General features: G+C 75.4%; 33 protein-coding genes and 37 pseudogenes (1 of these 70 running past the window's edge). 42 read left to right on the forward strand and 28 right to left on the reverse strand.

Annotated features, from left to right (window positions below; all coding sequences use genetic code 11):
• Window positions 1-207: 207 nt before the first annotated feature.
• The 7 genes and pseudogenes from UK94_RS68145 to UK94_RS68160 form a co-directional block, all read right to left on the reverse strand.
• Window positions 208-448 (reverse strand): annotated as a pseudogene (locus UK94_RS68145) (VWA domain-containing protein); the annotation flags it as partial.
• A 1-nt stretch (window position 449) separates the two neighbouring features.
• A pseudogene (locus UK94_RS68150) lies at window positions 450-1,167 on the reverse strand (VWA domain-containing protein); the annotation flags it as partial.
• Window positions 1,164-1,372 (reverse strand): annotated as a pseudogene (locus UK94_RS68155) (DUF58 domain-containing protein); the annotation flags it as partial. The pseudogenes UK94_RS68155 and UK94_RS68150, both read right to left, overlap by 4 nt.
• A 1-nt stretch (window position 1,373) precedes the next feature.
• Window positions 1,374-2,174, reverse strand: a pseudogene (locus tag UK94_RS28080) (DUF58 domain-containing protein); the annotation flags it as partial.
• Window positions 2,171-3,283, reverse strand: a complete 1,113-nt coding sequence (locus UK94_RS28085) for a MoxR family ATPase (RefSeq protein ID WP_011603324.1) — start codon at window positions 3,281-3,283, stop codon at window positions 2,171-2,173. The gene UK94_RS28085 and the pseudogene UK94_RS28080, both read right to left, overlap by 4 nt.
• Window positions 3,284-3,367: 84 nt before the next feature.
• Window positions 3,368-4,401, reverse strand: a 1,034-nt coding sequence (gene crtI / locus UK94_RS28090) for a phytoene desaturase family protein (RefSeq protein WP_235490319.1), incomplete at its 5' end; no start/stop codon positions are given.
• 1 nt (window position 4,402) lies between these two features.
• Window positions 4,403-4,921: pseudogene (locus UK94_RS68160) on the reverse strand (FAD-dependent oxidoreductase); the annotation flags it as partial.
• Between the two features lie 1,121 nt (window positions 4,922-6,042).
• Between UK94_RS68160 and UK94_RS28100 the strand changes: the two are divergent.
• The 5 genes and pseudogenes from UK94_RS28100 to UK94_RS68185 all read left to right on the forward strand — a co-directional run.
• Window positions 6,043-6,756: a hypothetical protein gene (locus tag UK94_RS28100; RefSeq protein ID WP_011603327.1), complete on the forward strand. Its 714-nt coding sequence runs from the start codon at window positions 6,043-6,045 to the stop codon at window positions 6,754-6,756.
• An 88-nt stretch (window positions 6,757-6,844) separates the two neighbouring features.
• Window positions 6,845-7,132 (forward strand): methylenetetrahydrofolate reductase (locus UK94_RS68170; protein WP_235490320.1); only part of this gene is annotated, 288 nt, incomplete at its 3' end.
• 1 nt (window position 7,133) lies between these two features.
• Window positions 7,134-7,391, forward strand: a pseudogene (locus tag UK94_RS68175) (methylenetetrahydrofolate reductase); the annotation flags it as partial.
• 1 nt (window position 7,392) lies between these two features.
• Window positions 7,393-7,443, forward strand: a pseudogene (locus UK94_RS68180) (hypothetical protein); the annotation flags it as partial.
• A 1-nt stretch (window position 7,444) separates the two neighbouring features.
• Window positions 7,445-7,741: pseudogene (locus UK94_RS68185) on the forward strand (methylenetetrahydrofolate reductase); the annotation flags it as partial.
• Window positions 7,742-7,780: 39 nt separating this feature from the next.
• Here the strand turns inward: UK94_RS68185 and UK94_RS28110 are convergent.
• Window positions 7,781-7,998, reverse strand: a pseudogene (locus tag UK94_RS28110) (hypothetical protein); the annotation flags it as partial.
• A gap of 160 nt (window positions 7,999-8,158) precedes the next feature.
• Here UK94_RS28110 and UK94_RS28115 point away from each other — a divergent pair.
• Together UK94_RS28115 and UK94_RS28120 are read left to right on the forward strand one after the other, a co-directional pair.
• Window positions 8,159-8,857 carry a CDP-alcohol phosphatidyltransferase family protein gene (locus tag UK94_RS28115; protein ID WP_055752205.1) on the forward strand — a complete coding sequence of 233 codons (699 nt, stop codon included), beginning with the start codon at window positions 8,159-8,161 and terminating at the stop codon, window positions 8,855-8,857.
• 434 nt (window positions 8,858-9,291) lie between these two features.
• Window positions 9,292-9,915: a hypothetical protein gene (locus UK94_RS28120; RefSeq protein WP_157734475.1), complete on the forward strand. Its 624-nt coding sequence runs from the start codon at window positions 9,292-9,294 to the stop codon at window positions 9,913-9,915.
• A gap of 28 nt (window positions 9,916-9,943) precedes the next feature.
• Here the strand turns inward: UK94_RS28120 and crtI (UK94_RS28125) are convergent, their stop codons facing one another.
• The 11 genes and pseudogenes from crtI (UK94_RS28125) to UK94_RS68230 form a co-directional block, all read right to left on the reverse strand.
• Window positions 9,944-11,473 carry a phytoene desaturase family protein gene (crtI, locus tag UK94_RS28125; protein ID WP_055752206.1) on the reverse strand — a complete coding sequence of 510 codons (1,530 nt, stop codon included), beginning with the start codon at window positions 11,471-11,473 and terminating at the stop codon, window positions 9,944-9,946.
• Between the two features lie 10 nt (window positions 11,474-11,483).
• The gene (locus UK94_RS28130) at window positions 11,484-12,692 is read right to left on the reverse strand and encodes a glycosyltransferase family 2 protein (protein ID WP_235490322.1); all 1,209 of its coding nucleotides are present in this window, start codon (window positions 12,690-12,692) and stop codon (window positions 11,484-11,486) included.
• Window positions 12,689-13,220, reverse strand: a 532-nt coding sequence (locus UK94_RS28135) for a carotenoid biosynthesis protein (RefSeq protein WP_235490324.1), incomplete at its 5' end; no start/stop codon positions are given. The genes UK94_RS28135 and UK94_RS28130, both read right to left, overlap by 4 nt.
• A gap of 1 nt (window position 13,221) precedes the next feature.
• Window positions 13,222-13,567 (reverse strand): annotated as a pseudogene (locus UK94_RS76595) (carotenoid biosynthesis protein); the annotation flags it as partial.
• A complete protein-coding gene (locus UK94_RS28140) occupies window positions 13,564-14,196 on the reverse strand; it encodes a GNAT family N-acetyltransferase (protein WP_231861591.1) in 633 nt (210 codons plus the stop codon). The pseudogene UK94_RS76595 and the gene UK94_RS28140, both read right to left, overlap by 4 nt.
• 172 nt (window positions 14,197-14,368) lie before the next feature.
• Window positions 14,369-17,039: pseudogene (locus UK94_RS76600) on the reverse strand (FAD-dependent oxidoreductase); the annotation flags it as partial.
• 1,823 nt (window positions 17,040-18,862) lie between these two features.
• Window positions 18,863-19,249: pseudogene (locus UK94_RS68210) on the reverse strand (tetratricopeptide repeat protein); the annotation flags it as partial.
• A 915-nt stretch (window positions 19,250-20,164) separates the two neighbouring features.
• Window positions 20,165-20,612 (reverse strand): annotated as a pseudogene (locus tag UK94_RS68215) (SARP family transcriptional regulator); the annotation flags it as partial.
• Window position 20,613: 1 nt separating this feature from the next.
• Window positions 20,614-20,915: pseudogene (locus tag UK94_RS68220) on the reverse strand (tetratricopeptide repeat protein); the annotation flags it as partial.
• A gap of 1 nt (window position 20,916) precedes the next feature.
• Window positions 20,917-20,998: pseudogene (locus tag UK94_RS68225) on the reverse strand (hypothetical protein); the annotation flags it as partial.
• A gap of 1 nt (window position 20,999) precedes the next feature.
• Window positions 21,000-21,850 (reverse strand): annotated as a pseudogene (locus UK94_RS68230) (AfsR/SARP family transcriptional regulator); the annotation flags it as partial.
• Window positions 21,851-22,366: 516 nt separating this feature from the next.
• Here UK94_RS68230 and UK94_RS75270 point away from each other — a divergent pair.
• From UK94_RS75270 to UK94_RS28195, 13 genes and pseudogenes are all read left to right on the forward strand, one after another.
• Window positions 22,367-23,023, forward strand: coding sequence for a hypothetical protein (locus UK94_RS75270; protein WP_268761690.1), 657 nt, complete (start codon window positions 22,367-22,369; stop codon window positions 23,021-23,023).
• A gap of 65 nt (window positions 23,024-23,088) precedes the next feature.
• The gene (locus UK94_RS28165; RefSeq protein WP_200912927.1) at window positions 23,089-23,661 is read left to right on the forward strand and encodes an SAV_6107 family HEPN domain-containing protein; all 573 of its coding nucleotides are present in this window, start codon (window positions 23,089-23,091) and stop codon (window positions 23,659-23,661) included.
• Window positions 23,662-23,667: 6 nt separating this feature from the next.
• Window positions 23,668-23,976 (forward strand): annotated as a pseudogene (locus tag UK94_RS68240) (hypothetical protein); the annotation flags it as partial.
• Between the two features lie 391 nt (window positions 23,977-24,367).
• Window positions 24,368-25,978, forward strand: a complete 1,611-nt coding sequence (locus tag UK94_RS28175; RefSeq protein WP_011603344.1) for a DNA polymerase Y family protein — start codon at window positions 24,368-24,370, stop codon at window positions 25,976-25,978.
• Window positions 25,971-27,058, forward strand: a 1,088-nt coding sequence (locus tag UK94_RS68245; RefSeq protein WP_235490325.1) for a PHP domain-containing protein, incomplete at its 3' end; no start/stop codon positions are given. The genes UK94_RS28175 and UK94_RS68245, both read left to right, overlap by 8 nt.
• A gap of 1 nt (window position 27,059) precedes the next feature.
• A pseudogene (locus UK94_RS68250) lies at window positions 27,060-28,106 on the forward strand (error-prone DNA polymerase); the annotation flags it as partial.
• A 14-nt stretch (window positions 28,107-28,120) separates the two neighbouring features.
• Window positions 28,121-29,291: pseudogene (locus UK94_RS68260) on the forward strand (error-prone DNA polymerase); the annotation flags it as partial.
• Between the two features lie 305 nt (window positions 29,292-29,596).
• Window positions 29,597-30,451 (forward strand): methyltransferase domain-containing protein (locus UK94_RS28185; RefSeq protein ID WP_235490327.1); only part of this gene is annotated, 855 nt, incomplete at its 3' end.
• A gap of 67 nt (window positions 30,452-30,518) precedes the next feature.
• The coding region (locus UK94_RS68265; protein WP_268761691.1) for a hypothetical protein at window positions 30,519-30,628 on the forward strand (110 nt) is incomplete at its 3' end.
• A 12-nt stretch (window positions 30,629-30,640) separates the two neighbouring features.
• A pseudogene (dinB, locus tag UK94_RS28190) lies at window positions 30,641-31,457 on the forward strand (DNA polymerase IV); the annotation flags it as partial.
• A 1-nt stretch (window position 31,458) separates the two neighbouring features.
• Window positions 31,459-31,515 (forward strand): annotated as a pseudogene (locus tag UK94_RS68270) (hypothetical protein); the annotation flags it as partial.
• A 1-nt stretch (window position 31,516) separates the two neighbouring features.
• Window positions 31,517-31,751 (forward strand): annotated as a pseudogene (locus UK94_RS68275) (DNA polymerase IV); the annotation flags it as partial.
• A gap of 168 nt (window positions 31,752-31,919) precedes the next feature.
• Window positions 31,920-32,327, forward strand: a complete 408-nt coding sequence (locus tag UK94_RS28195) for a DUF3040 domain-containing protein (protein WP_041939071.1) — start codon at window positions 31,920-31,922, stop codon at window positions 32,325-32,327.
• Window positions 32,328-32,415: 88 nt separating this feature from the next.
• Here the strand turns inward: UK94_RS28195 and UK94_RS68280 are convergent.
• The 7 genes and pseudogenes from UK94_RS68280 to UK94_RS68310 all read right to left on the reverse strand — a co-directional run.
• Window positions 32,416-33,712: transglutaminase domain-containing protein (locus UK94_RS68280; RefSeq protein WP_313949609.1), on the reverse strand; the 1,297-nt coding region annotated here is incomplete at its 5' end.
• 1 nt (window position 33,713) lies between these two features.
• Window positions 33,714-34,792, reverse strand: a pseudogene (locus UK94_RS68285) (transglutaminaseTgpA domain-containing protein); the annotation flags it as partial.
• 1 nt (window position 34,793) lies between these two features.
• Window positions 34,794-35,079: pseudogene (locus UK94_RS68290) on the reverse strand (transglutaminase domain-containing protein); the annotation flags it as partial.
• Window positions 35,076-36,167: DUF58 domain-containing protein (locus UK94_RS28205; RefSeq protein WP_235490329.1), on the reverse strand; the 1,092-nt coding region annotated here is incomplete at its 5' end. The gene UK94_RS28205 and the pseudogene UK94_RS68290, both read right to left, overlap by 4 nt.
• 275 nt (window positions 36,168-36,442) lie before the next feature.
• Window positions 36,443-36,759 (reverse strand): annotated as a pseudogene (locus tag UK94_RS68300) (ATPase); the annotation flags it as partial.
• A 1-nt stretch (window position 36,760) separates the two neighbouring features.
• Window positions 36,761-37,078, reverse strand: a pseudogene (locus UK94_RS68305) (AAA family ATPase); the annotation flags it as partial.
• Between the two features lies 1 nt (window position 37,079).
• Window positions 37,080-37,359, reverse strand: a pseudogene (locus tag UK94_RS68310) (AAA family ATPase); the annotation flags it as partial.
• 558 nt (window positions 37,360-37,917) lie between these two features.
• Here UK94_RS68310 and mraZ point away from each other — a divergent pair.
• The 16 genes and pseudogenes from mraZ to UK94_RS28260 form a co-directional block, all read left to right on the forward strand.
• Entirely contained in the window at window positions 37,918-38,349 is a 432-nt protein-coding gene (gene mraZ / locus UK94_RS28215) for a division/cell wall cluster transcriptional repressor MraZ (RefSeq protein ID WP_055752231.1), read from the forward strand.
• Window positions 38,350-38,612: 263 nt separating this feature from the next.
• Window positions 38,613-39,479: 16S rRNA (cytosine(1402)-N(4))-methyltransferase RsmH (gene rsmH, locus UK94_RS28220; RefSeq protein ID WP_235490331.1), on the forward strand; the 867-nt coding region annotated here is incomplete at its 3' end.
• Window position 39,480: 1 nt separating this feature from the next.
• Window positions 39,481-39,590 (forward strand): annotated as a pseudogene (locus UK94_RS68315) (16S rRNA (cytosine(1402)-N(4))-methyltransferase); the annotation flags it as partial.
• Complete coding sequence (locus UK94_RS34160; RefSeq protein ID WP_011603354.1) at window positions 39,587-40,546, forward strand: hypothetical protein; 960 nt, start codon at window positions 39,587-39,589, stop codon at window positions 40,544-40,546. The pseudogene UK94_RS68315 and the gene UK94_RS34160, both read left to right, overlap by 4 nt.
• Window positions 40,543-42,918 (forward strand): penicillin-binding protein 2, encoded by a 2,376-nt coding sequence (locus tag UK94_RS28230; RefSeq protein WP_011603355.1) that lies wholly within the window; start codon window positions 40,543-40,545, stop codon window positions 42,916-42,918. Before UK94_RS34160 ends, UK94_RS28230 begins: the two co-directional genes overlap by 4 nt.
• A 104-nt stretch (window positions 42,919-43,022) precedes the next feature.
• Window positions 43,023-43,611: Mur ligase domain-containing protein (locus UK94_RS68320; protein ID WP_235490333.1), on the forward strand; the 589-nt coding region annotated here is incomplete at its 3' end.
• Between the two features lies 1 nt (window position 43,612).
• A pseudogene (locus UK94_RS68325) lies at window positions 43,613-44,100 on the forward strand (Mur ligase family protein); the annotation flags it as partial.
• Window position 44,101: 1 nt separating this feature from the next.
• Window positions 44,102-44,663, forward strand: a pseudogene (locus UK94_RS68330) (cyanophycin synthetase); the annotation flags it as partial.
• Window positions 44,660-46,063 carry a UDP-N-acetylmuramoyl-tripeptide--D-alanyl-D-alanine ligase gene (gene murF / locus UK94_RS28240; RefSeq protein ID WP_011603357.1) on the forward strand — a complete coding sequence of 468 codons (1,404 nt, stop codon included), beginning with the start codon at window positions 44,660-44,662 and terminating at the stop codon, window positions 46,061-46,063. The pseudogene UK94_RS68330 and the gene murF, both read left to right, overlap by 4 nt.
• A gap of 49 nt (window positions 46,064-46,112) precedes the next feature.
• Window positions 46,113-47,180, forward strand: coding sequence for a phospho-N-acetylmuramoyl-pentapeptide-transferase (mraY, locus tag UK94_RS28245; RefSeq protein ID WP_011603358.1), 1,068 nt, complete (start codon window positions 46,113-46,115; stop codon window positions 47,178-47,180).
• On the forward strand, window positions 47,173-48,228 hold a 1,056-nt coding region (murD, locus tag UK94_RS28250), incomplete at its 3' end, for a UDP-N-acetylmuramoyl-L-alanine--D-glutamate ligase (protein WP_235490337.1). The genes mraY and murD, both read left to right, overlap by 8 nt.
• A 1-nt stretch (window position 48,229) precedes the next feature.
• A pseudogene (locus UK94_RS68335) lies at window positions 48,230-48,594 on the forward strand (UDP-N-acetylmuramoyl-L-alanine--D-glutamate ligase); the annotation flags it as partial.
• 219 nt (window positions 48,595-48,813) lie between these two features.
• Window positions 48,814-49,247, forward strand: a pseudogene (locus tag UK94_RS68340) (FtsW/RodA/SpoVE family cell cycle protein); the annotation flags it as partial.
• Between the two features lies 1 nt (window position 49,248).
• Window positions 49,249-50,093, forward strand: a pseudogene (locus UK94_RS68345) (FtsW/RodA/SpoVE family cell cycle protein); the annotation flags it as partial.
• Window positions 50,094-50,096: 3 nt separating this feature from the next.
• A partial coding sequence (locus UK94_RS68350) for a glycosyltransferase (RefSeq protein ID WP_235490339.1) occupies window positions 50,097-50,321 on the forward strand: 225 nt, incomplete at its 3' end.
• A 1-nt stretch (window position 50,322) separates the two neighbouring features.
• A pseudogene (locus UK94_RS28260) lies at window positions 50,323-51,227 on the forward strand (UDP-N-acetylglucosamine--N-acetylmuramyl-(pentapeptide) pyrophosphoryl-undecaprenol N-acetylglucosamine transferase); the annotation flags it as partial.
• A gap of 202 nt (window positions 51,228-51,429) precedes the next feature.
• Here UK94_RS28260 and UK94_RS28265 read toward each other — a convergent pair.
• Entirely contained in the window at window positions 51,430-51,978 is a 549-nt protein-coding gene (locus UK94_RS28265) for a nitroreductase/quinone reductase family protein (protein WP_055752220.1), read from the reverse strand.
• A gap of 116 nt (window positions 51,979-52,094) precedes the next feature.
• Complete coding sequence (gene murC, locus UK94_RS68355; RefSeq protein WP_011603363.1) at window positions 52,095-53,861, reverse strand: UDP-N-acetylmuramate--L-alanine ligase; 1,767 nt, start codon at window positions 53,859-53,861, stop codon at window positions 52,095-52,097.
• Window positions 53,862-54,308: 447 nt separating this feature from the next.
• On the opposite strand from murC, the pseudogene UK94_RS68360 reads away from it, so the two are divergent.
• From UK94_RS68360 to sepF, 6 genes and pseudogenes are all read left to right on the forward strand, one after another.
• Window positions 54,309-54,686, forward strand: a pseudogene (locus tag UK94_RS68360) (cell division protein FtsZ); the annotation flags it as partial.
• A 1-nt stretch (window position 54,687) separates the two neighbouring features.
• A pseudogene (locus UK94_RS28275) lies at window positions 54,688-55,823 on the forward strand (cell division protein FtsZ); the annotation flags it as partial.
• 24 nt (window positions 55,824-55,847) lie between these two features.
• Window positions 55,848-55,987, forward strand: a 140-nt coding sequence (locus UK94_RS68365) for a laccase domain-containing protein (RefSeq protein ID WP_235490353.1), incomplete at its 3' end; no start/stop codon positions are given.
• Between the two features lies 1 nt (window position 55,988).
• Window positions 55,989-56,531, forward strand: a pseudogene (gene pgeF / locus UK94_RS28280) (peptidoglycan editing factor PgeF); the annotation flags it as partial.
• On the forward strand, window positions 56,528-57,421 hold the full coding sequence (locus UK94_RS28285) for an alanine racemase (protein ID WP_055752233.1): 894 nt from the start codon (window positions 56,528-56,530) through the stop codon (window positions 57,419-57,421). The pseudogene pgeF and the gene UK94_RS28285, both read left to right, overlap by 4 nt.
• Window positions 57,422-57,431: 10 nt before the next feature.
• A protein-coding gene (gene sepF, locus UK94_RS28290) for a cell division protein SepF (RefSeq protein WP_041939075.1) crosses the window boundary here: on the forward strand, window positions 57,432-57,671 show its start. 306 nt of this gene lie beyond the right edge of the window; the window shows 240 of its 546 coding nt (coding positions 1-240); its start codon is at window positions 57,432-57,434; its stop codon lies beyond the right edge, outside the window.

Consider the following 57,671-nt stretch of genomic DNA (forward strand, 5'->3'; position numbering starts at 1 on the left):
TCTGTTCGACCCATCACCGGGCGGTGCACGACGACGACATCAGCCTCGGCCGCGACGCGGACGGGACCGTCACCGCGCGGACCGTCGACGGCCGCGTCCTCGTCGCAGCACCACCGGTCCTGCCCGGGCCCGACCCGGCAGGAACCCTCGCCCGCGCAACCCGCCACATCGACCCCACCACGATCCACACCCGCGACGGAGGACGCCTTATGGCAGGCGGGAGGCGAAGGCGAGCGAGCTCGCCGCGGCAAGGAAGCCCAGCGCGAGGGACAGGCCCAGGAACCAGGTGGTGATCTCCCGGTACTCGGTCCGGTAGCCGATGGAGCTGCCCAGGCCCTTGTAGACCGAGCGCAGCTCGTCGCCGGTGGCGGCCCGGTGGTAGGAGCCCTCGGTCTGGTCGGCGATCTCGTTGAGGGCCTGCTCGTTGACTGGGACGGGCACCTCCTGGNCGCCGACGTCGAGCGTGCCGTCGCTGGTGCCGTAGGCGATGGTGTCGACGGGGACGTGCGCCTGCCGGGCGGCGTCGGTGGCCTGCGTGTTCGGCCGGCCGCGGGTGGTCTCGCCATCGGAGAGCAGGACGATGGCCGCGGGTGGCGGGCTCTGCCCGGCGTCGGAGAACCGCTTGCCGGCGGTGTTGATGGCCTGCAGCGAGGCGAAGATCCCCTCACCGATGGCCGTCGCCGGGCCGAGTTGCAGGCCGCGGATGCCGGCGCGGACCGACTCGCGGTCGGTGGAGGCGGGCACGAGCACCGTCGCGCTGCCGGCGAAGGAGACCAGGCCCAGGTTGATGCGCGGCGGGAGCTGGTCGACGAACGCCTCGGCGCCCTGCTTGGCCGCCTCCAACCGGTTCGGGGCGATGTCGGTGGCGGCCATCGAGTTCGACACGTCGATGGCCAGGATGATCGTCGCGCGTTCCCGTGGCACCCGCTCGGCGCGGGCCGGCCGGGCCAGCGAGAACACCAGGCCGGCGAGGGTGAGCAGCAGCAGCGCGGCCGGGACGTGGCGGCGCCACCACTGCGGGCGCCGCGGCAGCACCGAGGCCAGCACCGAGGTGGACGACAGGCGGGCCGCGTAGACCCGCCGCCGCGCGGAGACGACGATGTAGGCGACGAGCAGCGCGGCGACGAGCAGGTACAGCCACAGCCAGTGGCCGGCGAGGAAGCTCACCGGGTACCCGCCTGGGCGGGTCGGACCGCCGGGCCGCCGCGACCGACCGGCGCGCGCCGCCCGGCACCGCGGCCGCGCCGGTTCGCGGAGGCGAAGCGGACGATGTCGACGAGCCAGTCCGAGTCGGTGCGCAGGACGAGGTGGTCGGCGCCGACCCGGCGCAGGGCGAGCGAGACCTCCCGGCGGTGCGCCGCGGCGGCCGCGGNGTACCGTTGCCGGAACTTCCGCGAGGAGGTGGGGACCTCCAGCATCGCCCCGGTCTCGGCGTCGACGACGGGCAGCAGGCCGACGGCGGGCAGGGCCAGCTCCAACGGGTCGACGATCTCGATCGCGAGCACCTGGTGGCGGGCGGCGACCACCCGCAGCGGGCGTTCCCAGCCGAGGTCGGTGGACTGGAAGTCCGAGATGACGACGGCGAGGCCGCGCCGGCGCGGCGGCCGCAGCAGGCCCTGCACGGCGGCGGCGAGGTCGGTGGCGGCCGCCGGGTCGGGGCGGCGGTGCGGCCGGTCGTGCGCGGTGCGGGGCAGCGTGAGCAGGCTGCGCAGCAGTGCCCGCAGGCCGTCGCGACCCGGCCGGGCCGGGATGAGCCGCGTGCCGGCCTGGGTGAGCGCGACCGCGCCCATCCGGTTGCCGGTGCGGGCGGTGAGGAAACCGACGGCGGCGGTGGCGGCGACCGCGAGGTCGCGCTTCTCCCAGGAGCCGGAGCCGAACTCGCTGCTGGCGCTGAGATCGACCAGAGCCCAGGTCTCCAGCTCCCGGTCGGCGATGAGGTCGTGGACGTGCGGGACGGTGGTGCGGGCGGTGACGGCCCAGTCCATCCGGCGCACGTCGTCGCCGACGGAGTACTCGCGGCTCTCCGCCTTCTCGCTGCCCTGGCCGGGCAGCAGCCCGAGGTGGTCGCCGAGCAGCATCCCGTCGAGGCGGCGCAGCACGGTGAGCTCCAGGCGGCGCAGCGTCCGCTCCACCGCCGGGTCGGAGCCCGGGGTGGCCGCGGCCGGCGTCGTCACAGCGGGCCCCGGTCGAGGTACTCCGGGAAGCCCGAGCGCGGGTTGGTGCCCCAGCCGCCGGTGTTCGGCCCGACAGGCCCGGTGGGGTAGGGGGCCTGCTGGCGCGGCGCCACCTGCGGCGGCTGGACGGTCTCCAGGATGCGGGCGGCGATCGCGTCCGCGGTCAGCCCCTCGGCCAGCGCCTCGTAGGACAGCACCAGCCGGTGCGGCAGCACGTCCAGGGCGACGGCGACCACGTCGTCCGGCACCACGTAGTCGCGCCCGCGCAGCAGGCCGAGCGCCCTGGCGGCGGCGACCAGGCCGAGGGAGGCGCGCGGCGAGGCGCCGTAGGCGAGGTGGCCGGCCAGCTCCGGCAAACCGGCCTCGGCCGGTGCCCGGGTGGCGAGCACCAGCCGCACCGCGAACTCGGTGATGGCGTGGTGGACGAACACGTTGTCGGCCCGCGCCTGCAGCCGCTCCAGCACCTTCGGGCCGAGGACGCGCTCGGGGACCGGCGGCGACACACCCATCCGCCGGACGATCTCCAGCTCCTCGGTGGGGCTGGGGTAGGGCACGTTGACCTTCATGAGGAACCGGTCGCGCTGGGCCTCGGGCAGCGGGTAGACACCCTCGGACTCGATCGGGTTCTGGGTGGCCAGCACCAGGAACGGCCGGGGTAGCCGGTGGGTGGCCCCGCCGAGCGAGACCTGCTTTTCGGACATGACCTCCAGCAGCGCCGACTGCACCTTCGCGGGCGCGCGGTTGATCTCGTCGGCCAGCACGAAGTTGGCGAAGACCGGCCCGAGCTCGACGTCGAACGCCTCCTGGCTGGCCCGGTAGATGCGGGCGCCCACGATGTCCGAGGGCACGAGGTCGTTGGTGAACTGGATCCGGACGAACGAGCCGCCGACCACCGTGGCCAGGGTCTGCACCGCCAGCGTCTTGGCCACCCCGGGCACGCCCTCGAGCAGGCAGTGCCCGCGGGCGAGCAGCGCGACGAGCATGCGCTCGACCATGCGGTCCTGCCCGACGATCACTTTCTTGATCTCGAACAGGGCGCGCTCGAGCAGCGCCGCGTCCGAGGTGGTGTCCGGGGCGGCGAGGCCGGCCGGGCTCTGCCCATCGTCCATGCCGGTATTCTCCCAGCCCCGGCGCGGAATGGGGCGCCAACGGAGTCGGCACGGCTCGGTTGCAAGCGTCTTCTAAGCCCCTGTTCAGGAACTTTCGGTCGCTGGGCCGGGCTGGGTCGGGGCCTCGGAGCGCAGCGCACGCGAGCGGTAACCGCGATCGGCGCCGAGGATCCGCTCCGCCGCGAGCCGTCCCGAGATGAGCACCATCGGCACGCCGACGCCGGGCCGGGTGCCGCTGCCGGCGAACACCACGTTCGCCAGCCCCGGCGCCATGTTCGCCGGGCGGAACGGGCCGGTCTGGCGGAAGGTGTGGGCGGCGGCGAACGGCGCGCCCGCGGCCATCCCGCGGGCCCGCCAGTCGGCCGGGGTGGTCACCTGCTCCACCTCGATGGCGTCGCCGAAGCCGGCGTAGCCGCGCCGTTCGCAGGTGGCGACGACCTCGTCGCGGTAGCGCGAGCGCAGTACGGACCAGTCCAGGGGCGCGGTGAGGTTCGGCGTCGGGAACAGCACGTAGTAGGCGTGACCGCCGGCGGGCGCCATCGCCGGTTCGCTGCGCGACGGCGTGGTGACGAGAAACGACGGGTCGCTCATCAGCTCGCCCCGGTCGATGATCTCCGCGAAGGTCCGCCGCCAGGCGTGGCCGAAGTGGATGGTGTGGTGCGCCGTGTGCGGGTACTCCGCCCGCGCGCCGGCCAGCAGCAGGAAGCACGACGGGGAGTAGCGCAGCCGGCGCAGCCGGGCCGGCGCCGCCGCCGGCGGCAGCAGCTCGGCGTAGGCGATCGGCAGGTCCGGGTTGAGGACCACCACGTCCGCGCCGATGCGCTCGCCGGCGGTGGTGTGCACCGCCACCGCCCGCCCGCCGTGCACCTCCACCCGGCTCACCGTCGTCTCGTAGCGCACGGTCACTCCGTGCTTGACCGCCGCTGCGGTCATCGCCTCGGCGACGGCGTGCATGCCGCCGGTCGGGTGGTAGACCCCGGCGACGGAGTCCATGTACGAGATGACGGCGTAGAGGGCGAGCGCGTCGTGCGGGGCCAGCCCGGCGTACATCGCCTGGAAGGAGAACATCCGCCGGGTCCGCGGGTCGCGCAGGTGACGGCCGACGACCGTGTCGAGCCNGCGGAAGCCGCCCAGCGCCGCGAGCCGGGCGAGCTGTGGGCGCAGCAGCGACAGCGGCGAGTCCACCTGGGCGTCGATGAAGTGCCGCACCTGGGCCCGGTACATCGCCGTGACCAGGGTGACGAACCGCTCGAAACCGGCGGCCTCCGCCGGGCCGCACAGCGCCCGGATCTGCGCCGCGGTGTCGGCCGGGTCGGCGCGCACGTCCAGCGACGAGCCGTCGGCGAAGAACCCCCGGTACATCGGGTCGAGCCGGGTCAGCGTCAGCCACCGATCGAGGTCCTCGCCGACGCAGTCCAGCGCGTCGGCGATCAGCTCGGGCATGGTCAGTACGGTCGGGCCGGTGTCGAACCGGTAGCCGCCGAGGGTGAGCAGCCCCGCCCGCCCGCCCGGCACCGCCTCGCGCTCCAGCACCGTCACCCGCCGCCCGGCCCCCGCCAGGCGCAGCGCGGCCGACAGCCCCGCGAAGCCCGCCCCGACGATGACGACGTGATCCGTCGGGCCCTCCACCGTGCGCATCCGGCGCCCGCCCCCTCTCCCCGCTCTTCCCGGTCGTCCGCGTTACTGTGCCCGTGCCGTGGCCGCGGTCGCGAGCTCCATCAGCGCGCCGCGGGTGGTGTCGTCCAGATCGGAGCGTGCCAGGACGGCCAGGGCCTGCGCGGTGCGGGCGGCGATCCGCTCCTCGGCTGCGGCCGGTGCGCCGCTGGCCGCGATCAGTTCGCGCGCCTGTTCGACCGCGCCGGGCCGGGCCGGGCGACCGACGAGGTCACGCAGCCGGGCCGCCGCGGCCGGCCGCGCCTGGCGCAGGGCCAGCGCCAGCAGCCCGTTGGGCCGGCCGTCGCGCAGGTCCTCCCCGGCGGGCTTGCCGGTCACCGCCGGGTCGCCGAACACCCCGAGGACGTCGTCGCGGAGCTGGAACGCCTCTCCGAGCGGATGGCCGAACGCCGCGTAGGTCTCCAGCAGGCCGGGACGTGACCCGGCGAGCAGGGCGCCGAGCTGCAACGGTCGGACCACCGTGTAGCCGGCGGTCTTGTAGCGGGCGATCCGCGCGACCCGAGCCGGGTCCACCTGGCCGCCCCCGGCTCCCCCCTGGCTGGCCCCGGGTCCCACCTGGCTGGCGAGGTCGAGGTACTGGCCGGCGACGAGCTCGCCGCGCATCCGCGCGTACGTCGGCCAGGCCCGCGCCAGGGCGCCGGGCGTCAGCCCGCTGGCCATCAGCAGATCGTCCGCCCAGGCCAGGAAGAGATCGCCGAGCAGGATCGCCGCCGAGCGGCCGAAGGTGTCCGGATCGCCGCCGAGCCGGGCCCGCCGGTGCACCAGGGTCAGGCGGCGCTGCGCGCTCGGCGCACCGCGGCGCAGCTGCGAGCCGTCCATCACGTCGTCGTGCACCAGCGCACAGGCGTGTAGCACCTCCAGGGCTGCGGCGGCCGTCACGATCTCGTCGCAGTCCGGCCCGCCGGCGCCCCGCCAGCCCCAGTAACAGAACGCCGGCCGCACCTGCTTGCCCCCGCTGAGCAGCACGTCCTCGGCAACCCGGACGAAGGGGTCGAGATCGGCGTCGATGTCGCGCAGCGCCGCCCCCCGGGCGTCGGCGAACCGGCGCAGTACGGNGGAGACCCGCGGGCGGACATCGGTCATCGGTGACCGGGGTACCGTGCGGTGTGCCCGTGTTCGACACCGCCATCCTGGTGATCGCCGTCGTGCTGCTGGCCGCCGCGGTGGGCGGTCTGTCCCTGTTGCGGATGCCACCCGCCGAGCTGGTTCACACCGTCGACGGTATAGAGGCCGTCGAGGTCATGGTGGCCGCGGGCCGGGTCGAGGTCGCCGAGCGCGACCGCTCTGACGTGCGCGTCGACCTCACGGTGCGGCGCCGGCCCGGCCGTTCGGGTCCCGCGGTGACCACCGGCGGGTCGGTGCTGCGGATCGACGGGCGGCGCAGCGACGTGCGGGTCCGGCTGGCCGTGCCGCCCGGCACGCGGGTGCGCGCCGAGGTGCTCACCGGCGAGATCACCCTGTGGGGTGTGCGCGGGGAGCTGTCGCTGGTCACCCGCGACGGCACGATCGCCGGCCGCGAGCTCGGCGCCGGCCCGGTCGCCGCCCGCAGCCGGGGCGGGGACGTCAACCTGCACTTCAGCGAGCCGCCGGACACGGTCCATGCGCACACCGAGTCGGGTCTTCTGACGGTCATGCTCCCCGACGGCGCGTATGCGGTGGAGGTCGAGACGGGCGATCCCAGCGCGGTCGACGTGGCGCTGGCGCCGACGCCGGGGGCCACGCGGCGGGTGGTGGCCCGCACCGTCGCCGGCCGGGTGCGCATCGGCCTGACCGCCCCGCTGGGGCCGCTGCCGATCTGATGTGCGTTGATGTCACGTGCCGCTCACGCGTGTTTCCGGCACAGGGGTACGTCTCCGGCCGTGGTCCGCGCCGGTCTACTCTCGTCGCATGACGGCGGTTCGGAGTGCGAGCGCGAAACCGGCGACGATGGGGGAGTTCCTCGCCTCCGGGCGTCCCTCGTTCTCGTTCGAGTTCTTCCCGCCCCGCACGCCCGAGGGCGAGCGTCACCTGTGGACCGCCCTGCGCCGGATCGAGGCGCTGCGCCCCTCCTTCGTCTCGGTGACCTACGGCGCGGGCGGCTCGACCCGCGAGGGCACGATCCGGGTGACCGAGCGGATCGCCACCGACACCACCCTCACGCCGATCGCCCACCTCACCGCGGTCAACCACTCCGTCNCCGAGCTGCGGCAGGTGATCGGCAACTACGCGGGCGCGGGCGTGCGCAACGTGATCGCACTGCGCGGCGACCCGCCCGGCGACCCGCAGGGCACCTGGACGGCCCACCCCCAGGGGCTGGAGCACGCCGACGAGCTCGTGCGGCTGGTGAAGTCGGTGGGGGACTTCTGCGTCGGGGTGGCGGCCTTCCCGGACAGGCACCCCCGCTCGCCCGACTTCGACACCGACGCCCGGTACCTGGTGGGCAAGTTCGACGCCGNCGCCGACTACGCCATCACCCAGTTCTTCTTCGGCGCCGACGACTACTTCCGNCTGGTCGAGCGGGTCCGCGCGCTGGGCTGCGACAAGCCGATCATCCCCGGGATCATGCCGGTGACGAACGTGGCGCAGATCGTCCGGATGGCACAGCTGTCCGGTGCCGCCTTCCCGCCCGCGCTGGCCGCCCGGCTGCAGGCCGTCGCGGACGACCCGGCGGCGGTGCGGGCGGTCGGCCTCGAGGTGGCGACCGAGCTGTCCCGCCGCCTGCTCGACGGCGGGGCGCCCGGTCTGCACTTCATCACCCTCAACCGGTCCAGCGCCACGCGGGAGATCTTCGAGGCGGTCCGGTAGGCGGGCGCCTACTCGGGATCGTCGTAGGCTTCGAACACNCACAGCAGCCACTCGTCGCGGAAGGTCTGCTCGCGCTCCAGGGCGAACCCGGCCTGGTTGGCGGTGTCGATCACCGCCGCCACGAGGCCGAGGTCGAGGGTGTTGAAGACCGGGGTGATCCGCACGGCGAGGATCACCTGGTGGCGGTGGGGGGCGAAGACCACCCGCGGGTCGAGGTCGTCGAGGCTCTCCACCACGCCGCTTACCTGCTCGGTCACGTCACTCCCGCCTGGCGGGGCCGGCCTGGCCTCGTCCGTCCGCTCCCATCGGCCGACGTGGCCGCGGCCCGTGGTGGAAGTCCACGCGACTCTACGTCCCCGGGGCGGTGACGTCCCGGACGGGGTCGGCGTCCCGGTCGCGGCTGATGTCCCGGGCAGGATGGACGTTGTGCGCACCCCCGTACCCGACCGCGACACCTATCTCGCGCGCTGGTCGGCCCTGCACGGCGGGTACGACCCGCGAGGCGGGCTGTGGCTGGTGCGCGCCTGGCTGACGCTGGTCCACCGGGTCGCGAGCCCGCTGGCCGCCCGCCGGGTGCCGCCGTCGGCGGTGACCGGGGCGGGGGTGGCGGTCACGGCGCTCGCGCTGCCGGCCGCCGCGGCCGGGGGCCGCTGGCCGCTGCTGGCGGTGGTGGTGATGCTGCTCGGGGGCGTCGCCGACAGCCTCGACGGAGCCGTGGCCGTCCTGACCGGTCGGGCGAGTGCCTGGGGTTACGTGCTGGACTCGGTCGCCGACCGCTGCGGCGACGCGCTGTACCTGGTCGCGCTGTGGTACGTCGGGGCGCCGGGCGGTCTGCTCGTCGCCGCCGGATGCGCGCTGGGGCTGCTGGAGTACACCCGGGCGCGGGCCGGCAGTGCCGGCTTCCGGGAGATCGGCGTCGTGACGATCGGTGAGCGGCCGACGCGGCTCATCGTCGCCGCGTTCGGGCTGGCGGGGGCCGGCATCGTCCCCGGCCTGGCCGGTTTTGCCGGGACGGTGGCGGCAGGCGCGACGCTCGCGGTCTGCGTGGTCGGCCTCGGCCAGCTCATGCTCACTCTGCGTGCCCTCCTGCTGGGCGCGCCCCCACCTCGTGACTAGCCGGGTGACGACAGCCGGTGACGGGCGCGTTGTTCGGACCTCCGTCCATTCCTTCGTGCCGAGGGCGGCGCCCGCTTCTGCGGTCGTGCGCGAGCAGACCGTATGCGAGAGATCTGTTCAGTATGCGGACAGTTTTGATGGTCGTCCGACCGGCGGGGTCCGGAAGATCTGGGCGGTCGCGGTTGACCGCGGGTTGCTCGTCGGTCTCCGCCGGTGGTGGTCGCCGGCCCGCGGGCGGCCGACCAGGGGTCGGAGCGTCACCGGCGGAAGCGTGGAAAAGCTGACCACGTGATCCGCATACGCGGATTCTTCTCGGCTTTCTGCCCAGATCTGCGGATTCATCGCTACGATCTGGCCATCCGCTCAGTCGCCGATCGGCCGCGGGCCGCGGCCGCGTGACCGGCGAACTCCGCACCCACGAAAGATTCGGGGAAATGGTGTCGTACCTCGCCCGCAGAGTGTCCCGTCCGCGTGTCGTCGCGATCGTTCTGGCCCTGGCCGCGATCCTCGTCGTCAGCCTGCTGCCGACCTGGCGGGCCGAGGCCGCCACTCCGGCCGCCACCCCGGCCCCCGCTGCGGCCGCGGCGCCCGCCAAGGCAGTCCCGCATCCCCTTCCCACCCTGCCGCCGGGCCGGGTGGTGCTCCTCGGCCGGATCGCGCACCCGGTGCTGCTGACCGTCGCCGATCTCGCCGCGAAGTACCCGCAGCACACCCAGACGGTCTCCTTCCAGAGCGGGGCGGGTCCGCAGACCCACACCTACACCGGCCCCCTGCTCTACGACGTCCTGCAGGCGGCGAAGCCGGCGTTGCGCAGTGACGTGAAGAACGACGCGCTGCGCTACGCCGCGGTCGTCCACGCCAGCGACGGCTACGAGTCGGTCGTCTCGTGGGGCGAGATCGACCCCGGCTTCGCCAACACCGAGGCGCTGCTCGCCGTCACCCAGGACGGCGTGTCGCTGGCGAAGGAGGGGCCCCGCCTGACCGCCCCCGGCGACACCAAGGGCGGCCGGTACGTCTCCGGCGTCACCGCGGTGACGCTGGTCCGCGCCGGGCTGTAGGCCGCGGGCACCGGGTGAGCCGGGCCGGTCAGGCCGGCCCGACGAGCCCGGCGACGATGCCGGCGGACAACACGACCAGCGGCAGGCCGCCGCCGGGGTGGGTGGACCCGCCGACGAGGAACAGCCCCGGTACCCGGGCGGCGTTCGGTGGACGCAGGAACGCCGCCCGGGCACCGTTCGACGACCCGCCGTAGATCGATCCGCCCACCGAACCGGTGCGCCGCTCCAGGTCCGCCGGGGTGATCGTCTCGTACCACCGCAGCCGGGACCGCACGTCGAACCCGCGGGCGGCGAGGATGTCCAGGACGTGCTGGGCGTAGTGGTCCGCCAGGCCGGGTTCGTCCCAGTCCAGGCCGCGCGCGTCGGGACGCCCCGCCGCGGCGACCGGCGCCGGGGCATGCGGCGCGGCGTTGACGAGGACGAACCACGCCTCGCCGCCCGGCGGCGCGCAGGCCGGGTCCGCCGGGGCGGCGATGTAGACCGCAGGGTCGGCGGCGAGGCGCCCGGCGAACACCGCGTCGAACTCGCCGTCGTAGTCCGCCGGGAAGGTGACCGTGTGGTGGCCCAGCCCCGGCGTGGCGCCGGTCAGGGCCAGCAGCAGCACGAACCCGGACATCGACGGCGTGGCCCGCCCCACGCGGCGCCGCCCGGCCCGGTCGTCCACCAGCCGGCCCCCCGCCCGCCGGGCGTTCTCCGGGCGGCCGTAGAGCGATGCCGCGTCGACGTTGGCGACGACGACGTCGGCGGGCAGCAGGAGGCCGTCGGCGAGTCGCACCCCGTCGACCCGGCCGCCGGGGGTGCGGGTCACCGTCAGCACCCGGGTGTCGAGCAGGATCCGGGCCCCGCGCTCCTCGGCGCGCCGCGCGATCGCCTCGCCCAGCCGGCGCAGCCCGCCCTCCACGTACCACCCGCCGAAGCGGCGTTCGGCGTGTACCACCGAAACCAGGGCGGCCGGGGCGCGCCGGGGATCGGAGCCGGAGTAGGTCGCGTAGCGGTCCAGCACCATCCGTAGGCGGGGGTCGCGCAGGTAGCCGCGGCCCAGGCCGCGCAGGCTGCGGCCGGGGGCGACCGCCGCGACGTCCCCGGGCGAGGCCCAGGCCAGCCGGGCGAGCCCGGCGGCGCGCACCGGGCTGGACAGAAACGGCCCCTCGGCGGCGTCGAAGACCCGCGCCGCCCGGTCGGCCAGGCGTCGCCAGTCGCCGCCGGCGCCGCCGCCGAGGCGTTCGTCGAGCTCGGCGGCGAAGGCGCCGTCGTCCGCGTGCGCGGCCAGGGCCGTGCCGTCGGCGAACCGGTAGGAGGCGATCGGGTCGAGGCGGCGAAGGTCCAGCTCGGCGCGCAACGGTCCGCCGGTCGCGGCGAACAGGTCCTCGAACACGGCGGGCATGGTCAGCAGGGACGGCCCGGTGTCGAAGCCGTAGCCGTCCCGCTCGTACCAGCCGAGCTTCCCGCCGATCCGCGACGACTGCTCGCAGACGGTGACCTCATGCCCCGCGGCGGCCAGGCGGGCCGCGGCGGCCAGCCCGCCCACCCCGGCGCCGATCACCACCACCCGGGCCACGGCGTCGACTCTACGAGCCCGCGCCCCGCGGTTCTCGCCGCGGTGGGGGCGCCGTGACCGGTCGGCCCTTCCAGGTCGCGGTACCACGTCGCCGCCGCCACCACGACAGCGCCGTCAGGTATCCCAGCAGGCCGACCGAGACCGGGTGGGCTGCGGCGTCCGGCCAGCTGCGCCCTCCGGTGCGCCGGGCGGCGACCACCCGGCCGGCGACCCCGGCGAGGTAGCCGGCCAGTCCGGCGCGGGAGCCGAGCGCCGCCGCGGCGGCCGGCAGGACGAACAGCCACCACAGCAGGCCGATCTGCGCGGCGCTGGCCGCCGGGCCGCCGCCGGCGGCGGCCAGCGACTTGGCGTAGCCGTCGCGCAGCTCGGCCCAGCCGGCGTACATCCGGTTGGTCGCCAGGGCAGAGCCGTCGACGACCACCCCGCGCCCCCCGGAGCGCTTCACCGCCCGCAGCAGGGCGATGTCCTCGAGGATCTGGTCGCGGACCCCGGCGTGCCCGCCAGCCCGCCGGTACGCCGCCGCGTCCACGCACAGGAACTGGCCGCCGGCCGCGGCCAGCGACGGCCGCGGGGACCGCTCGGCCGCCCGCAGCGGCAGCAGGGCCAGCCACGACCAGGTCAGCAGCGGCTGGACGAGCCGCTCGGCCGGGCTCGCCGCGACCTGGCGCGGATACGGTGAGATCAGGTCCAGTCCGCTGGCGCGCAGCAGCAGCACGGCGCGGGCCAGCCCGTCGGCGGCGAGGATCACGTCGGCGTCGACGAAGACCAGCACGGTTCCGGTCGCCGCGGCCGCCCCCCGGGCGCAGGCGTGCGGCTTGCCCAGCCAGCCGGGCGGTGGGCCGGCGCCGCGCAACGCGACGATCCGCCGGTCGCGCCGCGCCCAGCCGGCGAGGATGCGTCCGGTGGCGTCGGTGGAGGCGTCGTCATAGACCACGATCTCCAGATCGGGCACGTCCCGCGCGGCCAGCAGGGCCGCCAGGCAGTCGTCCAGCCGGGCGGCCTCGTCCCGGACCGGCAGGACCACGGACACCCGCTCCGGCACCGGCCGGGCCGGCGGCGCCACGCGCAGCAGCCGGGCGTTCACCGCCGCGTGCACCGCGATGCCCAGGGACGCCACCGCCGCCGCCCCCACCACACCGTCCCGGACCGTCGCCGCTCCGGCTCGGATGATGGCCGCTCCGGCTCGGATGATCGCCGCCCCGGCCGGGACCGCCCTCACCGCCACCCCCACCGCCCGGGATCGTCCGCTCGGCGTTCGGCACGCCAGGGCCGCAGCGCCACGGCCAGCACCACTCCCATCGCGACGCCACCGGTGACCGCGACGCCGGGCTCGCCGAAGAAGGCGAGGTTCGCCAGCACCGACGACAGGTAGGTCCAGGCCAGCAGGGTGAGCGGGATGCGCTCGTCGCCGCGGTCGCTACGGCGGCCGTGGCGGGGACCGTCCGTCGGGTCGGGCAGTGCGAGCAGGATCGCGGTCATGACGGTGCCGACCACCAGCCAGCCGAGGAAGTTCGTCAGCGGGATCCCGTTGAGCGCCGGACCGCCGCCGAGCCAGTGCCAGTGGCCGGCGGTGACCATCTGCGGGTCGAGGAAGAGATCCCAGGTGGCCAGCACCAGGCCGCCGAGGACGGCGGCGCGGACCGGGGCGCGCCGGTGCCGCCGGACCAGGACATAGGTGGGATACGCCATCATCGCCCAGGCCAGCGGCACCACGACGGCGACGCCGCACAGGCGGGGGCCGAGCGAGNCGGCGTAGGCGTAGCGGCCGAACGGGACGCCGGTGTGAACCCCGACCGTCTCCACGGCGAGCCCCCCACCGACGGTCACGGCGAGGAAGCCGGCGGTCCAGAGCGGGCCGCGGGTGGCCAGGGCATGCGCCGTCGACGCGACGAAGAAGAGCAGGACCGTCACGACGGCCAGCGCGCTGCGCGCGGCGCCGCCGACGAGCGGGTAGGGGATCTGCACCGCCACCGTGGCCAGCACGGGAATCCATCCCCAGATCGGCGCCCGGCGTACAGGCGGTTTGCCCGGGATGCGCCGGCCGACGGGCCGGGCCGACCCGAGCGCCGTGGACGCCGGGCCGTGGAGGGTCACCGCACGGGTGCCGGCTGGTCGGCGTCGCCGGCGCGCTCGCCGTCGGGGCTGGCGGCCGACGGAGCGCGCAGCTCCTTGCCGAGCACCGCGTAGGGGGTGAGCGTCCCGGGGAACTGGAAGTCCGACAGCAGCGGGACGAATCCCTCGCTGGCGTACAACCGGCGCGCCCGGCTGCCGGCGGGTTCGAGCGCGGACAGGGCCGCGGTCCGCTGTGGGACGTCGCGCAGCAGCTCCCGCAGCAGCTGGCGGCCGATCGAGCGGCCCTGGTAGGAGGGCAGCACGTGCAGCTCGACGATCTCGAGGCAGTCGTCGAGCCAGTGCGCCGCGGTGGCCGCCGAGCCGGCCGCGACCGCGTCCACGACGACGTCGTGCCACCACTGGCCGGGCTGGCCGGGCAGCGCGTAGGTGATGCCGACGAGGGTGTCGTCGGGCGTGACGGCGGCGACGGCGAGCAGGTCGCGGCGGTCGAAGTGGCGACGGGCGTGCAGGGCCCGGTCCCGGGCGGCCCGGACGGGGTCGGCCTCGTGATGGTCGAGGAACGCGGCCTTGTAGACACCGATCACATCGTCGAGCCGGGCCCGCATGCGGCTGGGCGACCAGCGGACCACGCTCACGTCCCCGTCGGTCACCGGCGTCGCCTCCTGTCCGTCCCTCGGCGCGTCGACCTGGTCCCGCGAACGGGTCTGGCGAGCCAGGAGGTCGGGGCACACCAACACGTCGCTCGACGATAACGCGCCGGTAGCGGGGCGCGCCGAGCGGCGGGAGTGCCTGCCACGTAACGTCATTACTCTGATGCGCAGNGCGTTTTCCCCGGAAGGCGCGGGAGGCCGATCCGATCGACCGCCATCGCGAGACCCGCACAGCGGGGAACGTCGTCGAGCAGGTCCGCGACCAGGCCGGCGACGGCCGGGGCCTGCACCGCGCCGCCCGCGTTCGTCCCCGCGGCCACCAGGACCCGGCCGGCGTGGCCCGGTAGCGCGGTGACGAGGGGGAGTCCGTCGGGGGTGGCCGGACGTTCGCAGACGCGCACGTCGCGTACGTCAAGGCTGCCGTCGGCCCGCCGCAGCGCCGGAAACAGGCCGGCGATGGCCCGTTCGGCGACGTCCCGCAGCCCGGCGATCCCCGCCGCGGCGGCCTGGCGCTCGGCGGTGCCCAGGTAGCCGAAGCCGCCGCTGACGTGGATGAGCGTGCCGTCGGGTGACAGGGAAATGTTGATCACGCCGAGGGGGTCGCCGGCGTGGATCTTCGCCGGGCGGCGCAGCCCGGGGTTCGGCAGTGTCAGCGACAGGCCGAGCAGGTGGGCCACCGCGCCGGCCCCGGGCCAGGCGGCCCCGAGCAGCCGGTCCAGGTCGCGACCCCCGGCGGTGATCACGACGCGATCCGCCGGCAGCACCGCGCCGTCGTCGAGACGCAGCCGCACCGCGCCGCCACCGGAGTCGAGTTCCCGTACCCGCACGCCGGCGCGTACCTCGACGCCGAGGTCGGTGAGCCGGCCGGCCAGCGCCGTCGCCAGATCGTGGATGTTGACGGCGTAGCCGTCCACCTCGACCGCGCCCGCGATCTCTCGGACGCCGCCCGGCAGCGGCATCGAGGCGGCCAGGCCCGGCCAGTCCCGGGCCAGCGCCGCCCCGGGCAGGCGGACGGCGTCGGTGCCGGCCGTGCGCTGGAGCCGTTCGCCCGCGGCGAGCTCGGCGGCGTCGAGGTAGATCCGGGCCAGCCGGGCGTCCCGGCGCAGGCCGGCCAGCCAGCCCGCGCCGTCGACGGCGAACAGGTGTTCCCATCCGCGCAGCCCCAGCCGGTTGAGAGCGATCACCAGCTCCTGGGCCGTCGCGTGCAGGCCCGGCCGGTCGGTGCCCCGGTCGAACGCCGCCGACCAGGCGAGCTCGGCCGCGCTCAGGGACGCGGGGTCGCGCAGCCGCCAGCCGCCGTCCGCCGGGCCGCGGTCGAGGACGCCGGCCCGGCCGGCATCCGCCGGCGGCAGGGTCTCGGTCGCCGACAGGTGCCGCGCGTTGGCTCCGCCGAACGTCGTGCCCTGCCGGTCCGGATCCGCGCGATCCGCCGGCGCGGCGTCGAGCACCCGGATCCGGCGGTGGCCCCGCAGCCGCAGCAGCAGCGCGACGGTGAGTCCGACGATCCCGCCGCCGACGACCACCACGCCGTGGCCGCCCGCGGCGGGATCGTCGGGTGCCGGGTCCTCGTCGACCCGGCGGTCGGTGTCCCGGCCCGGGCCGGGAGGGTCGGATCGCGGTCCGAACAGGTCGGCGCCGGTCAGCTCGTCCAGGTCCGCCCGGCCGACCACGGCGAGCATGGCCTGATCCAGATCGTCGTCGCAGGCGGCGGAGCGCATCGCCGCGGAGCACAGGGTGAACCCGGGGCGCGGGGCGCCGCCGTCGCCGTCGATCCGCGTGGCCAGCAGCTCCCGCGCCGCGGCGAGCAGCCGGGGGGCGTTGTCGAGGACGACGGCGAGATCACGCCGGTCGTAGGCGTCGAGCAGGGCGCGCTCGGCGAACACCTCGGGCTCGCTGACCGAGACGATCCGTTCGCCCGTGAACGCCTTGAGCACCCGCTCGTCGATCAGGTCGACGGTCGCCCAGGGCCCGGCGTGGACCAGCGGCACGGCGACGGCGACCGCGTCGGCGACCTCGAGGACCTCCTCCACGGTGCGGGCGACGCGCACCCGGTCGGCGGGCAGCCGGTGATGACGCGCCCAGGCGCCCACCGACGCGGGATCGGCGACGAGGGAGGGGGAGTGCACGACCAGGCGCCAGCCCCGCGCGGCGCCGTCCCGGGCCACCCGTCCGTTGATGTTGCCGGCGCCGAGTAGCCCGAGGACGCCGGGCCGATCCCGCGCGGGCGACGCCGCCGCGCCGTCGGCGGGGCCGAACAGCCGGTCGGCCACGAACCGGGCGACGTGACGGGCGTTGACCTCCGGGGTGTTGCGCACCTCGATCCGTAGCCGGGCGGCGGCGGTGGTGTCGACGGCGGCCAGCGAGGTGCCGCGGCGGACGAGCAGGAGCTCGCGGTCGGCGTCGGACTGCGGCGAGCCCACGTGAACCGGACCGCCCGCAGGGACCGGACCGCCCGCAGGGACCGGACCGCCCGCAGGGACCGGACCGCCCGCAGGGACCGGACCGCCCGCAGGGACCGGGCCGCCCGCGCGGACCGCCGCGGCCCATCGTTGCAGGGTCGCGGCGTCGACCGCGTTCGCGCCGACGACCAGGGTCTGCGGGCGCAGTTCGACCAGCGCGTCGGCGAGTTCGGCCGGGCGGGCGGCCAGCTCCGGGCGAAGGACCACGCTGGCGGCCCGGGTGAGCAGGTCCGCCGCGCGGGCGCCCACCGCCGTGGCGATCAGTATCCGGCGGTGGGGGACGGAGCCGTGCGCAACCGGGGGGTGCGGTCCTGGGCCGCGGGGCGTCGCTTCGGGGGGTGCCTGGCCTGCGGACACCTGGGCACGTGCCTGGTCACGGGACATCGGCATGNGGTTCGCTTCATCCGGTTCGTCGGGCTGCCTCATCCGGTTCGCCGCCGGACCTCCCCACCGTGGCGGACGTCCGTCAACGGGTTGTCAAACCGTCGGACCCGGTGCCGGCCCGGGGCGGGGCGGGCGTACACGGCACCTTCAACGAGCCGTCAACGTCGGGTCGGGGAGCAGGGCCAGCAGCGGATCGCGTCCGCCGAGCGTGCCGCGGGAGCCGAGCACCGCGAACCGCGCGAACAGCTCCTCGCTGTACCAGCCGACCTCGGGGGTCCGACGGACGACCTCGCTGTGCGCCGGCCGGCCGTAGGNGAACCGGNGCAGCGAGGCCGCGTCCTGCCAGAGGCTGAACGTCCCCTTCAGCCCGATCGGCGCCTCACCGATCCCGGCCGCGAACAGCAGCCCCTCGGCCCGGGCGAGGTCCGCGACCACCGGCGGGACCGCCCGGCGGAAGGTGAGCGCGTGCCGGGGAGCGACCCGGGCCCGGGTGATCACCGCGACCTTCGTGCCCGCGGCGGTGGCGGTCGGCGCGGCCGCAGCCGTGAAGTCGCCGAACGGCTCCCGCCGCGACCACCGCCCGCGCGAGGACAGCGGGTGCAGGTCGATGCGCCACCGCTCCTCGGCCAGCACCGACCAGGCCCGCACCTGCGCGGACCGCTCGAACGACCGGGCCGCCGACGGCGTCTCCCAGACCGAGACCATCGCCCACTGGCAGGGGTCGGCGCCGCGCAGGCCGAGGCTGCTCGCCGAGCCGGTGCCGAGCAGCTTGGNGAACGTCAACCCGGTGACGTGCCGCAGCGCGGAACGGTCGGCGGCGACCCGGGCCAGGGCGTGGCCGATCCGGCGGCGGGGGACCCGCCAGAAGTCGACGGTCACCAGCAGGGCGGCGGGGTTGGCCGGATTCATCGGGACCGCCGTTCGCATCGCGTTCAACTCCGCACCGAGGACAGTCGCAGCAGGCCGTCGCGCGCGGCCCCGTACTTCTGGGTGAAGGCCGCCGCCACCACCCCGGCGCCGGCGTCGTCGCGCAGCGGTACCACCCGGGCGCGGCCGATACCGGACAGCGCGTGCCGACCGTCGCCCGCCACGGCCGTGACCAGGCCGTCCGGGCCGCCCTGGCGCAGCAGGGCGGCCAGCTCCGCGGACGCGACGTACACCGCCCCGTCGAGCCGGACGAACTCGGCGCGCACGTCGACCGGGTCGGCGTCCGACCGGAGGACCTGCAACGGCACGCGCAGGTAGTCGTCCAGGGCGGCGCTGCCCGCCGGACTCCACAGCCGCTCGAAGTGCTGCTCGACGAACTGGACGAGGGTCGAGGAGATCGTCGCCTCGTGCTGGGTCGCGGCGGCCGAGGAGTAGCCGACCGGGAAGCTTGACACGAGCGCGCCGGAGTCCCAACGGTGGTAGGTCGTCAGCGGCTGCTCGGCGTAGAGCCGCACGGCGAGGCGGGGACGCAGAACCGGGGTGAGCCGCCCCCGCAGCCCGTCCAGGACCAGCAGGTTCGCCCGGATCTCGGCGGGTACGTCGATGCGGTGCGACAGATCGGCCGTGCGCGCCGCCGCGGCCGGCGAGTCCGGGTCGAGCAGCAGGATCTGCACGATCGCCCCGGCGTCGATCGCCGCCAGCACCGCGTCGGTGAAGGCGTCCCGATGCGGCGCGGAGACCAGGTCCGTCCACGTGTTCAGTAACCGCACGCTGCGCCGCGAGGCGGCGACCCGGGCGATGAAGTAGGCCGGTTCGAAGGCGCCGAGCAGCCGGCCGCCGGTGAACTGGGTCGGCTCGGTGGTGACCGGCGCGCTCAGCCGGTCCTCGGCGGCGGNCAGCTCCGGGGAGCCCTGCTGGCGCAGCAGCGTGATGCCCTGCTGCCAGGAACGCCGGGCCGCCGGATGGTCGTCGAGCTGGGCGAGGATGTCGCCGCGGCGCACCAGCACGCGCGGCTCCCACAACAGGTCGGGCAGCTCGGCCAGCAGCGGCAGGCTCTCGTTGTAGGCCGCCAGCGCCTGTTCGGGGCGCTCCCGGTAGCGGTAGAGATCGCCCAGCCGCCGCTGGGCCTGCGCCTCCAGCGGCCGGTTGGCAAGCTCCCGGGCGATCGACAGGCTCATCGTCAGGCAGGTGATGGCGTCGGCGAGCTCCCTGCGGTCGCCGTGGGTCATGGCGACGGCGACCAGCGTCTCCGCCTCGAGGCGGCGGGCCCCGGCCCGACGCATCGTGCCCAGACAGGCCTCGAAGTGATCCAGCGCGGCGGCGAACTCGCCGCGGCCGCGGCAGGCGTCGGCGAGCCCGCGCACGGCCCGTGCCTCGCCCAGCTCCGCCCCGAACCCGGCGAAGATCTCCCGTGCCCGGGTGAAACGCTCGGTGGCCAGCGCCAGGCGCTCGAGCGCGTCCTGGGTGACCGCCACCGCGGGCTCGCCGTCGGGATCGGCCCCGGCGGCGTCCAACCGCCAGAACGCCTCCTCGAANGTCAGGACGATCTCCCGTTCCCCGAGACTGGTGAGCAGTTCGGCCTCGGCGAGGCGGTGCCCCGTGCGGCGGGCGGCGGCCAGGCCCAGCGCATGGGTGCGCGCCCAGTCGGCCCAGTGCGCCGCGAACGCGTAGAACTCCGCGGCCTCGACGGCGAGCAGCCAGGTCGGCGGGTCGAGCCCGGCGGCCTGCGCCTGTTCGACGAGGGCGAGCAGGTTCGAACGCTCCCCGCCGAACCAGACCAGCGGCCGGCGGACGACCTCGGCGAGGTCCGCGCGGGCGAACCGGGCGGCGGCCTGCGCGGCGAAGCCGGCGTCCGGCCCGTCGGCGGACAGGGTCCGGACGCGTCCGGGGCTGAAGGTGTCGACCGCCTCACGCAGCATCACCTGATAGGCGTACAGCAGTCGGCTCAGCGCCGCTTGGTGTTCACCGGACAACGCCGGCGAATCGTCGGGTTTCGCGGCGTCGGAGGCGCCGTGCCCGCCGTCGCCGCCGGCGGCGACGCCACCTTCGGGCGCGACCCCCGGGGGCCGCCCGCCGTGGCCGTCCCCCGCGTGGCCGTTCCCCGCCCGCTCCCCGTCCGCGGACCCCGGGTGGGCGCCCGACGTCGTCGACGCGGGCTGGCCGATCGCGGTCCCGACGCCGGTCTCCCGCTCCCGGGNGAACACCCGCAGCAGGTCGTGGAACCGGTAACGTTCGGTGCCGGTGGCGTCGACGCCACGCCGCTCCAGCAGCTGCGCGTCGGCGAGGCGGTCGACGACGTCCTCGGCCTCGTCCAGATCGACGTCGAGCACGGCCGCGGCGGCCCACGGCGCGAAGTCGTTGACCGCGGGCAGCGACAGCAGCCGGAAGGCACGCTGCTCGTCGGCCGGCCGACCCTCGTAGCTCAGCGAGAAGCTGGCCCGGACCTCCAGGTCGCCGACCTCCAGCCAGGACAACCGGTCCCGCTCGTTGGCGAGCCGGCCGGCCAGGCGCGCCAGCCGCCAGTGCGGATGCGCGGCCAGCTTGCGCCCGGCGATCTGGATGGCCAGCGGCAGGTACCCGCACAGGCCGACGATGTCGCGCGCCGCCTCGGGCTCGGCGTCGACCCGCGCCGCCCCGACCACCTTGNCCAGCAGCTCCACCGCGTCGCTGGGGATGAGGACGTCGACCATCCAGTACGGCACGGTGAGCCCGTGCAGCCGCGACCGGCTGGTGATGAGCACGGCGCAGCCCGGGCTCGTCGGCATGAGCGGACGTAGCTGTGCCTCACCCGCCGCGTTGTCCAGAATGATCAGCACCTTGCGGGTGGCGAGCAGCTCCTGGTACATCTCCGCCAGGTCGTCCGGATCGGTGGGGACCGCGGCCCGGCTGACCCCGAGCCCCTGGACGAACCGGGCGAGCACCCGCGTCGGCTCCAGCGGCTCGCTGGTGNCGCGCAGATCCACGTACAGGGCGTCGGTGAACCCGGCGCGGATGCGGTGCGCGATGTGCACGGCCAGTGCCGTCTTGCCCGCNCCGGCCTTGCCGGCGAAGGCCGCCGTGACGGTGCCCCGGGCCAGGGCCGCCTGATCGGTGAGCACGGCGTGCGCCCGGGCCTGGATGGTGTCCCGCCCGGTGTACTCCGGGGTGTCCGGCGGGAGCTGGTGGCCGCCGGCGCCGGCGGGCGCGACCTGGGCGGGGCGGCCCAGCGAGCGCGGCGGCGCCCAGGCGAGATCCGGCGCCCCGCGCAGCACGTCCTCCTGCAGCCGGCGCAGCATCGCAGAGTCCAGCCCGAGCTCGTGCAGGGCCTCCAGGCCGTCGCGGCAGGCCCGGGCGGCGTCCTCCGTCCGGCCGTCGCGGTAGAAGGCGACGACCAGCTCCCGGCGCAGCCCGTCGTCGTGCGGATGACGGGCGACCAGCATCCGCAGGTCGCCGATGACCTCCCGGTGCCGGCCCAGGGACAGGTCGGCGGCGATCCGCGTCTTGGTCACGTCGAGCTGGAGCTCGGTAAGCGCCTCCGCGTAGCCGTGCGCGAACGGATGGTCCGCGACGTCGACCAGCGGCGGCCCCCGCCACAGCGACTGGGCCTCCTGCAGCGGGGCGATCGCGCTCACCGGGTCGCCGTCGTCCACCGCGCGGCGGCCCTGCGCCAGCAGCCGCCGCACCCGCTCGACGTCGATCTGCTCGGCCCGCACGTCGAGCAGGTAGCCCGCGCCCCTGCGCAGCAGCACCCGCGGCGGCCTGTCGTCCGCCATCACCCGCCGCAGCTCGCTGACGTGGGTGCGCAGCGTGCGCAGCGCACCCTCCGGGGGCGAGTCGCCCCAGATCACCTCCATCAGCCGGGGGATCGACACGGCCCTGCCGGCCTCGAGCAGCAGAACGGTCATCAGGACCTTGCGCTGGGCGCCGCCCAGCGAGANGGGTGTCCCGGCCGCGGTGACCTCCAGCGGACCCAGGATGGCGAACTGCAGGCTGTCGCGGTCGGGCATCTGGTCCTCTCGTCACGGCCCCGTGGTGATGTCTGTTTATCGCAGCGTGCGCCCGCAGGGGAGCCCGCGGCAACCACCGATCCTCCACGGGCGCTGTCGTTTCCGCGTCAGGACCGCACCCGCTGTGATCCCGGCACGGCGCACGGGACCTGTCAACGACCGCTCAACGTCTGCGGTGACCGTGCGTGCACCGCTCATTGACACCGCAGGTGTGCACTCCGGATCGACGAGAACCGAGGATGACGGACCGTCGGCAGTCGGCCGACGGTAGGAGGTGTCGGGATTATGGCGATCGCGGTGACGAGGATCCTGTCGCGACGGCCCGGGGCGCCGGGGCGGGCGCCTTCCCCGGCGGCGGCGTCGGGGACGCGGGCCGAGGCGGTCGCGGGACGGTCGGGACGGTCGGAACGGCCCGTGACCTGCACGCGGCCGTTGCCGGAGGTCGGCGCCGGGGCGCAGGCCCTCCCCCGGCGCGCCGGCGGCCTGCCGCACGAGGTGGTCTTCCGGGTCACCGCGGCGAGCCGGTGCACCGCGGTCCGGCAGGTGTGGGTCGAGACCGACGAGCAGGCGGTGCTCGCCGACTGGGCGTCGCGGGGGCGGGTCGAGCTGATGGCCGCCCGGCGTCCGTTCGTCCTGGAACTGGACCTTGACGGCCAGGGCGTGCGGCTGGTCGAGCCGATGGGGCGGGTGCCGGTCGCGGCCTTCGCGGCCGACCGGGCGGGCGGCCGGGTGCGCCTGGCGGACGGCTGCGTGCTGCGGTGGCTCACGCCGACCCGCGGCGCGTTCGCCAGCGGCCTGGTGGGGCACCGCGAGGTCAACATCATCCGGTTCGCGCTGGACGGGACGGCGCTCGTCGTGGCCCATCCCGACCTGCTCGTCCCGGAGGTCACCCGGGTGGTCCGGGCGTCGGACGCGGGTCCGGGGGATACCCGTCGGGGGGATGTCCCGGACCCGCGCCTGGGCTGGGTGCCCGACGTGGTGGCGCTGCTCGTGCTGGCCTGGTTCCTGCGGCTGCTCGAGACCAGCGCCGTCGTGCCGGCTCGCTCGCGTGTTCGAGAGCCGGGTGTTTGACGGGCCGGCCGGGAGAGGGTTACCTTCCAGGTATTCGAACTTGTGTTCGACGCCGGGAGGGTGTCATGGCCGTCGTGAGTCGACCTGTCAGCGGCGCGGGCCCCGCGGGCGGAGCCGTCGGGGTGGAGGGTACGTCCGCCGGGCGCGGAGCATCCAGCGGGCCGCCCGGACGGGCCCTGCTGCCCGCGGCGGGGCTGCCCCACCGTTCCCGGGACGAGCTGCTCGCCGCCGCCCGGCGCGGTCTCGGGGAGGCGGAGTACGCCCCCCGGGCCGGGGAGCGGTACGCCCTGGCTCATCTCGCCGCCCTGCGGGCCGCCGCCGCCGTGCTGGCGGATCGGGCGCGGCCCCGGCCGGGCCGCCGCGGCCGGCCGGTCAGCGCCTGGTGCCTGCTCGTGCGGGTGGCTCCCGAGCTCGTCGAATGGGCGGACTTCTTCGCGGCGGGCGCCGGTCGGCGAGCGGCCGCCGAGGCCGGCCTGAACGTGGTGGGCCGCCGCGAGGCCGACGATCTGATCCGCCAGGTCGACCAGTTCATCGGCGTCGTCGAGGGCGCGCTGGGGCTGCCGTCCCAGCCGGTGCTCGCCGGCACCGGTCCGGCCGATGTCGCGGCAGCCGCGGCCGTCCCGCCGCGGCGGGGTTAGCCGGCCGTGGCCGGTCCGGCGGCGTTGGCCGCCCTGCAGGAGGTCGCCCGCGGTGCGCCGCCGCGGGTGGGGGACACCGGTGAGCGCCTGCTGCCCGTGGTCTCCACCCTCGCCGCGCTTCTTCCCGAGGCAGGGCTGCGCCGGGGGACGACCATCGTCGTCACCGGGTCCACCTCGTTGCTGCTGACCCTGCTGCGTGGGCCCTCCCAGGCGGGTGCGTGGTGCGCGGTGGTGGGTTTCGCCCAGCTCGGAGCGCTCGCCGCCGCCGAAGCGGGCATCGCGCTGGAACGCCTCGCCCTGGTCCCCGTGCCGGGCNAGCGCTGGCCGGTGGTCGTGGCCGCGCTGCTGGACGCCATGGACGTGGTGGTGGTCCGCCCGCCGGCCCGGTCCCGCCCGGCGGACGGCCGGCGACTGACCGCGCGGGCGCGCGAGCGCGGCGCCGTCCTGGTCGCCGTGGACGGCTGGGAGGGCGCCGATCTGCGGGTGGCCGCCGTCGAGCGGCGGTGGGACGGCCTCGGCGCCGGCCATGGCCAGGTGTGCGCACCCAACCTGCTGGTGGAGGTGTCCGGGCGCGGGGCGGCGCGCCGCCCCCGCCGGGCGTGGCTGGCCGGGGCCGGTGCGCCGCCTGCCGCGGCCCCGCCGGCCGTCGAGGCGGGTGGGACGGTGCCCGCGGTGGTGCGTGCCCTTCCGGTCGAGGTGGCCTGACATGCCGGTCCGCATGCTCGCCGTGCACTACCCGGACTGGCCGGCCGTCGCGGCCGGGGTCGCGGCGGACCAGCCCGGCGCGGTGCTGGCCGCCGGGCGGGTCGTCGCCGCGACCCCCGCCGCCCGGCGCGCCGGGATCCGCCCGGGGCTGCGCCGCCGGGAGGCGCAGGCCCGCTGTCCCGAGATCACCCTCGTGCCCGACGACCCCGGCCGCGCCGCCCGGGTCTTCGAGCCGTTGGTCGCCGCGGTGGAGTCGGTGGCCCCCGGCGTCGAGGTGCGCGGCCCGGGTGACTGCGTCGTCCCGGTACGCGGCGTCGCCCGGTACTTCGGCGGGGTCGAGGCCGCCCTCGCCGAGGTCCGCCGGGCGCTGACGGCGGCCTGGCCCGCCGCGGTCCGGTCGGCCGGGGCGGTCGGGCCGGCGCCGCGCTGCGGCCTCGGGGTGGCCGACGGGCCGTTCGCGGCCGGGATCGCGGCCCGCGGCGAGGCGGTCGTCCCCCTCGGGGGGACCGCGGCCTTCCTCGCCCCGCATCCCGTCGACCTGCTCGGCGACGCCGAGCTCGTCGATCTGCTCCGCCGGCTGGGACTGGTCACGCTCGGGAGCTTCGCCGCGCTCCCGGCGGCCGACGTCGCCGCCCGGTTCGGGCCGCCCGGAGACTGGGCGCACCGCCTCGCCCGCGGCGAGGACCCCCGCCCGGTGACCCCGCGCGAGCATCCGGTCGACCTCGGCGTCGTCACGGCGTTCGACCCGCCGGCCGAGCGGGTCGAACAGGCGGCCTTCGCCGCCCGCCGGCTCGCCGAGCAGGCCCATGATCGGCTCCGCGACCACGGGCTGGCCTGCACCGGGATCCGGATGGAGGCGGAGACCGGCCACGGGGAACACCATGTGCGGACGTGGCGCCACGACGGCCCGCTCGCGGCCGCGGCCATCACGGACCGCGTCCGCTGGCAGCTCGACGGCTGGCTGGCCGGTTCGGCCTCGGCCGGCGACGAGGTCGCCCACGCCGCCATGCCGACCCGGCCGCGGGGGGCGGCCGGATCGGGGCCCACGGCCGGGGTGGTCCGGCTCCGGATCGAACCGGTGGGGCTGGTGCCCGCAGCCGGTCGCCAGCTCGGGCTGTGGGGGGAGCCGGGGGCGGCCGCCGCGCGGGTCGGCCGCGCCCTCACCCGGGTGCAGGGGCTGCTCGGTCCGGACGCCGTCCTCACCGCGGTGGTCGGCGGTGGCCGCGATCCCGGGGACCGGATCCGCCTGGTGCCCTGGGGAGAACCCCGGGTGGCCACCGGGCTGGATCGACCCTGGCCCGGGACCCTGCCGGCCCCGGCCCCGACCCTCGTGCACCGACCCCCGCTGGTGGCCAGCGTCCTCGACGACGCCGGGGAGCCGGTGGGGGTCAGCGCCCGGTGCACGGTGACCGCGCCGCCCGCGCGGCTGGCGATCGGCGCGGGCTCGCCGATGCCGGTGACCGGCTGGGCGGGGCCGTGGCCGGTGGACGAGCGCTGGTGGGACGCCGACGCCCGCCGGCGGGCCCGTTTCCAGATCAGCGTCGCCGAGGGGGGCGCCTACCTGCTCGCCGTCGCGGGCGGGCGGTGGTGGGTGGAGGCGTCCTATGACTGAATCGGCGGCGGCCGGCCTGGCGGGCGGGGACCGAGGACGGGACGCGTCGGTTCGCACCGGTCAGCCCGGCGACGGCGGGGACAGCCCGGCCTGGTCGCGCAAGCGGGCCCCCTACCGGCCGCGAGCGGGGCTGCGGGCCGCCTCGGCCGCGGCCGTCCCCTACGCCGAGCTGCACTGTCATTCCGCGTTCAGCTTCCTCGACGGCGCGAGCCAGCCGGAGGACCTCGTGGAGGAGGCGGTGCGGCTGGGGCTGTCGGCGCTCGCACTCACCGACCACGACGGGCTCTACGGCGTGGTCCGCTTCGCGGAGGCGGCCCGGGAGGTGGGACTGCGGACCGTCTTCGGGGCGGAGATCTCGCTCGGGGCGCGGGCGGCCCGAGCGGGCGAGACCGATCCCGACGGTGACCACCTGCTCGTCCTCGCCCGTGACCCGGAGGGCTACCGGCGGCTGGCCCGGCTGCTGTCCGACGCCCACCTGGCCGGGGGGGAGAAGGGCCGGCTGGTGGCCGAGCCCGAGGCCTGCGCCCGGGCGGCCGGCGGGCACTGGCAGGTGCTCACCGGATGCCGCAAGGGCACGGTTCCCCGGGCCCTGGCCCGCTCCGGTCCCGCCGCAGCCGGGGCCGCCCTCGCGGAGCTGGCGGAGCTGTTCGGCCGCGAGAACGTGGCGGTGGAGCTCGCCGACCATGCCCATCCGCTGGACTCGGCCCGCAACGACGCTCTGGCCGAGCTGGCCCGCACCGCGCGGCTTCCCCTGGTGGCGACCGGCAACGTCCACTACGCCGCGCCCGGCGCGGCCCGGTTGGCGGCGGCGATGGCTGCCGTGCGGGCGCGGCGCAGCCTGGCGGAGATGGACGGCTGGCTGCCGGCCGCGGGCACCGCGCACCTGCGCTCCGGCGCGGAGATGGCGCAGCGGTTCGCCCGGTTTCCCACCGCGGTGGAGCAGGCGGCCCGCATCGGTGCCGAGTGCGCCTTCGACCTGCACCTGGTCGCGCCGCGGCTGCCCGACTTCCCGGTTCCCCCGGGGCACACCGAGGCGAGCTGGCTGCGGCTGCTCACCATGCAGGGCGCCGCGCGCCGGTANGGCCCAGCGGGACAGGAACGGATCGCCGGTGCCTACGACCAGCTCGCCCACGAGCTGGGGCTGATCGAACAGCTCGGTTTCCCGGGCTACTTCCTGATCGTCCATGACATCGTCGAGTTCTGCCGCCGGCACCGGATCCTCTGCCAGGGACGGGGCTCGGCGGCGAACTCGGCCGTCTGTTACGCCCTGGGCATCACCGGGGTGGACGCGGTCTCCTTCGGCCTGCTGTTCGAGCGTTTCCTCGCCCCGGAACGCGACGGGCCGCCCGACATCGACCTGGACATCGAATCCGGACGGCGGGAGGAGGTGATCCAGTACGTCTATCGGCGCTACGGGCGGGACCGGGCCGCCCAGGTGGCAAACGTGATCACCTACCGGCCGCGGTCGGCGGTGCGGGACGTGGCGCGTGCCCTGGGCTTCTCCGCCGGGCAGCAGGACGCCTGGTCCCGCCAGCTCGACCGGTGGTCCCTCCCCGCGGCCGGGCCGCCGCCGTCGGGTGACGGCGGCGGCCCGGAACACGACATCCCGCCCGAGGTGACCCAGCTGGCCGACCGGTTGCTCGGATTCCCCCGACATCTCGGCATCCACTCCGGCGGCATGGTGATCTGCGACCGCCCGGTCGGGGAGGTCGTCCCGGTGGAGTGGGCCCGGATGCCCGGGCGGACGGTGATCCAGTGGGACAAGGACGACTGCGCCGCCGCCGGCCTGGTCAAGTTCGACCTGCTCGGGCTCGGCATGCTCTCGATGCTGCACAAGGCGTTCGACCTCATCCGCGGCCACCACGGCCGCGACCTTGACCTGTCCCTGATCCCGCCGGAGGATCCGGCGGTCTACGACATGCTGTGCGCGGCCGACTCCATCGGGGTGTTCCAGGTGGAGAGCCGCGCCCAGATGGCCACGCTGCCCCGCCTGCGGCCCCGGCGCTTCTACGACCTGGTGGTCGAGGTGGCGCTGATCCGGCCCGGGCCGATCCAGGGCGGGTCGGTCCACCCCTACATCCGTCGCCGCAACGGGGCGGAGGAGGTCACCTATCCGCATCCGCTGCTGNGTCGCTCCCTGGNCAAGACCCTGGGTGTTCCGCTGTTCCAGGAGCAGCTCATGCAGATGGCGATCGACATCGCCGGGTTCTCGGCGGCGGAGGCCGACGAGCTGCGCCGGGCGATGGGCTCCAAGCGGTCCGCCGACCGCATCGAACGGCTCCGTGAGCGGCTCTACACGGGGATGGCGGCCAGCGGCATCACCGGCGCGCTGGCCGACGACCTGTTCACCAAGCTGTCTGCCTTCGCGAACTTCGGGTTTCCCGAGAGCCACTCGGTGAGCTTCGCGTTCCTGGTGTACGCCAGCTCCTGGATCAAGCTCTACTACCCGGCCGCGTTCTGCGCCGCGTTGCTCAACGCACAGCCGATGGGCTTCTACTCGCCGCAGAGCCTGGTCGCCGACGCCCGCCGCCACGGCGTCGAGGTGCTGCGGCCGGACGTCAACGCCTCCGCGGTCGGGGCGAGTCTGGTCGGCGCGCAACCGCGGGTCCGGCTTGGCCTGTCCGGAGTCCGGCGGGTGGGGGAGAGTCTGGCCCGCCGCATCGTCGAGACGCGGGTGGCGGGCGGCCCCTACGCCGGCATGGCCGATCTCGTCCGCCGGGTCGGACTGTCCGTCGATCAGGTCGAGGCGCTGGCCACCGCGGGGGCGTTCGCCTGCTTCGGGGTGGCGAGGCGCGAGGCGCTGTGGGCGGCCGGCGCCGTGGCACAGGCTCGCCCGGACCGGCTCGACGGGATGGTCTTCGGCGCCGACGTCGCCGCCGTCGCGCCGTACCTGCCGGGGATGACCGGGGTCGAGGAGTCCGTGGCCGACCTCTGGGCGACGGGGATCACGACCGAGGGCTATCCCACCCGGTTCCTCCGGGAGCGGCTCGCCGCCCAGGGGGTGACGGCGGCGGCGGGTCTGCGCGACGCCGAGGCGGGCCGGCGGGTCCTGGTCGCCGGAATCGTCACCCACCGGCAACGGCCGGCGACGGCGGGCGGCACGACCTTCGTCAACCTGGAGGACGAGACGGGCCTGGTGAACGTGATCTGCTCGCCCGGGGTCTGGGCGCGCCATCGGATCGTGGCCCGCACGGCGGTGGCCCTCGTCGTCCGCGGTCGCCTCGAACGGGCCGAGGGGGTGACCAATGTGATCGCCGAGCGGATGTGGCCGCTGCCGGTCGCCGTCACCTCCCGCTCCCGGGACTTCCGATGATCCCTTCGCCTGCTGTTGCACGCAGCGTAGCCGTCGTTCACTATCGGTCATCTCCTGGGNTGTTGCGCGTGACGAAGNAGGTGATCATCGATGGCTCTCNCCGGTTCTGGGTTCCGGCACCACGGCGCGCATCGTGCGGTGCCGTCCGCAGTGGCCCGGCGCAACGCCTGGGTGCTACAGATTCTGGGACTGTCGGTCGGCGGGCTCGCGGTCGGCGTCGCCATCGGCCTCGTCGTGGGCCGCTGACCCGCCCGCGCCCGACCGGGCCGACCGGCGCGGGCGGCTGGGGGGAGGAGGCGATGTCGATGGCCGACCATGTCACTGCCGGCGATGTCACTGCCGGCGATGTCACTGCCGGCGATGTCACTGCCGGCGATGTCACCGGCGGCGATCTGCGGCAGGCCGCGATCTGGCACGGCCTGTGGGCGGTCCTGCCCCGCCCGGCGCAGCCAGCCCCGGCCGACCAGCCCGCGGGCGCCGGGACGGGGGCACCGGGTGAGCCGGGGGTGGGGGCGCGCCGGCCGCTCGTCGTCGACGCCGGCGGAGGCAGCGGTGGCTTCGCCGTGCCGATCGCGGCTGCCGGCTACCCGGTCATCGTGGTGGATCCCTCGCCCGACGCGCTGGCCGCCCTGCACCGGCGCGTCGCCGAGCGGGGGCTCGGCGGGCGGGTCACCTCGATGCAGGGGGACCTGCGTGACCTGACCGGCCTCGTCGGCACCGGGCAGGCCGACCTGCTGCTGTGCCATTCGGTGCTCGATGTCGTGGACGATCCGCAGACCGCGCTCGCGCAGGCGCTGGGGGTGCTGCGGCCGGGGGGTGCGCTCAGCGTCGTCGTGGCCGGTCTCGCCGCCGCGGTCCTCGCCCGCGCGCTGGCCGGGCAGTTCGAGGCCGCCCTTGCGGCACTCGTCGAGGACGCGCCCCCCGTGCACCGGCCGTCCGGCGCGGATCACGGCTCGTCGGAGCTCAGGGAGTCGGCAGCCGGTCGGGCGCCCCGACGGTTCAGCACCGCCGAGGCCGTCGCGCTGGTCCGGGCCGCGGGGGCGGAGGTGCTCGAGGTCCACGGCGTGCGGATCTTCGCGGATCTGGTGCCGGGGGAGCGCCTGCCCGATGCCCTGGCGGCGCGGCGGCTGCTGCGGCTGGAGCTTGCGGCCGCCGGGCGCNAGCCGTTTCGGGCGTTGGCGGCGCAGCTGCACGTCCTTGCCCGCAGTCCGGGCGGCACGGGTCCCCATGAACGCTGAGAGCACGATCCTGCACGTCGACATGGACGCCTTCTTCGCCTCGGTGGAACTTCGCCGCCGCCCCGAGCTCCGCGGCCGACCCATGATCGTGGCGGGGGGNGAACGCGGGGNGGTGCTGTCGGCGACCTACGAGGCCCGGGCGTACGGGGTCCGCAGCGCGATGCCGATGGCGCGGGCGCGGCGCCTGTGCCCCACCGCGGCGGTGGTCGCGCCCGACCACGCCGCGTACCGGGCGGCCTCGGTCGCGATCATGAAGATCTTCCGGGACGTCACCCCGCTGGTCGCACCGCTGTCGGTCGACGAGGCGTTCCTCGACGTCGCCGGCGCGCGGGCGCTGTTCGGGTCGGCGCCGCGGATCGCCGCGGACATCCGCCGGCGGGTGGCGGCCGAGCAGGACCTCACCTGCTCCGTCGGCGTCGCACCGTCGATGTTCGTCGCCAAGATCGCCTCGACCCGGTGCAAGCCGGACGGACTGGCGGTCATCGCCCCCGACGCGGTGCTTGCCTTCCTGCATCCGCTGCCGACCGGGGCGTTGTGGGGCGTCGGCCCGCGGGCGGAGGCCGCCCTGACCCGGCTGGGGCTGCACACGATCGGGGACATCGCGGACACTCCGGTGGACACGCTGCGCCGGGCGCTCGGAGACGCCGTCGGGACCCACCTGCACCGGCTGTCGTGGGGGATCGACGAACGGCGGGTGGATCCCGCCACCACGGAGGTCACCGTCGGCGCCGAGCGCACCTTCGCCACCGACATCACCGAGCCGGCGGCGCTCGCCCGGGAGCTGCTGCGCCTGTCCGGGCGGGTGGCCGGCCAGCTCCGGCTCCGGCACCGGCGCGCCCGGACCATCTCGGTCAAGGTGCGCTACGGCGACTTCCGGACCGTGACTCGCGCTCGCACGCTGCGTGATGGCACCGACGTTTCCCAGGCGNTCTACGCCACGGCGACGGACCTGGTGACGGATCTGGGTCTGCTCGGCGCCGGCCGGGNCGCCGCCGCCGAGGTCATGGCCGTGCGTCTGCTGGGGGTGCGGGCGGGCAACCTCGTCGACGCGGGGGGCGCCAGCAAGCAGCTACGGCTCGGAGAACGGCCCGACGGCTGGGCGGAGCTGGACCGGGTGGCCGACCGGGCGCGTGAGCGGTTCGGTGCGGACGCGGTGGGTCCGGCGGCTCTGCTCGACCACCCCGAGGGACCCCCACCCGCGCCCCCGCCGGGGCCTCCGTGACGATGGTGTGGCCGGGCATGAACGCCGCTGCTTCGGGCACGGGACACGTGAGGTGATTGGCTCGGTTCCAACCGGCATGACGGGTTGCCTACCNCACCCGCCCGCGCATGCCTATTCTTGGTTGTCAGGTTCCGTCTGCCGGGCCTGTAGGTCGTGGGAGGAGCGTCGATGCCGCTCTCGGAGAACGAGCAGCGCCTTCTGGAGCAGATCGAGCGCGCTCTCGTCGAGGATGACCCGAAGTTCGCCAGCACCGTGCGGTCGACGGACCCCCGCACGTACCTGCTGCGCCGGGTGCGCCGCAGTGCGGTGGTCTTCCTGCTGGGGCTCGCCGTCCTGGTGGTCGGCGTGGTGCTCAACCAGGTGCCGCTCACCGTCATCCTCGGCATCCTCGGGTTCCTGATGATGCTGTTCGCCGCGCTGCGCGGAGCCGCCGACCTGCGCCGCATCAGCGGGCGCGACACGGGCGGCCGCCGGCCCGGCGGCCGGGGGCGGTCGAAGGGACGATCCCGGACGAAGGCGCACTTCATGGAGCGGGTCGAGGAGCGCTGGCGGCGCCGCTGGGAGGACCGGCCCTAGCCCCTGGTACTGCATCGGCACAAGCCCCAGCCGCCGCGCCGCCGCGGAACCTCAGCCGTCGTCTGGACGATTTCAGGGGCTGTCCGATTCAGGGGCCGTCCGACGGCGCTGACCCACCGCTGTGCGCCGGCTCCGGGACGCGGACCTCACCATCGTTCACCGCCGCGGGTCGCTGGCCGTCACCGGAGCGGGCCGGTCCGGTGTCGGTGGGGCGGCGCCGCAGGTACCGGCGGAGTCGGCCGGTGGCGCCCTCGCGGGGCGGTTCGTCCGGCTCGCGGCGGCGGAACACCGACGGCGGTGCGAGGCGGGCCATGATCCGTCGGGTGCGCGGGGCGACGGCCCAGAGCGTCCCGGAGGCGATGGCGACGTCCCGCCTCACCTCGGCGTGCGGCGGCGGGGCGGCGAGTTCCGGGGGCGCGTAGCGGGCTCGCTCCTCCGCGGCCGCCAGCCGGGCCAGCGCCTCGCGGGCCTGGGGGTACGACCGGGCGGCCGGCGTCGGGTCGGCTTCGGGATCGGTCGGCTGCGCCGCCGCCTCGGGATCGGCCTGCCGGTCGACCGCCGGATCGGACCGCCGCGCGGGCGCGGGCTCGGCGTCGAGGTAGGCGGTCAGCCGGGCCACTCCGGCCCGCGGTGAGTCGCTGACCCGGATCGTGATGCCGAGATCGGAGGCGACGTCGAGCAGCTCCGCCCAGGCGTCGTGCACCTGGTCGACGCCCTGCGCGCCGGTCCGACCAGGCGCGCCGGCGCCGGCCGTCCCCGCCCCGGCCTCGGGTCGGCCGGCGCGCAGCCGGGCCCGCCGCCGCCGGAACCGGATGATCGCCGGGGTGGCCAGCAGGGCCGCCACGGGCGGAACGGTCGCGCACAGCCAGATCACCCAGGCGGGGATGCCGGGGGAGGTGTCGGTGTCCTGGCCCGCGGTCGGGGAGTGTGTCGCGGTCGGGTCCTCGGGGTTCGCCCCGGCACTGGGCACGGGCATCGGCACCGGTTCGGGCAGCGGCTGGGCGCCGGACTCGCTCTCCTGGCCGGGCGGCGCGGCCGCCCCGTCCGGATCGTCGATGCCGGCGGGCGCGTACGAGGGCGCCGCCGTCGCCCCGTCCGAGCGGCGGGTCGGCTCGAAGCTCACCCAGCCGACCGAGGGGAACCACACCTCGGGCCAGGCGTGCGCCTGCCGGTTCGTGATCAGGTAGCTGCCGTCCGCCTGCTGCTCGCCGGGCACGAAGCCGATGGCGACCCGGGCGGGGAGGCCGAGCAGCCGCACCAGGACGGTCATCGCGGAGGCGAACTGCTCGCAGTAGCCCCGATGCGACTCGAAGAGGAACTCGGCGAGGGCGCCTTCCTGAGTGGTCGGCGCGCCCGTCAGGTCGTAGGTGAACAGCGGCCCGCGCNGGTGCTGCTGGATCGCGTACACCTTCTCGTAGGGGGTGCGCGCGTTGTGAGTGATCGATTCGACGAGCTGACGCAGGCGGGGGTCGAGGTTGTCCGGCAGCGCGGTGTCCACGGCCAGATCGGCGGGGGTCGGCCCGGTCGCGGCCTCCAGCTCGGCCCGGGTCGGGTCCGGCACGGTCGCGTCGACCTGGTAGCGCACGCCCGCGGTCGAGGTCCGGGTGGAGAAGATCGTGCCGGTCGGGGCCGCCAGCCGCCAGTCGCCGGTGAGCCCCTTGATCTTGGTGGGGATGCCGGGGACCGGCAGGTAGAGCTCGTTGAACCGGGTGGTGACGTCGATGGTCGCGCTGACCTGCGCGGTGGTGCCGCCCAGGCGCGGCTTCGGCAGACCCTCGCTGATCCGGTTGTCCCGGGTGGCGTTGAGCGCCCGCAGGGTGAAGAACTGCCCGTCGAAGTTCTCCAGCGCCGTCAGCCGCAGGTATCGCGGGGTCTGCGAGCGCACCCTGAGCAGGGGCACCTCCTTGCTGGCGTGCAACTGCTGGTTCACCGAGACGATCGGCTGCACGACGCTGGCCGAGCTCGGCCCGTCTCCGGCGCCGTAGCCGCCCTTACGCGACACCAGCCCCTCGCCGTCCAGCGACGGCAGGCCGAGCGGCACGGCGACCGCGACGAGCAGCGCCACGAGCGCCACCCCGAGCGCGTTCACGGTGAGCCGGCCGCCGAACGCCTCCCGCTCGCCGGCCCCGTCCCCCCGCCCGCGCCCACGCCCGGCGTCGGACACCGTCCGGCCCCACCGGCCGAAGGCCAACCGACCGTCGAGCAGCAACAGCGCGACGAAGCTCGACGCCCCCAGAAGAAACGGGACGGTGCCAACCCCGCCGGGCAGGATCGCCGCGGACACCGCGTACAGGGCCAGCAGCGGCAGCCCGCCGAGGGCCGGGCGGTCCAACGTCACCACGATCAGATCGACGACCATGACGACGAGGTAGATGCCGATGACGGTCAGGACCACCAGCCCCTGCCGGTGCGGCACCGGCGCCGCCAGTCGGGAGATGTCCGAACTACCGTCGGCGATGAGCGTGNGCAGGGTCCGCACCGTCCCCGCGGTCGGCACCACCCCGAGCAGCGCCGTCCCCCGGGCGCACAACACGGTCACGGTGCCGACGAGCCCGGCGAGGCTGAGCAGGACGGCGGCTGCGACCGGCAGCCGCAGCAACCGGCCGAGCGTCGCGGTCGCCACCGCCACGACGACGGCGATCACGACGGGCCGCATCCACCACAGCGTCCCGTCGAACAGCCGGGACAACGCGCTGGTGGACAGCAGGCAGGCGGCCGCGGCGACGACGGTCGGAACCGGGCGGACGCTCACCGGCCCGCCCGGCGCGGGGGTTGGCCCGCGGTCCGGGTCGCTGCGGTCCGGGTCGCCGCGGCCGGGCCACCGCCCGTGCCCTCGTCCGCGCGGCCGACGCCGGCGAATCCCCCCTGGCCCGCGAGCGCCGTCACCCGCGGCCAGACCGAGGCGAGGCTCATGCCCTGCCGGGCGACGAGGACCGCCCAACCGGCGCGAGTCAGTGTGGTCCGCGCCGCCGCGAGGTCGGCGGCGGCCGCCGGGTGGGGGTGCCAGCTCGTCACGTCGACGAGGACGGCGATCGCGGGGGCCCGGCGCGAGCGCACCGCGGCCAGCGTCGTGATCTGGGCGGGCTCCGTGTGGCCGAGCACGGCGACGAGCAGGCCGCCCCGGTCGCCGCCGGGGCGACGCAGGGCGGCGAGCGCCGGGTGCAGCGACTCGGCGCTGGCCGGGGCGAGCGTGGCCAGCTCGTCGAGCAGCCCGGAGACGGTCGCGCCGGCCGCGGTCGTGACCTGCCCCCGGTCGGTGAGCAGGCGGACCCGATAGCCGCCGCGGACCAGGTGCAGCCCGATCCCGCCGACGGCGCTGACCGCCCATTCGAACGCCGAGGCGGGGCCGGAGTCCGGCCAGGCCCGCGCGCGGGAGTCGAGCAGGATCGCCGCGGCGCCGGTCTGCGGATGCTCCTCGCGCCGGACCATCAGCTCGCCGCTGCGGGCCGTCGTCTTCCAGTGCACCTTGCGCAGGTCGTCGCCGGACCGGTACGGCCGGGTGGTCGTCTCGTCCTCGCCGACGAGGCCGGTGGCCCGGCGCAGCTCGGCGCTCACGCTGGCCGAGGCACGCGGCCGGGCCGGCGGGAGCCGCTCCACGGCGGGCGCGACGATCAGCTCGTCGAGGCTGCGGAAGCTGCGGGACAGCTCGCAGAGCCCGAACGGATCGCCGAGCCGGATCGCCATCGGCCCGATCTGGTAGCGGCCGCGGACCGACGCGCGCAGGGCATAGGAGAGGTCTCGGCTGCCGCCGGGCTCGATTCGGTCGAGCACGAAGCGGGCGCCGCCGCCCAGACCGGAGCCGGTCGTGTCCTCCACCAGCAGCGCCGACGACGGCGAGCGNCTGACGTTCTCCAACTGAATGCGCACGCTCACCCGATCGCCCGCGGTGACCCGGCGCGGTTCGAGCCGGCGCGTGCAGGACAGCCGGTAACGGGTGCGGCAGACGACCGCCGCCGCGAGCACCGGCAGGCTCGCGACGAGCAGCCCGATGCGCAGCAGGTCCTGCTCACCCAGAATGATCGCGGACACGGCGNAGGCCGCCCCCGCGGCGAGGAAGGACCGGCCGCGGACCGTCAGGCCGCGCAGCGCCGCGACAAAGTCCCGCACACGGATCTCTAACGGCCGTGCCGGGCCGGGCGTGCCGTGCCGGGCCGGGGAATGGGGATCCGGTGCAGGACCTCGGTCAGCACGCGGGTGGCGACCTCGGTGGCCGGCTCGCCGGAGAGCATGATCTCCGGGTGCAGCAGCAGGCGGTGCGCCATCACCGGGATGACCATCTCCTGCACGTCGTCGGGCAGGACGAAGGCGCGCTGGTCCAGGGCGGCGCGGGCGCGCGCGGCCCGGATGAGGTGCAGCGCCGCCCGGGGGGACGCCCCGAGCGCGATCTCCGGATGCGCCCTGGTCCCGCCGACGAGGTCGACGATGTAGTGCCNCACCTCGGGAGACACGTGCACGGTGCGTACCAGGGTGATCAGTCGGGCGATCTCGGCGGCGTCGGTGACCGGGGTGATGCTGGTCAGGGGATTGGCGTTGCCGTGGTTGTCGAGCATCGCCATCTCGGCGGCGGGGGAGGGGTAGCCCATCGAGATGCGCGCGGTGAAACGGTCCCGCTGCGCCTCGGGCAGTGCCCGGGTGCCCTCCATCTCCACCGGGTTCTGGGTCGCGATGACCATGAACGGCGACTCCAGCCGATAGGTGACCCCGTCGACGGTGACCTGGTGCTCCTCCATGCACTCCAGCAGTGCGGACTGNGCCTTGGGCTCGGCCCGGTTGATCTCGTCGCCGACGACGATGTTGGCGAACACCGGGCCGGGGCGGAACTCGAAGTCCCGGGTGCCCTGGTTGTAGACGCTGACGCCGGTCACGTCGCTGGGCAGCAGGTCGGGCGTGAACTGGATGCGCCGCACCCGGGCGTCGATGGAGCGGGCGAGGGCCTTGGCAAGCATGGTCTTGCCCACCCCGGGGACGTCCTCGATGAGCAGGTGGCCCTCGGAGAGCAGGACCACCAGTGCGGTGGTGATCGCCTCGGACTNGCCGTCGATGACCGTCTCGACGCGCGCCCGCACCCGGTCGGCGATCTCGGCAAGGTGGNCGATGTCGGCCACCGGGTCACGCCAGTGGAGCAGACCTGGGTCGGTCACCACTAGTTGGCCCCCCTCCGGGTGTCGGGCTTTTGGGCTGCGCGGAGCCGGCCCCGACGAAACCCGTCCCCCTCCCGAGTGTGACATCCACAGCGGCCACGCAGGCCACCGTGGTCAAGGAAACATGCCCGGGAACGGGCCGACGGGTGGGGAGTGNCAGGTTGTGGGCCCCCATCCACCGGGCCCCGGTCGGCGGGTCGGGGGAGTCGCTCGAACCCCCGCAGGTAAGAGACTTTCCTACCAATTTCAGGGGGTTTATACCAGTCCTTGTCGGGGCATCACGCGCGCCTGATGTCGGAGTGGTTTCGGTGGGGTGCCGNGGGGTGTTGAGGGGGTGTCGGGTGGGGGGCAGTGGAGTAGAGTGGCGCGCAGTGGGGGACAGGAGCTCACGGTTGACCGTCGCGGGGTGACCAGGCGCTGTCTTCCTGGCAGTGGCAGGGAGGTCGCCGGTGTTTCTCGGCAGCCACACGCCGCGGGGGGGGGACAAAGGGCGGCTGACCCTGCCCGCGAAGTTCCGCGACGAGTTGGAGGGGGGGCTTGTGATCACGAAGGGGCAGGAACGATGCCTGTACGTCTTCCCGATGGCGGAGTTCACCCGGATCAGCGAGTCCCTGCGCACCGCCCCGGTCACCGCGAAGGCACTGCGTGACTACAGCCGGGTGTTCTTCTCCTCGGCTGCCGACGACGCGCCGGACCGGCAGGGGCGCATCACCATTCCCGCCCCGCTGCGCACCTACGCGGGGCTGACGCGCGACTGCGTCGTCAACGGGGCGAACACCCGGGTCGAGATCTGGGACGCCCAGCGTTGGCAGGCCTACCTGGAAAGCCAGGAGGAGAGCTTTGCCGAGCTGTCCGAGGAGGTCCTGCCCGGAGTTATCTGAGCTGCCCTGGGATCTCGCGATCCGGACGCCCGGAACACGTGTTCCGGCCTGCGCCCGCACCCGCTTCTCCGGCCACCCCTTCCCCGGCGGCCGGCACGGTGGGCAGCGTGCCGGGCTGGTCACCCCCGGCGGTCCCGCGTGCGGATTCCNCCGCACCGGCGGTGCCCGCGTCCTGCGCGGGATGCCGCCGTACCGGACGAGCCCGTCAGCACATCTGAAGACGAGGTCCACGAGCGGTCGAGGGAGGCTCAGCGCTGAACGCCATGCACACGCCTGTGCTGACCGACCGCGTGCTGGAACTGTTGGCCCCCGCCCTGAGTAGGCCGGGGGCCGTGGTGGTGGACGCCACGGTGGGGCTCGGCGGACACGCCGCGGCCCTGCTCGCCGCCTTCCCCGAGGTCCGCGTCGTCGGTCTCGACCGCGATCTCGACGCCCTGGCGCACAGCGGCGAGCGGCTGCGCGCCCTCGCACCCGAGCGGGTGCGACTCGTCCACGCCGTCTACGACGAGATCGGCACGGTTCTCGCCGGCCTCGGCTCCGCGCGGGTCCAGGGCGTCCTGTTCGACCTCGGGGTCTCGTCCCTGCAGCTCGACACCGACGCGCGCGGGTTCGCCTACTCGCGGGACGCGCCGCTGGACATGCGGATGGACGCCACCCGCGGCCTGACGGCCGCCGAGGTCCTCAACACCTACGACGCCGCCGCGCTGGCACGGATCCTGCGGGACTACGGCGAGGAGCGGTTCGCCCGCCGCATCGCGGAGTCGGTCGTCCGGGCCCGTGCCGTCGAGCCGTTCACCACCTCCGCGCGGCTGGTCGACCTCGTCCGCGACGCCATCCCGGCGCCGGCGCGGCGCACCGGCGGCAACCCGGCCAAGCGCACCTTCCAGGCGCTGCGCATCGAGGTCAACTCCGAGCTGGATGTGCTCGCCCGGGCGTTGCCCGCCGCCTTCGACGCGCTGGCCGTCGGTGGCCGGCTCGTCGTGCTGTCCTACCACTCCCTCGAGGACCGACTGGTCAAGCGGGAGCTGCGCGGCTACGCGGAGACGCTGGTGCCGCCGGACATGCCCGTGGTGCCGGCCGGCGCCGAGCCGCGGCTGCGCTGGCTCACCCGTGGTGCCGAACCGGCCGGCNAGGTCGAGAAGGCCGACAACCCGCGGGCGGCGTCCGTGCGGCTGCGGGCCGCCGAACGCACGGCTCCGAACCCGGACCGTACCCAGCCCACCATCGGAGGTGCATCGTGACCGCTCCCGCGCAGCCGCTTTCCCGGGCGGGGCGGAGCGGCGCCGCCCGCGCCGGTGGCCCGCCCCCCGGCGCCCGGGCGGGCCGGGTGCCGGCAGGCGCGGCGGCGCGCACCGCCGCGGCGACGGCTCCGGTCCTCGACCCCCCGCTGCGGCGCGCCCCCGTCCGGACGCGGCTCACGGTGGTCCGCCCGGCGCCGACCGGGGCTCGCAAGGGACCGTTCGTCGTCCTACTGCTGGTCCTGCTCGGCGCCGGCCTGCTCGGTCTGCTGGGGCTCAACCTCGCGCTGATGGAGAACTCGTTCCACGAGAACACCCTGCGTAATCGGGCCTCCGCCCTGGCGGACGAGGAGCAGTCGCTCGCGGTGCGGGCCGATCAGCTCTCCGACCCGGCGGCGCTGGCCGCCCAGGCCAGCCGCCTCGGCCTGGTTCCCGGCGGGGTGCCCGAGTACCTTGCGCCGGGCACCCCCCTGCCGCCGGGGGCCCGGGTGCTGTCCCGGGAGCCGGGCAGCGGTTCGATCCTGGTGATCGTGCCCGCACCGCCAGGCCAGCAGCCTCCGGCCGTCGCGGGCACAGCCGGGTCCGGGACGGGCACGGCGCCGGATGCCGACCCGGGCGCCGCGGCGGCACCCGGCGCGAACACCGGCGCGGCCACCACCGGCGCCGGCGCGGCCACCGGCGCCGCGGCCACCGGCACCGCGGGCACTGCGGCGGCCACCGCGGGCGCGGCCATCGGCGCGGAGACGACCGCGCCCGGCGTCGTGGGCGCCGGCGCGGCCGGGACGAGCACCGCGGCCACCGGCACCAGCGGCGGGGCAACCGGCCCCGCGGCGGCCGGCTCGGCCGTGGGACCGCAGCAGTCGGGCGCGGTCGGCAGCGGTTCGGGCGCCGGGGCGCCGTCGGGCACGGCGACCTCGACCGGCACCGCCGGCGCTGACCGGGGTGGGCCCGCGCGGTGAGCTCCGCCCTCTCCGGCTCACCCCGGCGCGGGCGCGGACGGCTACGGCTGGTGACCCCACCGCCGGCCTCCGTGCACGGCGGACGGTTGCGCCGTGACGACGATCCGGATCGGGGCCCGGCGGACGACGGGGATCACGACGATCCGGGCCGCCCCCGCAGCCCGTCGGGCCTGCGGACCGCCAGGCCCCGCGGCGCCCAGGAGCACCCGCGGGCGCGCCGGGGCGGCAGCGGCGCGGCCCGGGGCGGCACCCGGGGACGAGGCCGGGCGGGTGCCGCCCGCGGGCACGACGGCCGCTACCGCGACCACGAGGCCTTTGACCACGACGCCCGGGACCACGACGCCCGGGACCACGACGCCCGGGACCACGACGCCCGGGACTACGACTACGACGACGCCCTGGACTACGACGACGCCCTGGACCGCGACGCCGCCGTCGACCACGACGGCCTCGGCTACGACGGCCTCGACAGACGCGTTCGGGCGCGCAGCGGTGCCGGGACGGCGGGTCGCCGCGTGTATCGGCCGGGGGCGCTGCCCCGCGGCGCCGGTGCCGGCCGGGGCCGCTATGTCCGGGGCGGCGGGGGTGCGGGCGGTGGTCGTCGGCCACCGCGTCCCCCGGTCCGGCGCAGCTACCGGCTGAGCAGCCCGCGGCGGCGGCTGCGGGTGACGATCGTGTTCATGTGCGCGCTGCTCGGCATCCTCGCGCTGCGCCTGACCCAGCTCCAGGGCTTCTCCGCGTCGACCTACGCGGCGCAGGCCGAGAAGGAGCGGCTGCGCACGATCGTGCTGCCCGCGGTGCGCGGCGCCATCACCGACCGCTCCGGCCACACCCTCGCCCAGCACGTCGAGCTGCGCGCGGTCTACGCGAACCCGACGAACGTCCGGGACGTCGCCGCGACCGCGGCGAAGCTCGCCCCCGTGCTCGACGACAGCGTGCCACGGCTGACGAAGCTGCTGACGGACCCGACCAGGCACATCAAGTTCGTCTACCTGGCCCGCGGCCTGAACCCCGACGTCGCGAAGAAGGTCAGCGCCCTGGAGTTGCACGGTATCGGCATCACCGAGGAACGCGGCCGGACCTACCCGGCCGGTCCGCTGGCGGCCAACGTCGTCGGGTTCATGCGGCGCGGCGACGGGGACGTGCTGGAGGGCGCCGGCGGCCTGGAACTCGAGTACGACAAGGTGCTGCGGGGAACCGACGGCATGCGCGTGCTGGAGGCCAACCCGGAGGGCATCGAGATCCCCTCCGGTCACGGCCGGCAACGCGATCCCGTCCCCGGCTCGGCGCTGCGGCTCACCCTCGACCGCGACATCCAGTGGAACGCCCAGCAGGCCATCGCCAACGCGGTGCGGTCCTCCGAGGCCGACGGCGGCACGGTCGTGGTGATGGACCCCCGCACCGGCGACGTCCTCGCGATGGCCGACGCGCCCGAGTTCGACCCGCGCAACATCACCCCTCGGGACCAGCCGGCGCTGGGCAACCGCTCGACCCGGGACGCCTACGAGCCCGGCAGCGTCAACAAGGTGATCACGATGGCCGCCGCCCTCGATCGCGGCCTCATCACCGCCCAGACGCCGCTGACCGTCCCGCCGTCCATCATCCGCGGTGGGGTGGCCATCAAGGACTCCGAGCCGCACGGCGTCGAGCATCTGACCACCGCCGGGGTGCTGGCCCGCTCCAGCAACATCGGCACCGTGGAGGTCTCCGAGCGGGTCGGACGCGCGGGGATGGAACAGGCGCTGCGCGCCTTCGGCCTGGGCGCGAAGACGGGGCTGGACTTTCCCGGCGAGGGCAGCGGCCTGCTGCCGGCGGCGAAGGACTGGTCGGGCAGCCAGGCCGCGACGATCTCCTACGGGCAGGGTATGTCGGCGACGGCGCTGCAGATGGCGTCGGTCTACGCCACCGTCGCCAACGGCGGGGTGCGGGTCACCCCCCGGCTCGTCGACGCCGTCACCGGCCCGGACAGGACCGTTCAGGTCACCCCGCATCCCCCGGGCCAGCGGGTGATCAGCGCGCAGACCGCGGCGACGCTGAGCCGGATGCTGGAGACGGTCGCGACGAACGAGGGCACCGCGCCGCTTGCCGAGGTCCCCGGCTACCGGGTGGCCGGCAAGACCGGCACGGCGTACCGGCCGGATCCCGTGCACGGTGGCTACCAGGGGTACACCTCGTCGTTCATCGGCTTCGCGCCGGCCGACGACCCGAAGGTCGTCGTCGAGGTCGTCCTGGACAACCCGAAGAAGGGGTACTTCGGCGGTCAGGTCGCCGCGCCGGTGTTCCAGGGCGTGATGAGTTTCGCCCTGACCACCCTCGGTGTGCCGCAGCCGACGACGAAGCCGACGCCGCTCGTCCTCGACCTGGACAAGTAGCACTGCGACCACAGCAGGTAACCCGCCAGACCTGGACAAGCGGTGCGAGAGCGGTCCACCTGCGGCATTCGGGGGACCACCGCCAAGCCCGGGCGCCCCTGCCGATGGCCGAGCTTGCTCCCACTAAGGTCGTCAGCGTGACCCCACCGGCACCCCGACCGGCCGCCCCGACGGCGTGCGGCCTGGCTGATCTGCGCGCGGTGCTCACGGCCGCGCAACTCCCACCGGCGCCGGCCCCGCTGCCCGCCGGCCCTGGTCCGGACGCCGCCGCGCCCGCCGCGCCCGCCGCGCCCGCCGGACCCGGATCGGACGCGGTGGTGCGCGGCGTCACCCACGACTCCCGCCGGGTGGCGCCCGGCGACCTCTACGCGGCCCTGCCGGGCGCGCACGTGCACGGCGCCGACTTCGCCGCCGCCGCGATCGCCCGCGGCGCGGTGGCGGTGCTCACCGACGCCGAGGGCGCGCGGCGCATCGCCGCCGCGGGTGGGCCGGCGGCCGCGCTGCCGGTGCTCGTCAGCGCCGACCCGCGCCGCGACCTCGCCCCGGTGGCGGCCCGCATCCACGGCGATCCGTCGGCGGGGCTGCGCCTGCTCGGTGTCACCGGGACCAACGGCAAGACGACGACCGCGTTCCTCCTCGACGCCGGGCTGCGGGCCGCCGGCCACACCACCGGGCTGATCGGCACGGTGGAGANCCGCATCGCCGGGGACCGGCTGGCCAGCGCCCACACCACCCCGGAGGCCAGCGACCTGCAGGCGCTGCTGGCGACGATGGTCGAACGGGGCGTGGACGCCGCCACCATGGAGGTCTCCAGCCACGCGCTGGCCCAGCACCGGGCGGACGCGCTGCACTTCGCCGGGGCGCTGTTCACCAACCTCAGCCAGGACCATCTCGACTTCCATCCCACGATGGCGGACTACTTCGAGGCGAAGGCGTCGCTGTTCGTTCCCGGCCGGGCGGCGGCCGCGGTGATCGGCGTGGGCGACGAGTGGGGCCGGCGGCTAGCGGCCCGCCGCCCGGACGCGGTCACCTTCGCCGTCGACGGCCCCGCCGACTGGACGGCCCGCGACGTCACCGCCGGCCCCACCGGCAGCGAGCTGCTGGCCGCCGGGCCGGGCGGCGAGCGGGTGGAGCTGTCCGTCCCGCTGCCCGGGGTGTTCAACATCGCCAATGCGCTGGGTGNGTTGGCGCTGCTGGTGGCCGTCGGGGTCGACCCGGCCGCCGCCGCCGCCGGGATCGGTGCGCTGCCCGGCGTGCCGGGCCGGATGGAGCGGGTCGACGCCGGCCAGCCGTTCCTGGCACTGGTCGACTTCGCCCACACCCCGGACGCGGTCACGACGCTGCTGGCGACCGTCCGTCCCCTGGTGAAGGGAAGAATCATCGTCGTGCTCGGCTGCGGCGGGGACCGCGACCGCGGCAAGCGCCCGCTCATGGGCGCCGCCGCGGCCACGCTCGCCGACCTCGCGATCCTCACCAACGACAACCCGCGCTCGGAGGACCCGGCGGACATCCTCGCCGCGATGCTCGCCGGGGTGCCGACCGCCGCGCGCGCGGCGGGCCGGGTGCTGGTCGAACCGGACCGGGCCGCCGCGATCGCCGCGGCCGTCGCCGCCGCCGGCCCGCAGGATGCCGTCGTCGTCGCCGGCAAGGGGCACGAGTCCGGACAGGAACAGGCCGGGGTGGTGACCCCGTTCGACGACCGGGTGGTGCTGCGCGCGGCGCTGGACGCGGCGGCCCGCGGATGATCCCGCTGACCCTCGCCGAGGTCGCCGTGGCGACCGGCGGACGCCTCGACGCGGTCGCCGACCCGGCCGCCGTGGTCGGCGCCGTCGCCGTGGACTCCCGTCAGGTCGGCCCCGGCACGCTGTTCGTCGCCCTGGTCGGCGCCCGCTCCGACGGGCACGACTTCGCCGCCGCGGCGGTGGCCGCGGGGGCGCCGGCGGTGCTCGCCGCCCGGCCGCTCGGCGTGCCGGCGGTCGTCGTGGCCGACCCGTCCGCCGCCCTCGCCGCCCTCGCGGCGCACGTGCGCGACATCGCCCGCGCCACCGTCGTCGCCGTCACCGGCTCGGCGGGCAAGACCACGACCAAGGATCTGCTGGCGGACCTGCTCGCCGAGCTCGGCCCGACCGTGGCCGCGCCCGGGTCGTTCAACAACGAGATCGGCCTGCCGCTGACGCTGCTGCGCACCGAACCGGACACCGCGTTCGTCGTGCTGGAGATGGGCGCGCGCGGCCTCGGGCACATCGCCACGCTGTGCGCGGTGGCCCGCCCGTCCGTCGGGGCGGTGCTCAACGTCGGCAGCGCGCACGTCGGCGAGTACACCGACGGCCGGCTCGGCATCGCCGCGGCCAAGGGGGAGCTCGCCGAGGCCGCCCAGGACGCCGTCATCCTCAACGCCGACGACCCGCTGGTGGCGGCGATGGCGCCGCGGGCGCGTGGCGAGGTCATCACCTTCGGCGAGGACGCCGCGGCGGACGTGCGCGGCGCCGGCGTCCGCGTCGACCCGCTGGGGCACGCCTCGTTCGACCTGCTCGCCGGCGGCGAGCGCCACCGGGTCACCCTCGGCCTCGTCGGCGCGCACCAGGTGCCCAACGCCCTCGCCGCGGCGGCCGTCGCCCTGCGCCTCGGCCTGAGCCCCGCGCGGACCGCGGCGGCGCTCGGCGCGGCGCGGGCGCGCAGCCGCTGGCGGATGGAGGTCACCCGGACCGCCGCCGGGGTCGTCGTCGTCAACGACGCCTACAACGCCAACCCCGAGTCGATGCGCGCCGCCCTGGCGACGCTGGTCGACATGCGCGGGGCGGGCCGGGCGATCGCGGTGCTCGGGGGCATGGGGGAGCTCGGCGACGCCGCCGACGACGCGCACGACGCGCTCGGCCGGCTCGCCGTCCGGCTCGGGATCGACCAGGTGATCGCGGTGGGGCCGGCGGCTCGGCGCATCCACCTCGCGGCGTCGCTGGAGGGTTCCTGGGACGGCGAGTCGAGGTGGGTGGCGGACGCCGACGAGGCGGTGGCGACGGTGGTCGCGCTCGCCCGGCCGGACGACGTCGTGCTGGTCAAGGCCAGCCGGTCCTACGGTCTGGAGCGCGTCGCCGAGGACGTGGTGACGAGGTTCGGCGTGGTCGGCGCCGGGATCGAGGGGGCATGAGAACGGACCGCTGGGTGCACCGGGGCGGACACGCGCGGGTGACACACGCGTGAGAGGCGTTCTTATCGCGGCCATGGTCGCGTTGGTCGTGTCGTTGCTCGGTACGCCCTGGGTGATCAGGTTCTTCCGCCGGCAGGGGTACGGGCAGGAGATCCGCGAGGACGGCCCGTCGAGCCACCTGACCAAACGCGGCACGCCCACCATGGGCGGCACCGTGATCATCGTGGCGACGCTGGTCGGCTACTTCCTCGCCCACCTGGTGACCGGGATCGGCTTCACCGCCTCCGGTCTGCTCGTCCTGCTGGTGATGACCGGACTCGGCATCGTCGGCTTCCTCGACGACTACATCAAGATCCGCAAGCAGCGCAGCCTCGGGCTCACCGCCCGGATGAAGTTCACCGGTCAGGCCGCGGTCGCGCTCGCGTTCGGGCTGCTCGCGGTCCGGTTCAAAAACCACGCCGGGCTGCTGCCGGGGTCGACGTACATCTCGATCGTGCGCGACACCTCCCTGACGGTCGGCATCATCGGCTTCCCCCTGCTGGCCTGGATCATCATCGCCGCGACGTCGAACGCGGTGAACCTCACCGACGGCCTCGACGGCCTCGCCGCCGGCACGTCGGCGATGGTCTTCGGCGCGTACGTGGTCATCTCGTTCTGGCAGTTCGGCAACCTGTGCGAGCCGGGGGACTCGCCCGCCGGCTGCTACGCGGTGCGCGACCCGTTGGACGTGGCGCTGGTCGCGGCGGCGGCGATGGGGGCCTGCTTCGGCTTCCTGTGGTGGAACGCCAGCCCGGCGAAGATCTTCATGGGGGACACCGGCTCGCTCGCCCTCGGCGGCGCGTTCGCCAGCATCGCCATCGTCAGCCGGACCGAGCTGCTGCTCGTCGTCCTCGGCGGCCTGTTCGTCATCGAGACCCTGTCGGTGATGATCCAGGTGGCGTTCTTCAAGGCCACGAAGAAACGTGTGTTCAACATGGCACCGATCCACCATCACTTCGAACTCGCCGAATGGCCCGAGACGACGGTGATCATCCGATTCTGGATCGTCTCCGGCCTCGCCGTGGCCTTCGGGCTCGGCCTGTTCTACGCCGAGTTCCTCTCCCACGGCAATGGCTAGCCCCGCGGAGTCTGCTGGCCCCACGGAGGCGAGCGGCCTCCCGGAGCCGGCGGGGCCGCGGGCCTGGGCGGGGCTGTCGGTACTGGTCGTCGGGGTGGGGGTGTCGGGGCTCGCCGCGGCCCGGGCGCTGCTCGCCCGCGGCGCCCGGGTGCGGGTCGTCGACGCCGGTGACACCGAGCGGCACCGCGCGGCCGCCGCCGACCTGCGGGCGCTCGGGGCCACGGTGGTGCTCGGCGGCCTGCCGGCGGGGCCCGGCGGCGCCGGGCTCGTCGTCACGTCGCCCGGCGTCCCGCCGACCGCGCCGCTGATCACCGGATCGGCGGCGGCGGGGGTGCCGGTGTGGGGGGAGGTCGAGCTCGCCTGGCACTGGCGCGGCGCCACCCGCTGGCTCGCCGTGACCGGCACGAACGGCAAGACCACGACCACCGAGATGCTCGGGGCGATGCTCGCCGCGGGGGGCCGGCGGGCGATCACCGCCGGCAACATCGGCACGCCGATCGTCGAGGCCGTCGCCGCCGAGCCGCCCTACGACACGCTCGCCGTCGAGCTGTCCAGCTTCCAGCTCCACTACACCCACACCGTGGCCCCGCTGGCCGCGGCCGTGCTCAACGTCGCCCCCGACCACCTCGACTGGCACGGCGGCGCGCAGGCCTACGCCGAGGCCAAGGCGCGGATCTGGCGCGATCCGGCGACGATCGCGATCGGCAACGCCGACGACGCGGCGAGCGCCCGGCTGCTCGCCGGGGCGCCGGGGCGCCGGGTGCTGTTCGGCCGGGACCCGGCGGCCCGCCCCGCCCCGGGGCTGACCGTCGAGGCCGGTCACCTCGTCGACCACGCCTTCGGTGGCGGCCGGCTCGTCGCCGTGCGCGACCTGCGGGTCACCGGCCCCCACCTGATCTCCAACGCGCTGGCCGCGGCGGCGCTCGCCCGTGCCGAGGGCGTCGACCCCGCGGCGATCGGCGCGGCGCTTGCCGAGTTCCGCGCCGGGGCCCACCGCAACGCCGAGGTCGCCGTCATCGACGGCGTCCGCTGGGTGGACGACAGCAAGNCGACCAATCCGCACGCCGCCGCCGCCTCGCTGGCCGGCTACCCGTCGGTCGTGTGGATCGCCGGCGGGCTGAACAAGGGCCTCGCCTTCGACGAGCTCGTCCGCGACGCCCGCGGCGTGCTGCGCGGCGCGGTGCTCATCGGCCGCTGCGCCGACGAGATAGCGGTCGCGCTCGCCCGACACGCCCCCGATGTCCCCGTCGAACGGGCCGCCGGCATGGACGATGCGGTGAGGGCCGCGGCGGCACTCGCGCGCGCCGGTGACACGGTGCTGCTCGCGCCGGCCGCGGCCTCGATGGACATGTTCCGCGACTATGCGGCCCGCGGAGACCTGTTCGCCGAGGCGGTGCGCGCACGAGAGGGGTAGCCGTGGCTGGTTCGAGGCCGGTGTCGCCCCCTACCGGGATGCCGGTGCGGCCGATCGCCGCCGGTTCCGGCGGATCCGGCCGATCTGGCCGGACCGGCCGGACCGGCCGGGAGGCTCAGGACCGGGTTGCTCAGGACGACGACGGCCCGGTGGACCGGGAGACCNCCGAGCTGCGGGTGCCGCTGCTCGACCGGCCGTTGGCCTCCTACTACCTGCTGNTGTCCTCGGCCGGTCTGCTGCTGTTGCTCGGCCTGGTCATGGTGCTCTCGGCGTCGAGCGTGCGCTCCTACGCCCTGTTCGGCTCGGCGTACACGCTGTTCATCCGGCAGGCGATCTGGGTGGGCATCGGCCTGCCGATCGTCGTCGCGGCCAGCCGGCTGCCGGTGCGGGTCTTCCGCGCCCTGGCCTACCCGTTGCTGGCCGGGACGGTGCTGCTGCTCATGGCCGTGCTCGTCCCCGGCATCGGCAGCGTGCGCGGGGGTGCCCGGCAGTGGATCGTCGTCGGCCCGATCACCATCCAGCCCAGCGAGCTGGCGAAGATCGCGCTGGTGCTGTGGTGCTCGGATCTGCTGGTGCGCAAGCGGCGGCGGCTGTCCGACCCGAAGCACCTGTTCGTCCCGCTCGTGCCGGTGTTCCTGTTCATCGACCTGCTGNTGCTGCTCGAACCGGACCTCGGCGGCGCGATCTGCGTGACGGTCGTCCCGCTGACCATCCTGTGGGTGATCGGCACCCCGAAGCGCTTCTACGGCGCGGTGATGGGTTCGATGATCCTCGCGGCGACCGTGCTCGCCGTCGTCGAGCCCTACCGGATCCGGCGGCTGCTGTCGTTCACCGACCCCTTCGCCGACGCCAACGGTGACGGCTTCCAGGCCGTCCAGGGCATCTACGCGCTGTCCACGGGCGGCTGGTGGGGCGACGGGCTCGGCGCCTCCCGGGCGAAGTGGCCGGAGCTGCTGCCCGCGGTGCACACCGACTTCATCCTCGCGATCATCGGCGAGGAGCTGGGGCTGGTCGGCAGCCTCGTGGTGGTCGGGCTGTTCGGCGTGCTCGGCTACGCGGGCCTGCGCATCGCCCACCGCTCCGACGACCTGTTCGTCCGGTTGGCCGCCGCCGGCGTCACCGCCTGGATCATCGTCCAGGCGGTGGTGAACATGGGGGCGGTCGTCGGCCTGCTGCCGATCACCGGCGTCACCCTGCCGCTGGTGTCCTTCGGCGGGTCCGCGCTGCTGCCCACCCTCGCCGCGCTGGGGATGCTGCTGTCCTTCGCCCGTTCGGAGCCGGCGGCGGCGAAGTACCTGGCCCGACGGGCCGAGGAACGCCGCGCGGCCCGCGCCGAGCGCGCCGGGGTGCGGCGGCGGCCGCGGCTGCCCGGCCGCCGTGGCCGCCGACCCGACCTGGAGCTCGTGCCCGTCGACGGCCTCGACATAGCACCCGGCACCGGTGGGCGAGCGACCGGTACCGGGCTGTCCGTGGGCCGGCCCGATGTGTCATCGTCTTGACCGATGTTGCGAAGCGTAGTGCTCGCCGGCGGCGGGACAGCCGGCCATGTCGAACCCGCGCTCGCCGTGGCGGACGCCCTGCGCGCCGCCGATCCGCGCGCGCGGCTGACCCTGCTGGGCACGGCCACCGGCCTGGAGGCCCGTCTGGTGCCGGCGCGGGGCTACGAGCTGGCGACGGTGCCGAAGGTGCCGATGCCGCGCCGGCCCACCCCCGCGCTGCTGAAGCTGNCCGTCCGCCTGTTCGACGCGGTGCGCCAGGCGGGCGCGACGCTGGACCGGGTCCGGGCGGACGTCGTCGTCGGCTTCGGCGGCTATGTGTCGGTGCCTGCCTACCTCGCCGCCCGGCGCCGCGGCATCCCGATCGTGGTCCACGAGGCGAACCCGCTGCCCGGGATGGCCAACCGGCTCGGCGCCCGGTTCACCCCGTTCGTCGCCACCTCGTACCCGAGCACCCCACTGCGCGGCGCGACCCTCACCGGGATCCCGCTGCGTGCGGAGATCCTCAGCCTCGACCGCTCACCGGCCGCCGCCCGCGCCGCGCGGGCCCGCTACGGGCTTGACCCGCACCGCCCGACCCTGCTCGTCTTCGGCGGCTCCCAGGGGGCCCGCAGCCTCAACCAGGTCATGACCACGGCCGCGCACTCGCTGGCCACCGCGGGCGTCCAGGTGCTGCACGCGGCCGGACCGAAGAACTTCGAGGAGGTCGCGGCGGCGCTGCCCCGCGGGCTGCCGGCCCCCTACGAGCTGCGGCCCTACCTGGACGACATCATGTCCGCGTATGCCGCCGCCGACATGACGCTGTGCCGCTCCGGCGCGATGACCTGCGCCGAACTCGCCGCGGTGGGCCTGCCGGCGGCCTACGTGCCGCTCCCGCACGGCAACGGCGAGCAGCGTCGCAACGCCCTGCCGACGGTGGAGGCCGGCGGTGGCCTGCTCGTCGAGGACGCCGCCCTCGACGAGGACTGGCTGCTGGCGAACGTGCTGCCGGTGCTCACCTCGGCGGAGAGGCTGGCGAAGATGTCGGCGGCGTGCGCGGGCACCGGCTACCCGCAGGCCGCCGCGGCGATCGTCGCCATGGTCCGCGACGCGGCGGCGACCCGGCGCCGGTCCCGCCCCCGTCACGCCGCCTCCTAGCAGGCCGCCTCCTGGCCAGGCCGCCTCCTGGCCAGGCCGAACCCGGGCAGGGGCGATTGCGGTGCGTTCTGCACGGTCTGCGCTCCAGGAGCGTGCGCAACGCACCGCTTCGCTTCCCGCGCATCGCGACCGGGGCCGTGCCTTCCGTGGACGGGCCGGCCGGACGGGGGCGGCTGGCGGTGGCTGGCGGTGGCGGGGGGTGTCAGCGCAGGGCGGACAGGACGACGACGGGGATCTCGCGCTCGACCTGCTCCTGGTGTCCGCGGATGCCCGGCATCGTCTCCACCAGTGCCTGGTAGAGCCGCTCCCGTTCGGTCCCGGTGGCGGTGGACGCCTGCGCGGCGAACCGGTCGTCCCCGAGCTCGACGGTGACCTTGGGGTTGGCCGTCAGGTTGCGGTACCAGTCCGGATGCCGCGAGGCCGCCATGTTGGACGCGAACACGATGATGCGGTCGTGGCGGCCAGCCCGCCCGTTCCCGCCGGCCTGGTGCTCCTCGTCCGTCGGGATCTCGTCCGTCGGGGCGTCGGCGGGGCTGTCGGCGGGGCTGTCGGCGGCGCTGTCGGTCACGTAACCGAGGGGCGTGGTGTGTTCCCGCCCGCTGTGCCGACCGGTCGTCGTCAGCAGCACGAGCCGGGAGCCGGGCAGCGTCTTCTCCAGTGCTCCGCCGGTGGCTCGGTATTCGGCGATCACGGTCTGGTTGACCGCCCGGATGTCGAAGCCGGGGCTGCGCGGGTCCTGAGTGTCGGACATCTACCTGATCCTCACCGGTCGCCGCCGGCCGTGCCGGCGGTGGGCGTGTTGCGGCAGTCAACCATCGACGCAGCGTCACGGCAGGGAGGATCAGGCCGGGTGCCGCCGCGTCGGCCTCAGCCCGCCGCCGGTTCGTCCAGCGCCGCCAGCAGCCGCGGCCCGACCGTGGTGATCGTCCCGGCGCCCAGGGTGAGCAGCAGGATGCCGCCGGCCTGGGCGGGAACGGGGCCGCTCAGCGTGTCGCGGACGTCCGCGGCGAGCCGGTCGACCAGCTCCGGCCAGGGCACGTAGCCGACCACCGCGGGCCCGACCAGCCGCTCGACCAGGTCCGTCGGGTGCCGGCCGAGGTCGTCGGTCTCCCGGGCGGCGTAGATGTCGGTGACGTAGACCCGATCGGCGTCGGCGAAGGCGGTGGCGAAGCCGTCGAGCAGCGCGGCGAACCGGCTGTAGGTGTGCGGCTGGAGCACGGCCCACAGCGCCCGGCCGTGTGTCCGGGCGCGGGCCGCGGCGAGCGTCAGCCGGATCTCGGTCGGGTGGTGGGCGTAGTCGTCGATGATCTCCAGGCTCCACTCGCCGACCGGATCGGCGACGGCGGTGGCCGGTCCGGTCGGCGAGCGCGAGGCGAGCGCGCCGGCGGGGGCCGGCAGGGCGGCCGCATGGTCGGGGCCGGCCGCGGGGGCCGGCGTCGCCGCCACCGGTGCGTCGACGGCCGGGGGCGCGGCCCGCGGCAGGGCGATGCCGGTCGGCGGCGGCGAGTCCGGCGGCCCGATGGGTGCCGTGGTGGCGGCTGCGGCCGCGGTGGCGGGATCGCGGCGGACGGGTGGGGCGGCTGCGGCGCCTGCGGCGGCCGGGACGGCGGGATCGGGTGTGCCGGCGCGCCAGAAGCCGACGAACTCGAAGCGGCGGGCGGCACCGGTGTAGGTCGCGAGCGTCGCCAGGGTCTGGGCCGGCGCGACGCCCAGCTCGGTGGCGACCGCGAGGACCGCCAGCGCGTTGAGGAGCGAGTGTCGGCCGGGGACCGCCAGGGTCAGGGTGCCGATCTCCTGACCGCCGTGCAGGACGACGGCGCGGGCCGTGTCGTCCCCGGCCACGGTGGCGACGTCCACCGCACGCCAGCGGCGATCCGTCCCGAAGCCGTAGTCGAGCACCGGCGCGGCCGCGGGCGTCCCCTGCCGGTGCAGCTCGGCGAGGACGGCGGCCACCCCCGGATCGTCCCCGCAGACGACCAGCCGGCCGCCGGGACGCACCCGCCGGGCGAACGCGGTGAAGGCGGTCCGGACCGACGCCTCGTCCGGGAAGATGTCCGGGTGCTCCCACTCGACGTTGGTGATCACGGCGATGGTGGGTTCGAGGCCGGCGAACGCGCCGCCGTACTCGTCGGATTCCAGCACGAACAGGTCGCCGGAGCCGGCGAGGGCGTTGCCCCCGAGCTGGGAGACCTCCGCGCCGATGACGGCGGTGGGGTCGAGCCCGGCCGCGCGCAGCACCAGGGTCAACATCGCCGACGTGGTCGACTTGCCGTGCGAGCCGGCCACAGCGACCAGCCGGTAACCCGCGGTCAGCTCCGGTAGCCACTCGGACCGGCGGCGGACCGCCAGGCCCAGCGACCGGGCGGCGACGATCTCGGGGTGATCCTCGGCGAGGGCGCTGGAGGCGACCACGACATCCACGCCGGCGAGCTCGGCGGCGATCTTCTCCGCGGCCGGCGCGGGCCCGACGCGGACGGGCACCCCGCGAGCGCGCAGGGTCGCCACGCGGGGGGAGTCCTCCGCGTCGCTGCCGCTGACCTTCCCGCCACCGGCGAGGTGGATCTGGGCCAGCGGCGACAGGCCGGAGCCGCCGATGCCGAGGAAATGGACGTGCTGGGTGCGCTGACGGGTCACGCAGGCAGTACACCATCACGCCCCCGCCCCGCCACGCTCCCCCTTGATCGCGCCCCCGCGAACCGTCCGGGCACCCCCGCGAATCGCCGAGGCCGAGGTCTGCCATCCCAGGAGGGTCGCCGAAGGTGATCTGACGGGAGAGGGCTGCCGCAGGGGGCCAGGGGCCTCCGCGCATCGCCGAAGGCGATGCGCGGGGAAGGCTGTGACGAAGCGGACGTGCCAGGAAGGGACGTGACGCGCCGACAGCTTCCTTGACCACCGACGTAGCCGTGCCTACTGTCCGATCCACAGTCGGAAGTTGACATAACTGTAACCGTCTAGCTGACGGTGAAGGTTGAGACTCTGACTGCTTCCCCCGCTCGCCGCGTGAATCCGCCATCCCGCGGCGCCNCAGGGGCGGGGTATCCCCCCGTCCGACCACCGACGCCGCTGGAGGACCGACACCGCATGGCTGCCCCACAGAACTATCTCGCGGTCATCAAGGTCGTCGGGATCGGTGGTGGTGGCGTCAACGCCGTCAACCGGATGATCGAAGTCGGTCTCAAGGGTGTCGAGTTCATCGCCATCAACACCGATGCCCAGGCCTTGCTCATGAGCGACGCCGACGTGAAGCTCGACGTCGGCCGCGAGCTGACCCGGGGCCTCGGCGCCGGGGCCGATCCCGAGGTGGGCCGGCAGGCCGCCGAGGACCACCGGGAGGAGATCGAGGAGGTCCTCAAGGGGGCCGACATGGTCTTCGTCACCGCTGGTGAGGGTGGTGGCACCGGTACGGGTGGCGCCCCCGTCGTGGCGAACGTGGCCCGTTCGCTCGGCGCGCTCACCATCNGTGTCGTGACCCGGCCGTTCACCTTCGAGGGCAGGCGCCGCGCGACCCAGGCGGACACGGGCATCGACACTCTGCGCAACGAGGTCGACACCCTCATCGTCATCCCGAACGACCGCCTGCTGGCGATGACCGACCGCGACATCAGCGTGCTCGACGCCTTCCGCAGCGCCGACCAGGTGCTGCTCTCCGGTGTCCAGGGCATCACCGACCTGATCACCACCCCCGGTCTGATCAACCTCGACTTCGCCGACGTGAAGACGGTCATGTCGCACGCCGGCAGCGCGTTGATGGGTATCGGGCGGGCCCGTGGCGACGACAGGGCCACGGTGGCCGCCGAACAGGCGATCGCCTCCCCGCTGCTGGAGGCGAGCATGGACGGCGCCCAGGGCGTCCTGCTCAACATCTCCGGCGGCTCGGACCTCGGTCTGTTCGAGATCAACGCGGCCGCGGAGCTCGTCGCGGACGCGGCCCACCCCGAGGCGAACATCATTTTTGGCGCGGTGATCGACGACGCCCTCGGCGACGAGGTGCGGGTGACGGTCATCGCCGCCGGGTTCGACACGGTGCAGGACCGGCGGATCAGGCCGTCCCACGTGCAGCAGTCGCGGCGGCCCCCCGGCCAGGGTGGGGCCGCCGGCGGCGGCACCGGGAGCGTGGCCCCGGCTCCGGCCCCGGCGTCCGCGCCGTCGACGACGATTCTGCCGCCCCTGCCGACGATCCCGAGCGCCTCGGCCCGCGCGGCCCAGGCCGCGCCGCCGCCCCCGCCACCCCCGCCGCCGCCCACCCCCGCGCCGGTCCAGCCGGCCCCGCCGACGCCGAGCTACCTGCAGACGCCGCCGTCACCGATCGCCCAGGCGAACGTCGGGCACTACCATCCCGAGCCGCTGCCGGGGGCGCCGGCCGCCCACGAGCGCGTCTCGCCCGGCGAGTCGACGGTGATCCCGACGGTGGAGTCGCGCATCGCGCCGCCCGTGCGGGAACCCGTGGAGCCGGCGGCCGACCCCGGCTACGCCCAGCCGCACCGGGTCGACCCGCCACGGGCGACGGGGCCGCGACCGACCTACCCGCCGCCGCGCCGCCCCGTTCGGCCGGTGGCCGACGACGACGAGCTGGACGTGCCGGACTTCCTCAAATAGCCCGCGCCGGGCAGACTTCCGGCCATGCCGGTTCTCGTCACCTCCCGCGCGGGCGGGGTCAGCGTGCCGCCGTTCGGCGGGCTCAATCTCGGTGATCATGTCGGCGACGCCGAGGATGCCGTCGCCGCCAACCGGCGCCGGCTGGCCGAGCGGCTGCGGATGCCNGTGCAGTACATGCGCCAGGTACACGGCACGCGGGTCGTCGTCGCGCGCGAGCCGGCCCCACCGCCGGAGGCGGACGCCCTGGTGACCGACGTGCCGGGCCTCGCGCTGGCGGTGATGGTCGCCGACTGCGCGCCGGTGCTGTTCGAGTCCCCGACGGCGGTGGGGGTCGCGCACGCCGGGCGGGCCGGCATGACCGACGGAGTGATCGACGCGACGCTGGCGGCGTTCGACCGGCTCGGTGTCCCGGCGGATCGGCTCACGGTCACCATCGGACCGTGCGTCTGTGCGGGCTGCTACGAGGTGCCGGCGGAGCTGCGCCGGGAGGTCGAGCAGCGGGTGCCGGGTAGCGCGGCGGCGACGCGGCGGGGGACCGCCGCGATCGACCTGCGGGCGGGCATCCACCATCAGCTCACCGCAGCGGGTGTGACCGACATCGCCGTCGCCACCCGCTGCACTGCGGAGGACCCGGAGCTCTACTCCTACCGCCGCGACGGTCGTACCGGTCGGTTCGCCGGGGTGGCGTGGCTCGGGTCGGCCGCGTGATCGCGCGTCCGGACCCGCCCGCCGGGGTCGATCCGGCCGCGGCGGGAAGCGGCGACCCGGCGCGCCGGGCGGAGCTGGCCCGCCGGCTCAGCGTGATCGAGGAACGGATCGCCACCGCGGCCCGCACGGCCGGGCGCGATCCGGCCGGGCTAACCCTCATCGCTGTGAGCAAGACCTATCCGGCCGCGGATGTCGTGATGCTGCACACACTCGGGGCGCGCCAGTTCGCCGAGAACCGCGAGCAGGAGGCCGGCCCGAAGGTGACTATGGTCACGCGTGAGCTCGCCCAGGTCTCCGGCGACCCGTCCGCGGGCGGCGGGGACGGGCTCGCCGGGGCGGGCGTGGCGCCGGGTGCGGCGGCGGACCCGGCGCCGGGTGAACCGAACGTCATCTGGCACTTCGTCGGCCAACTTCAGCGCAACAAGGCCCGATCCGTCCTGCGTTGGGCGGACTGGGTCCAGTCGGTGGACCGATCGGCCCTGGTCGGCGTCCTGTCCCGGCTCGCGGTCGAACGAGGCCGCCAGCTGTCGATCTGCCTGCAGGTCTCGTTGGACTCACGGAGTGATTCCCGGGGGCGGGTGGGGTCCGTGGTCGCCGATTCGGGCCGGGGTGGCGTCGATCCAGGGGAGCTTCCGGCGCTGGCTGATCTTGTCGACGAGGCGCCCGGACTGACACTGCGCGGCGTCATGGCGGTTGCGCCCCGTGGTGAACCAGCACGTCCCGCGTTCGAGCGGCTGCGTGCCGTCGCCGAACGGCTGGTCGTGGACCACCCTCAGGCCACCGTGATCAGCGCCGGCATGTCGAGCGATCTCGAGGCCGCGGTGGCCGAGGGCGCGACACACCTTCGGATCGGGACCGCTTTGTTCGGTGAACGGCCGGGTGTCCCTTAGAGTCGCGCCCATGGGGCTCGGGCGCAGGGCGATGGTCTACCTCGGTCTGGCCGAGGAGGACGAGGACTATCTCGACGACGACGACTACGACGACGGTCGTGCGGTCGGTCATGACGACCGGCGTGCCATGCACGAACCGGTCCCGATGGACCGCACGGTCCGTCGGATCGACGCACGGGAGGAGCCGGTCGCCATGCCGCGACGTCCACCGGTCGAACCACTGCGCCCCGCCGGACCTGTGCCGATGCGG

This window comes from Frankia sp. AvcI1 (assembly GCF_001420875.1).
GTDB lineage: Bacteria > Actinomycetota > Actinomycetes > Frankiales > Frankiaceae > Frankia > Frankia alni.

What these genes read in the sequence shown, in the direction of transcription:
- UK94_RS28085 (WP_011603324.1), bottom strand. Translation starts at nt 3,283, where the DNA reads ATGGACGATGGGCAGAGCCCGGCCGGCCTCGCCGCCCCGGACACCACC.
- UK94_RS28115 (WP_055752205.1), top strand. Translation starts at nt 8,159, where the DNA reads ATGGACGTTGTGCGCACCCCCGTACCCGACCGCGACACCTATCTCGCG.
- UK94_RS28120 (WP_157734475.1), top strand. Translation starts at nt 9,292, where the DNA reads ATGGTGTCGTACCTCGCCCGCAGAGTGTCCCGTCCGCGTGTCGTCGCG.
- UK94_RS28165 (WP_200912927.1), top strand. Translation starts at nt 23,089, where the DNA reads ATGGCCGTCGTGAGTCGACCTGTCAGCGGCGCGGGCCCCGCGGGCGGA.
- UK94_RS28175 (WP_011603344.1), top strand. Translation starts at nt 24,368, where the DNA reads ATGCCGGTCCGCATGCTCGCCGTGCACTACCCGGACTGGCCGGCCGTC.
- UK94_RS28195 (WP_041939071.1), top strand. Translation starts at nt 31,920, where the DNA reads ATGCCGCTCTCGGAGAACGAGCAGCGCCTTCTGGAGCAGATCGAGCGC.
- murF (WP_011603357.1), top strand. Translation starts at nt 44,660, where the DNA reads ATGATCCCGCTGACCCTCGCCGAGGTCGCCGTGGCGACCGGCGGACGC.
- UK94_RS28265 (WP_055752220.1), bottom strand. Translation starts at nt 51,978, where the DNA reads ATGTCCGACACTCAGGACCCGCGCAGCCCCGGCTTCGACATCCGGGCG.